Origin of the sequence: Antiquaquibacter oligotrophicus, assembly GCF_020535405.1 — a bacterium.
Classification (GTDB): Bacteria; Actinomycetota; Actinomycetes; order Actinomycetales; family Microbacteriaceae; genus Rhodoglobus; species Rhodoglobus oligotrophicus.
Genome location: NZ_CP085036.1, coordinates 230687 through 286712 on the forward strand (window position 1 = coordinate 230687; position 56026 = coordinate 286712).

General features: G+C 63.5%; 60 protein-coding genes, 1 tRNA gene and 1 pseudogene (2 of these 62 cut by a window edge). 26 read left to right on the top strand and 36 right to left on the bottom strand.

The genetic code is table 11. The features are described 5' to 3' along the window. The 5 genes in view from LH407_RS01120 to rlmN are tightly spaced (at most 38 nt apart) and all read right to left on the bottom strand, a layout consistent with a single transcriptional unit that may run on beyond the window. Positions 1–1133 carry the 5' portion of an SPFH domain-containing protein gene (locus LH407_RS01120; RefSeq protein ID WP_322133130.1) on the bottom strand. The gene continues 403 nt to the left of window position 1, outside the view, so only the first 1133 of its 1536 coding nucleotides appear in the window; it begins with the start codon at positions 1131–1133; its stop codon lies beyond the left edge, outside the window. 38 nt (positions 1134–1171) lie between these two features. Then, a complete protein-coding gene (locus LH407_RS01125; protein ID WP_322133129.1) occupies positions 1172–1846 on the bottom strand; it encodes a Pr6Pr family membrane protein in 675 nt (224 codons plus the stop codon). Between the two features lie 36 nt (positions 1847–1882). Next, complete coding sequence (locus LH407_RS01130; RefSeq protein ID WP_322133128.1) at positions 1883–2437, bottom strand: cupin domain-containing protein; 555 nt, start codon at positions 2435–2437, stop codon at positions 1883–1885. Next, positions 2434–4833, bottom strand: coding sequence for an HAD-IC family P-type ATPase (locus LH407_RS01135; RefSeq protein ID WP_322133127.1), 2400 nt, complete (start codon positions 4831–4833; stop codon positions 2434–2436). The genes LH407_RS01130 and LH407_RS01135 overlap by 4 nt, the downstream gene beginning before the upstream one ends. A gap of 29 nt (positions 4834–4862) precedes the next feature. Further along, on the bottom strand, positions 4863–6056 hold the full coding sequence (gene rlmN / locus LH407_RS01140; RefSeq protein ID WP_322133126.1) for a 23S rRNA (adenine(2503)-C(2))-methyltransferase RlmN: 1194 nt from the start codon (positions 6054–6056) through the stop codon (positions 4863–4865). Positions 6057–6177: 121 nt separating this feature from the next. On the opposite strand from rlmN, the gene LH407_RS01145 reads away from it, so the two are divergent. From LH407_RS01145 to LH407_RS01170, 6 genes are all read left to right on the top strand, one after another. Next, on the top strand, positions 6178–7191 hold the full coding sequence (locus tag LH407_RS01145; protein WP_322133125.1) for an LLM class flavin-dependent oxidoreductase: 1014 nt from the start codon (positions 6178–6180) through the stop codon (positions 7189–7191). A 167-nt stretch (positions 7192–7358) separates the two neighbouring features. Next, entirely contained in the window at positions 7359–8399 is a 1041-nt protein-coding gene (locus tag LH407_RS01150) for a cupin domain-containing protein (protein ID WP_322133124.1), read from the top strand. A gap of 46 nt (positions 8400–8445) precedes the next feature. Further along, positions 8446–11112 (top strand): phosphoenolpyruvate carboxylase, encoded by a 2667-nt coding sequence (locus LH407_RS01155; protein WP_322133123.1) that lies wholly within the window; start codon positions 8446–8448, stop codon positions 11110–11112. Positions 11113–11220: 108 nt separating this feature from the next. Then, a complete protein-coding gene (sigJ, locus tag LH407_RS01160; protein ID WP_322133122.1) occupies positions 11221–12159 on the top strand; it encodes an RNA polymerase sigma factor SigJ in 939 nt (312 codons plus the stop codon). 97 nt (positions 12160–12256) lie between these two features. Continuing rightward, positions 12257–13009 carry an SDR family oxidoreductase gene (locus tag LH407_RS01165; protein ID WP_322133121.1) on the top strand — a complete coding sequence of 251 codons (753 nt, stop codon included), beginning with the start codon at positions 12257–12259 and terminating at the stop codon, positions 13007–13009. A gap of 94 nt (positions 13010–13103) precedes the next feature. Beyond that, entirely contained in the window at positions 13104–13496 is a 393-nt protein-coding gene (locus tag LH407_RS01170) for a hypothetical protein (protein ID WP_322133120.1), read from the top strand. Positions 13497–13591: 95 nt separating this feature from the next. Here the strand turns inward: LH407_RS01170 and LH407_RS01175 are convergent, their stop codons facing one another. From LH407_RS01175 to LH407_RS01185, 3 genes are all read right to left on the bottom strand, one after another. Then, positions 13592–14329, bottom strand: a complete 738-nt coding sequence (locus LH407_RS01175; RefSeq protein WP_322133119.1) for an SDR family oxidoreductase — start codon at positions 14327–14329, stop codon at positions 13592–13594. Between the two features lie 119 nt (positions 14330–14448). Continuing rightward, on the bottom strand, positions 14449–15654 hold the full coding sequence (locus LH407_RS01180) for a serine hydrolase domain-containing protein (protein ID WP_322133118.1): 1206 nt from the start codon (positions 15652–15654) through the stop codon (positions 14449–14451). Positions 15655–15667: 13 nt separating this feature from the next. After that, a complete protein-coding gene (locus tag LH407_RS01185) occupies positions 15668–16963 on the bottom strand; it encodes an alpha/beta hydrolase (protein ID WP_322133117.1) in 1296 nt (431 codons plus the stop codon). A gap of 153 nt (positions 16964–17116) precedes the next feature. On the opposite strand from LH407_RS01185, the gene LH407_RS01190 reads away from it, so the two are divergent. The 5 genes from LH407_RS01190 (at position 17117) to LH407_RS01210 (ending at position 20982) form a co-directional block, all read left to right on the top strand. Beyond that, positions 17117–18097, top strand: a complete 981-nt coding sequence (locus LH407_RS01190) for a hypothetical protein (protein WP_322133116.1) — start codon at positions 17117–17119, stop codon at positions 18095–18097. 74 nt (positions 18098–18171) lie between these two features. Next, a complete protein-coding gene (locus LH407_RS01195; protein ID WP_322133115.1) occupies positions 18172–18693 on the top strand; it encodes a MarR family winged helix-turn-helix transcriptional regulator in 522 nt (173 codons plus the stop codon). A gap of 103 nt (positions 18694–18796) precedes the next feature. After that, positions 18797–19378: an NADPH-dependent FMN reductase gene (locus LH407_RS01200; protein ID WP_322133114.1), complete on the top strand. Its 582-nt coding sequence runs from the start codon at positions 18797–18799 to the stop codon at positions 19376–19378. A 3-nt stretch (positions 19379–19381) separates the two neighbouring features. Then, positions 19382–20200 carry an SDR family NAD(P)-dependent oxidoreductase gene (locus LH407_RS01205; protein ID WP_322133113.1) on the top strand — a complete coding sequence of 273 codons (819 nt, stop codon included), beginning with the start codon at positions 19382–19384 and terminating at the stop codon, positions 20198–20200. A gap of 131 nt (positions 20201–20331) precedes the next feature. Beyond that, positions 20332–20982 carry an NAD(P)-dependent oxidoreductase gene (locus LH407_RS01210; protein ID WP_322133112.1) on the top strand — a complete coding sequence of 217 codons (651 nt, stop codon included), beginning with the start codon at positions 20332–20334 and terminating at the stop codon, positions 20980–20982. A gap of 48 nt (positions 20983–21030) precedes the next feature. Here the strand turns inward: LH407_RS01210 and LH407_RS01215 are convergent, their stop codons facing one another. Beyond that, on the bottom strand, positions 21031–21399 hold the full coding sequence (locus tag LH407_RS01215; RefSeq protein ID WP_322133111.1) for a hypothetical protein: 369 nt from the start codon (positions 21397–21399) through the stop codon (positions 21031–21033). 192 nt (positions 21400–21591) lie between these two features. Here LH407_RS01215 and LH407_RS01220 point away from each other — a divergent pair, with 192 nt between their 5' ends. Genes LH407_RS01220 through LH407_RS01235 form a run of 4 tightly spaced genes read left to right on the top strand, consistent with a single transcriptional unit; the run spans position 21592 to position 24163 of the window. Continuing rightward, positions 21592–22332 carry a hypothetical protein gene (locus LH407_RS01220; protein WP_322133110.1) on the top strand — a complete coding sequence of 247 codons (741 nt, stop codon included), beginning with the start codon at positions 21592–21594 and terminating at the stop codon, positions 22330–22332. Between the two features lie 12 nt (positions 22333–22344). After that, a complete protein-coding gene (locus LH407_RS01225) occupies positions 22345–23049 on the top strand; it encodes a hypothetical protein (RefSeq protein ID WP_322133109.1) in 705 nt (234 codons plus the stop codon). Positions 23050–23090: 41 nt separating this feature from the next. Beyond that, positions 23091–23597: a hypothetical protein gene (locus LH407_RS01230; RefSeq protein ID WP_322133108.1), complete on the top strand. Its 507-nt coding sequence runs from the start codon at positions 23091–23093 to the stop codon at positions 23595–23597. Further along, the gene (locus LH407_RS01235; RefSeq protein ID WP_322133107.1) at positions 23594–24163 is read left to right on the top strand and encodes a hypothetical protein; all 570 of its coding nucleotides are present in this window, start codon (positions 23594–23596) and stop codon (positions 24161–24163) included. The genes LH407_RS01230 and LH407_RS01235 overlap by 4 nt, the downstream gene beginning before the upstream one ends. Here LH407_RS01235 and LH407_RS01240 read toward each other — a convergent pair. After that, positions 24132–24647 (bottom strand): hypothetical protein, encoded by a 516-nt coding sequence (locus LH407_RS01240; protein WP_322133106.1) that lies wholly within the window; start codon positions 24645–24647, stop codon positions 24132–24134. The two genes, LH407_RS01235 and LH407_RS01240, sit on opposite strands and share 32 nt — an antisense overlap. 77 nt (positions 24648–24724) lie before the next feature. Here LH407_RS01240 and LH407_RS01245 point away from each other — a divergent pair, with 77 nt between their 5' ends. Next, positions 24725–24988 carry a hypothetical protein gene (locus LH407_RS01245; RefSeq protein WP_322133105.1) on the top strand — a complete coding sequence of 88 codons (264 nt, stop codon included), beginning with the start codon at positions 24725–24727 and terminating at the stop codon, positions 24986–24988. 93 nt (positions 24989–25081) lie between these two features. Here LH407_RS01245 and LH407_RS14190 read toward each other — a convergent pair. Beyond that, positions 25082–25396: pseudogene (locus LH407_RS14190) on the bottom strand (pPIWI-associating nuclease domain-containing protein); the annotation flags it as partial. A 49-nt stretch (positions 25397–25445) separates the two neighbouring features. Next, complete coding sequence (locus LH407_RS01250) at positions 25446–25724, bottom strand: hypothetical protein (protein WP_322133104.1); 279 nt, start codon at positions 25722–25724, stop codon at positions 25446–25448. Between the two features lie 277 nt (positions 25725–26001). Between LH407_RS01250 and LH407_RS01255 the strand changes: the two genes are divergently transcribed. Next, the gene (locus LH407_RS01255; RefSeq protein ID WP_322133103.1) at positions 26002–26691 is read left to right on the top strand and encodes a hypothetical protein; all 690 of its coding nucleotides are present in this window, start codon (positions 26002–26004) and stop codon (positions 26689–26691) included. Between the two features lie 34 nt (positions 26692–26725). Here the strand turns inward: LH407_RS01255 and LH407_RS01260 are convergent, their stop codons facing one another. From LH407_RS01260 to LH407_RS01300, 9 genes are all read right to left on the bottom strand, one after another. Continuing rightward, the gene (locus tag LH407_RS01260; RefSeq protein ID WP_322133102.1) at positions 26726–27742 is read right to left on the bottom strand and encodes a DUF4238 domain-containing protein; all 1017 of its coding nucleotides are present in this window, start codon (positions 27740–27742) and stop codon (positions 26726–26728) included. A 222-nt stretch (positions 27743–27964) separates the two neighbouring features. After that, entirely contained in the window at positions 27965–28840 is an 876-nt protein-coding gene (locus LH407_RS01265) for an SMODS domain-containing nucleotidyltransferase (protein ID WP_322133101.1), read from the bottom strand. Continuing rightward, the gene (locus LH407_RS01270) at positions 28837–29745 is read right to left on the bottom strand and encodes an S-4TM family putative pore-forming effector (RefSeq protein ID WP_322133100.1); all 909 of its coding nucleotides are present in this window, start codon (positions 29743–29745) and stop codon (positions 28837–28839) included. Before LH407_RS01270 ends, LH407_RS01265 begins: the two co-directional genes overlap by 4 nt. A gap of 7 nt (positions 29746–29752) precedes the next feature. Next, entirely contained in the window at positions 29753–30580 is an 828-nt protein-coding gene (locus LH407_RS01275) for an SMODS domain-containing nucleotidyltransferase (RefSeq protein WP_322133099.1), read from the bottom strand. Then, positions 30580–31524, bottom strand: a complete 945-nt coding sequence (locus LH407_RS01280) for a BsuBI/PstI family type II restriction endonuclease (protein ID WP_322133098.1) — start codon at positions 31522–31524, stop codon at positions 30580–30582. The genes LH407_RS01275 and LH407_RS01280 overlap by 1 nt, the downstream gene beginning before the upstream one ends. Continuing rightward, positions 31521–32966: an Eco57I restriction-modification methylase domain-containing protein gene (locus LH407_RS01285; RefSeq protein ID WP_322133097.1), complete on the bottom strand. Its 1446-nt coding sequence runs from the start codon at positions 32964–32966 to the stop codon at positions 31521–31523. Before LH407_RS01285 ends, LH407_RS01280 begins: the two co-directional genes overlap by 4 nt. A gap of 392 nt (positions 32967–33358) precedes the next feature. After that, entirely contained in the window at positions 33359–34327 is a 969-nt protein-coding gene (locus LH407_RS01290; protein ID WP_322135027.1) for a nucleotidyltransferase family protein, read from the bottom strand. After that, entirely contained in the window at positions 34324–35409 is a 1086-nt protein-coding gene (locus tag LH407_RS01295) for a DUF262 domain-containing protein (RefSeq protein ID WP_322133095.1), read from the bottom strand. The genes LH407_RS01290 and LH407_RS01295 overlap by 4 nt, the downstream gene beginning before the upstream one ends. A 633-nt stretch (positions 35410–36042) precedes the next feature. Beyond that, positions 36043–36213 carry a hypothetical protein gene (locus LH407_RS01300; RefSeq protein ID WP_322135028.1) on the bottom strand — a complete coding sequence of 57 codons (171 nt, stop codon included), beginning with the start codon at positions 36211–36213 and terminating at the stop codon, positions 36043–36045. Between LH407_RS01300 and LH407_RS14195 the strand changes: the two genes are divergently transcribed. After that, on the top strand, positions 36178–36576 hold the full coding sequence (locus LH407_RS14195) for a restriction endonuclease (RefSeq protein WP_407650668.1): 399 nt from the start codon (positions 36178–36180) through the stop codon (positions 36574–36576). The genes LH407_RS01300 and LH407_RS14195 overlap by 36 nt on opposite strands. A 61-nt stretch (positions 36577–36637) precedes the next feature. Beyond that, on the top strand, positions 36638–36808 hold the full coding sequence (locus LH407_RS01305; protein WP_322133093.1) for a hypothetical protein: 171 nt from the start codon (positions 36638–36640) through the stop codon (positions 36806–36808). Positions 36809–36858: 50 nt separating this feature from the next. Here LH407_RS01305 and LH407_RS14200 read toward each other — a convergent pair whose 3' ends face one another. Further along, entirely contained in the window at positions 36859–37455 is a 597-nt protein-coding gene (locus tag LH407_RS14200; RefSeq protein WP_407650603.1) for a DUF3846 domain-containing protein, read from the bottom strand. 304 nt (positions 37456–37759) lie between these two features. On the opposite strand from LH407_RS14200, the gene LH407_RS01315 reads away from it, so the two are divergent. The 5 genes from LH407_RS01315 to LH407_RS01335 all read left to right on the top strand — a co-directional run bounded on the left by LH407_RS01315 (position 37760) and on the right by LH407_RS01335 (position 41293). After that, entirely contained in the window at positions 37760–38509 is a 750-nt protein-coding gene (locus LH407_RS01315) for a TauD/TfdA family dioxygenase (protein ID WP_322133091.1), read from the top strand. Continuing rightward, entirely contained in the window at positions 38506–39462 is a 957-nt protein-coding gene (locus LH407_RS01320) for a hypothetical protein (RefSeq protein ID WP_322133090.1), read from the top strand. The genes LH407_RS01315 and LH407_RS01320 overlap by 4 nt, the downstream gene beginning before the upstream one ends. 11 nt (positions 39463–39473) lie before the next feature. Beyond that, positions 39474–40280 carry a protein phosphatase 2C domain-containing protein gene (locus LH407_RS01325; protein WP_322133089.1) on the top strand — a complete coding sequence of 269 codons (807 nt, stop codon included), beginning with the start codon at positions 39474–39476 and terminating at the stop codon, positions 40278–40280. Positions 40281–40299: 19 nt separating this feature from the next. Then, entirely contained in the window at positions 40300–40761 is a 462-nt protein-coding gene (locus tag LH407_RS01330; protein WP_322133088.1) for an NUDIX hydrolase, read from the top strand. 154 nt (positions 40762–40915) lie between these two features. After that, complete coding sequence (locus tag LH407_RS01335; RefSeq protein ID WP_322133087.1) at positions 40916–41293, top strand: ribbon-helix-helix protein, CopG family; 378 nt, start codon at positions 40916–40918, stop codon at positions 41291–41293. Between the two features lie 61 nt (positions 41294–41354). On the opposite strand, the gene LH407_RS01340 is transcribed toward LH407_RS01335, so the two are convergent. After that, a complete protein-coding gene (locus LH407_RS01340) occupies positions 41355–41615 on the bottom strand; it encodes a hypothetical protein (protein ID WP_322133086.1) in 261 nt (86 codons plus the stop codon). A gap of 496 nt (positions 41616–42111) precedes the next feature. Beyond that, positions 42112–42185, bottom strand: a tRNA-Pro gene (locus LH407_RS01345). Between the two features lie 338 nt (positions 42186–42523). Between LH407_RS01345 and LH407_RS01350 the strand changes: the two genes are divergently transcribed. Continuing rightward, positions 42524–43936: a DHA2 family efflux MFS transporter permease subunit gene (locus tag LH407_RS01350; RefSeq protein WP_407650669.1), complete on the top strand. Its 1413-nt coding sequence runs from the start codon at positions 42524–42526 to the stop codon at positions 43934–43936. 22 nt (positions 43937–43958) lie between these two features. On the opposite strand, the gene LH407_RS01355 is transcribed toward LH407_RS01350, so the two are convergent. After that, positions 43959–44393: a hypothetical protein gene (locus LH407_RS01355; RefSeq protein WP_322133084.1), complete on the bottom strand. Its 435-nt coding sequence runs from the start codon at positions 44391–44393 to the stop codon at positions 43959–43961. 122 nt (positions 44394–44515) lie between these two features. Here LH407_RS01355 and LH407_RS01360 point away from each other — a divergent pair, with 122 nt between their 5' ends. Beyond that, on the top strand, positions 44516–45067 hold the full coding sequence (locus LH407_RS01360; protein WP_322133083.1) for a flavodoxin family protein: 552 nt from the start codon (positions 44516–44518) through the stop codon (positions 45065–45067). Here the strand turns inward: LH407_RS01360 and der are convergent. From der to recN, 11 genes are all read right to left on the bottom strand, one after another. After that, positions 45064–46578 carry a ribosome biogenesis GTPase Der gene (der, locus tag LH407_RS01365; RefSeq protein WP_322133082.1) on the bottom strand — a complete coding sequence of 505 codons (1515 nt, stop codon included), beginning with the start codon at positions 46576–46578 and terminating at the stop codon, positions 45064–45066. The genes LH407_RS01360 and der overlap by 4 nt on opposite strands. Before the next feature lie 9 nt (positions 46579–46587). Beyond that, entirely contained in the window at positions 46588–47268 is a 681-nt protein-coding gene (cmk, locus tag LH407_RS01370; protein WP_322133081.1) for a (d)CMP kinase, read from the bottom strand. Continuing rightward, complete coding sequence (locus LH407_RS01375) at positions 47265–48356, bottom strand: prephenate dehydrogenase (protein WP_322133080.1); 1092 nt, start codon at positions 48354–48356, stop codon at positions 47265–47267. Before LH407_RS01375 ends, cmk begins: the two co-directional genes overlap by 4 nt. Continuing rightward, positions 48349–49134: a pseudouridine synthase gene (locus tag LH407_RS01380; protein WP_322133079.1), complete on the bottom strand. Its 786-nt coding sequence runs from the start codon at positions 49132–49134 to the stop codon at positions 48349–48351. The genes LH407_RS01375 and LH407_RS01380 overlap by 8 nt, the downstream gene beginning before the upstream one ends. After that, positions 49121–49705, bottom strand: coding sequence for an SMC-Scp complex subunit ScpB (gene scpB, locus LH407_RS01385; RefSeq protein ID WP_322133078.1), 585 nt, complete (start codon positions 49703–49705; stop codon positions 49121–49123). The genes LH407_RS01380 and scpB overlap by 14 nt, the downstream gene beginning before the upstream one ends. Then, entirely contained in the window at positions 49695–50519 is an 825-nt protein-coding gene (locus LH407_RS01390) for a segregation and condensation protein A (protein ID WP_322133077.1), read from the bottom strand. Before LH407_RS01390 ends, scpB begins: the two co-directional genes overlap by 11 nt. Further along, positions 50503–51390, bottom strand: coding sequence for a ParA family protein (locus LH407_RS01395; RefSeq protein ID WP_322133076.1), 888 nt, complete (start codon positions 51388–51390; stop codon positions 50503–50505). Before LH407_RS01395 ends, LH407_RS01390 begins: the two co-directional genes overlap by 17 nt. Before the next feature lie 85 nt (positions 51391–51475). Further along, on the bottom strand, positions 51476–52396 hold the full coding sequence (xerD, locus tag LH407_RS01400; protein WP_322133075.1) for a site-specific tyrosine recombinase XerD: 921 nt from the start codon (positions 52394–52396) through the stop codon (positions 51476–51478). Then, complete coding sequence (locus LH407_RS01405; protein ID WP_407650604.1) at positions 52393–53043, bottom strand: NUDIX domain-containing protein; 651 nt, start codon at positions 53041–53043, stop codon at positions 52393–52395. Before LH407_RS01405 ends, xerD begins: the two co-directional genes overlap by 4 nt. Positions 53044–53046: 3 nt before the next feature. Then, the gene (locus LH407_RS01410; protein ID WP_322133074.1) at positions 53047–54744 is read right to left on the bottom strand and encodes a CTP synthase; all 1698 of its coding nucleotides are present in this window, start codon (positions 54742–54744) and stop codon (positions 53047–53049) included. Positions 54745–54802: 58 nt separating this feature from the next. Next, positions 54803–56026, bottom strand: the 3' portion of a protein-coding gene (gene recN, locus LH407_RS01415; protein ID WP_322133073.1) for a DNA repair protein RecN. 471 nt of this gene lie beyond the right edge of the window; only the last 1224 of its 1695 coding nucleotides appear in the window; the start codon falls outside the window, past its right edge — the gene reads right to left on this strand; the stop codon is at positions 54803–54805.

Sequence of the window (56026 nt, forward strand, 5' to 3'; positions counted from 1 at the left end):
TCGGCCTGTAGTGCCTCGGAGGCGGCGATACGACGGTTCTTCTCGGCCACACCCTCGGCCTCGACGGCCTCTGCAGCGCTTCGACGACGGTTGCGCTCGGCGATACCCTCCGCCTCGATGGCTTCGGCCGCGGAGCGGCGAGCATCACGGTCGGCGTTGGCGTTGGCGACGGCGGCCACGGCATCGGCCTCGGCCTTCTTCGCGATGGCGTACGCCTCGGCATCCGCCACCGCGCGGATCTCGGCATCCAGCTCCTGCTTGCGCAGGCCGACGCGCTTACCGGCCGTCACCTCCTGCTGGGCGACAACCTCTTGCTGAGCGATAGCCTCGGCAAGAGGAGCAGCAGCTTGGGCCTCAGCCTTGGCCTTGTCGGTCTCCTTCTGGATCTCCGCGTTGCGCAGGTCGAGCTTGCGCTGCGACTCGGCAACCGCCTGATCCGCCGCGATACGCGCCTCCTCAGAGGCCTGGCGCGCGACCGATTCGGCGATCTCGGCGACCTGCTTCACACGAGCTGCCTCGGCGCGACCGAGGTCCTTGATGTAGCCGTTGTCGTCGTCGATCTCCTTGATCTGAAGGGTGTCGATTGTGAGTCCCTGAACGTCGAGGGATTCGCGCACCGCTTCGAGGACCTGGCCCTGCAGAGCGCTGCGGTTCGTGATGATCTCCGTCACCGTCAGCTGACCGACGATTGAACGAACCGAACCGCTCAGCACCTCCTCGGTGGAGGTTTCGATCTGGTCCTGCTGGTTGAGGAAGCGCTGCGCGGCGGCTCGCACCATAGATTCAGAACCGCCGACCTTGACGACCGCGACAGCGTTAACGCGGATCGTGATCGCATCACGGGTCTGTGCGGTGGCCTGAACATTGAGCTGGCGGCTGCGGAGGCTCAGCTTGAAGTAGGCCTCGACGATCGGCTTCACGAAAACTCGCGAACCAAAGACGACGCGTTGTCCAGCGTTCTCCTCGACCTCACCCGCCTTCCGCGCCTTTTGCCGGGATGTCACGATGATCGCCTCGTCGGGCTTCGCAACCTTGATGCTGCGCAGCAACACGATCACGACGACAAGGACGACGAGCGCGACGGCGCCCCAGATGATGATGTTCACGAGCGGGTCGACGAGGAAGTTGAACATAACCTCAGACTATCGGTGGGCGCCCCCGCCCGGACCGCTCAGGCGAAGATCGGCTTGCGACGCGAGATCCAGATGACGCCCGCGGCAACGAGACCGATGGTGGCGGCGATGAGGACGATGTAAAACGCGACCGACAGGTACCCATTGTGCGAGGTGTACGGGTTGAGGAACGGATACGGGTACCAGTACGAGGTTCCCGCGAGCTCGTTCGGGGTGAACGGCCCGCGCACCATCGTGTAGACCACCCACACGATCGGGAAAATCAGGATCTTCCACAACTGATTCCATTCGATCGGTGTGCGCCCCGGCGTGAAAATCCAATCGAGCAACATGATGATCGGCACGGCGACGTGGAGGATCTCGTTCGACCACTCGAGGGTCGTTCCCTGCGGCAACTGGATTCCACGCAGCAGCAGGTTGTAGACGATCCCCGTGATGATCATGTAGGTCGCGACGGATGCCCGCAGCAGGGTGAACCACGAAGGATCCGGGCCCTTCCGCGTAAAGAGCACGAAGGCCCCGATCAGCATCACAACGATGGCACCCACGTTCGAGAGGATCGTGAAAAAGCTGAAGAAGTTCGTGATCGCCAGGGGAACATTCGTGACGTCGTTCTTGGCCCAGTAGTCGAGGCTCGTGATGAGCTGGCCCACGATGGCGGCGATGCCCGCCCCTGCCGCGACAAGGCGACCGATACCGAATGCAGCTCTCATGGGTTCCTCTACGTCGCGGACGGGGCTGAGCACATGCTAGCGGCGTGTTGCGGGGTCCGGCGGCACCGAGCCACGCGGCTCGCCGGTGGCTGGCAGAGGGTAGGTACGAATCAGCTCGGCGACGTCCGGATGACGCAGCGCCAGGGCATCCGGATCCCCGAGCTCCACGTCCTCGGGCACAACACCCGGCGACTCCGTCGAGCCGCCGAGAAACCAGTCACCGGCCACACGCGCGGTGTGAAACGTGCCGCCCGGAATCAGTAGCTGCACGTTGTGGCCGCCGAGGATATCGGGACCGATCGTGTGCCGACTGCTCGTGCCATCCTCCAACAGGAGCAACAACTCGAGCGGGTCTCCCGCGTAGTAGTGGTAGAGCTGGTCGTTGCGAATGCGGTGGAGTCGCACCGGCGCTTCCGGCGCGACGAGGAAGTACAGGGCGGTACCCACCGGGCGCGGTGACTGGAGCGGCGATGGCAGGGCATGGGCAGCAAGCTCAAGCGAGCTCGTGTAGGTGACGCGAACGTAACCGCACGTCTGCGCCGGGGTGAGGCCGAGTGCATCGATGACCTGCTGTGCCGTCGCCCTCGTCATCGCTGAACCGCAACCCATCGCGAATGGGCGACGTGCACAAGGGCGATACCGACAACCGCGACCGCGGTGCACCCGAGCACCGCGGTGAGGTACGGGGGCGGCAACGGCACGAGGATGAGGAACGAACTCGCGATCGGCACCGTCACCACGAGAATGAGACCCAGGATCATCGCGGCGACGATCGCCGCCTTGATGAGCGAGAACGGCAGGGATCGGGAGACGAGCACCGCGAGTCCGGCGAGAGCGATCGCGATCGTCGCTCCGGTGCGTTCTTCGGCGACGCTCACCCCCTGGGCCCCCGCAATGAGCGCGATCGCGGTGATCATCGCCGCGATGACGAGGCCAGACGGTATCGCGAACGACAGCGAGCGACGGAGGAAGCCCGGCTCGTACCGACGCGCGTTCGGCAGCAGAGCGAGGAAGAATGCCGGGATTCCGATGGTGAGGCCGTCCGTCACCGACAGCTGGCGCGGCAGGAAGGGGAACTCGATCATCAGGGCACCGAATACGAGGGCGAGAGCGACCGCGTACGACGTCTTGGAGAGAAACAGCATCGAGACGCGTTCGACGTTCGCGATCACCTGTCGTCCCTCTTTGACCACACCCGGCAGGTGCGAGAACCGACCATCGAGGAGGATCAGTCGAGCCACCGCCTTGGTGGCAGCAGAACCCGACTCCATGGCGATGCCGATGTCCGCGTCCTTGATCGCGAGAGCGTCGTTGACGCCGTCTCCCGTCATCGCGACCGTGTGGCCGGCAGCCTTGAGAGCAAGGACGATCGCACGCTTCTGCTCGGGAGTCACCCGCCCGAACACCTGGTTGCGCTCGAGCACCTCGCGCAGTTCGCGCTCGTCCTCCGGCAGGTCACGCGCGTCGAATCCACTGGCGTTCTCGAGGCCCACCTCGCGCGCGATCGCCGCAACGGTGTGCGGGTTGTCGCCGGAAATGATCCGAACGTCGACACCCTGATCGGCGAAGTACTCGAGCGTCTCGCGAGCATCGGGGCGGATGCTCTCGCGGAAGGTCAGCAGAGCCACGGGCTCGAGCTGCTCCGGGCGGCGTTCGGCGTCGGCATCCTCCGCGGTGAGCTGGGCATCGGCACGAGCCAGCACAAGCGTGCGTCGCCCGGAACCGGCGAGTTCCGCCGCGCGTTTCAGGAGCGGGCCGTACTCGCCGCCATCACCGAAAACCATCTCCGGGCCACCGAGCACCCACGTGCCCGTCGGGCCCGTCGAGAACGACACGGCGCTCCATTTGCGAGCAGACGAGAACGGAATACGCTCGGCGGCGACGAGAGGCTCGGTTATCGGGAACTCGGGCGCGAGACAGCGTGCGGTTGCATTCGCGTCGGGCTCGGCGCCGTTCCACGCGAGCACTGCGTGCCAGTCCTCATTGCTGTGGTCGCCGAGCGCGTGCGCCTCATCGAACACGATGTCGCCGGCCGTGAGCGTTCCGGTCTTGTCGAGGCAAATGATGTCGACGCGGGCAAGGCCCTCGACCGCGGCGAGTTCTTGCACGAGCACTTTGCGCCGGGAGAGTTTCACGGCACCGACCGCGAAAGCGATGCTCGTCATGAGCACGAGCCCGAGGGGAATCATCGCGACAACCGCAGCGATCGTGTCCACGGCCGCGTCTCGCCAGTCCCCGGACTCGATCGCTTCGGCCCAACCGCCTTCCGCAACCATCTGGGCGTTGAGCACAAGCAGGGTGAGCGGCCCGATCGCCCACGTCAGCCACGTGAGCACGCGGTTGATGGACGACCGCAACTCCGAGGCAACCAAGGAGAACCGCTTCGCCTGGCTGGCGAGCTGGTTGGCGAAGGAGTCAGCGCCAACACGATCGACCCGAGCCGCGCCCTCCCCCGCGACGACCACCGAACCCGACAACAGGCGGTCGCCCGGATCCTTATCGACGGGATCGGATTCGCCCGTGAGCATTGATTCGTCGACCTGGAGACGCGCAGAGGAGACGACCGCGGCATCCGCCGGCACCTGCTCCCCGGGGCGAAGCTCCAAGAGGTCGTCGAGCACAACCTCAGCGACGGCTACCTGTTGTTCCACGTCGTCTCGACGCACTCGAGCGAGCGGAGCATTGAGGAGAGCCAGCCTGTCGAGCGCGAGTTTCGCGCGATACTCCTGGACCGTGCCGATGACCGCATTGGCGAGGGCGCTCAGGCCGAAGAGCGCGTCCTGCCAGTGGCCGATCGCGAGCAGCACGATGAAACATCCCGCGATGATTGCATTGAAGAGCGTGAGTACATTGGCGCGGAGAATCGCCCCCAGGCTACGGCTCGACGGCGGGGAGAATGCGTTGGTTCTGCCGTCGGCTCGACGCGCTGCCACCTCCGCGGCGGAGAGTCCCCGCTCCGCGATGGCCCCCTCCGGCGCGGTCAGCATGGTGTGATCCTAGTGACCGGATGCCCGGATCAGGCGTCCGCGGCGGCGAGCTGGCCGCACGCGCCGTCGATTTCCTTGCCCCGGGTATCACGCAGGGTCGTGGGGATACCCGCTGCCTCGATGCGGCGCACGAACTCCCGCATAACGTCAGGCTCCGACGACGTCCAGATGGAGCCCGGCGTTGGGTTGAGGGGAATCGGGTTGACGTGCACCCACCCGCGGCCACGCTCGTTGAGTTTCGCCGCGAGAAGGTCGGCGCGCCAACCGTGGTCGTTCATGTCTTTGATGAGCGCGTACTCGATCGAGACGCGGCGCCCGGTCGCCTCGAAGTAGGCACGCGCGGCGTCGAGCGCCTCGTCGACCTTCCAGCGCGAGTTGACCGGAATGAGTTCGTCGCGAAGATCATCGTCCGGAGCGTGAAGGGACAGGGCGAACGTGACCGGAATCTTCTCCTCGGCAAGCTTGCGGATGGCAGGCACGAGGCCCACCGTCGAGACGGTGATGTGGCGCGCCGACATCCCGAGCCCGTCGGGCTGGGGTGCCGTCATGATGCGCACCGCGTCGATCACACGCTTGTAGTTGGCGAGCGGCTCACCCATACCCATGAAGACGATGTTGGTGACACGCTCGCCGTCGTGCTCCGCCTTGCCGAGCTCCCCCTCGGCGATGGCGCGATTCGCGCGCACCACCTGGTCGATGATCTCGGCGGTCGACATGTTGCGGGTGAGACCGGCCTGCCCGGTAGCGCAGAACGGGCAGTTCATGCCGCAGCCAGCCTGCGACGACACGCACAGCGTGATGCGGCCCGGGTAACGCATGAGCACGGACTCGACAAGGGCGCCGTCATGCAGCTTCCACAAGAACTTGATCGTGTCGCCCTTGTCGGTGGCGATACGCCGCACCTCCGTGAGCAGCGGCGGGAGCATCCCGGCGACCAGTTCGTCACGAGAGGATGCCGGCAGGTCGGTCATTTCGGAGGCGACATCGGTGTACCGCGAGAAGTAGTGGGTGGAAAGCTGTGTGGCCCGGTAGGCGGGCATCCCGAGCTCCTTGAGGCGCTCGCGACGCGCGGCCGGGTCCAGGTCGGCGAGGTGCACGGGAGGCTTTCCGCGCTTCGGCGACGCGAACTGCAGGGCTGGCCTACCGTCGGGCCCCATCGCCTGCACCCAACCCTCCGGGGTCGGGCGAACCTGGGGGCGGGCATCCCGCACGGTCTTGTCCATGGGTTAAGGGTAACCGCCGTGCGCGTGGCAGGCCCGAGTGAGCAGTTGCGACACGTTGGCGCAGCACAACTAGTCGCAGGTGCACTCTGGAGGCACGGGACCCTGGACTACGCTCGCGGGCATGACGCGTATCGGGTTTCTCTCGTTCGGGCATTGGCAGGCGGTGCCGGGTTCGAAGGTGCTGACTGGTCAGGACTCACTCCTTCAGACCATCGAACTCGCGGTCGCCGCCGAGGAACTCGGGGTGGACGGCGCTTTTGTTCGTGTTCACCACTTCGCCCGGCAGCTTGCCTCGCCCTTCCCCCTGCTCGCCGCGATCGGCGCGAAGACCTCGCGCATCGAGATCGGCACGGGTGTGATCGACATGCGGTACGAGAACCCGCTGTACATGGCTGAGGATGCGGCGGCCGCCGACCTCATCAGCGGCGGGCGGCTTCAGCTCGGCATCAGTCGAGGGTCACCCGAGACGGCCCTCCGCGGGTACGAGTCCTTCGGATATGTGCCCGCCGATGGCGAGGATGACGGAACCATGGCTCGCCACCACGCCGAGGTCTTCCGTGCCGCAATCGCCGGTGCCGGAGTCGCGCAGGCGAACCCGGCGATGACGGGGACAACTGCTCCACTGTCCATCCAGCCCCAATCCCCCGGGCTCTCCGACCGCATCTGGTGGGGCTCCGGCACCCGAGCGACCGCGGAGTGGACGGCCCAGCAGGGCATGAACCTCATGAGCTCGACCCTGCTGACCGAGGACACCGGAGTTCCGTTCGATGAACTGCAGGCGGAGCAGATCGCGTTGTTCCGTTCGGCGTGGGTCGCTGCGGGATGGGAGCGCGAACCCCGCGTGTCGGTGAGCCGCAGCATCCTGCCGATCATCGACGACGAGACACGGCACTACTTCGGTTTGCGAGCGCAGGCCGACGCCAAGGATCAGGTGGGCATGCTCGACGGCGCTCTGTCGCGATTCGGTCGCAGCTACATCGGCGAACCCGACGCGATCGCCGCCGAGTTGGCTCAGGATGCCGCGGTCGCCGCAGCGGACACGGTGCTCGTCACCGTGCCCAACCAGCTCGGTGTCGAGTTCAACGCGAAGATCCTCGGCAGCATCATGCGCGACATCGCGCCCGCGTTGCGCTGAGCCGGGCATCCGCCCCGCGTCATCCCCGTCATCCCAAATGCAGGAGATTCGGCCGCCCGATTCCGGATCCCGCGTGAAGTGCCCGTAAATACTTCGGAACTCCTGCATTTGGGATGGACGGTGGCGCTACTAGTGTCTGAGGTACCCACCCCGCACAGGAGAACAGCATGGCGAATCCCTCACTGCACAAGGCGTCCCTCACCGCGGGCGAGCACGTATTCGAGAACGAGTTCGGGTCGATCACCCAGCTCACGTCGGCCTCGTTGCCGATCCTCTCCGGGCTCTCCATCAAGCGCATCACGCTCGCGCCGGGCGCCATCCGCGAACCGCAGTGGAACGTCAACGCCAACCAGCTCGCCTACGTGATCACGGGCACGGTGCTCGTGTCGATGCTCGGCAACAAGGACGAGTTCTCGTCATTCATCGTGAAGCCCGGGCAGATGTACCACGTCGAGTCTGGCGCGGTCTATCACATCGAGAACATCGGAGACGATGAGGCCGAGATCATCGCGGGTCTGCGCAGCGATCGGCCTGCGCACTTCTCCCTGCGCAATAGTTTCAGCGCAATGACGGATGCCGTGCTCGGCAACACCTACGGAATGCCGGCGTCGACCTTCGAGGTCTTCGACCGGGAGCGGGCATCCCAAATCGTTCGGCGTGAGGGCAGCGCTCGGGTGCCGGACTCTGCAGGTCTCCCCAACGCGCATCTGTTCGACGTCGAGGGCGAGATCGCGCCCCTGCAGTACGACTACGGCTACGCCAAGTTCGCGCGATCCCAGTACTGGGCTGCCCTAGAGGACCTCTCCATGTATTCGCTCGGCGTGGGCGGCACCGGCATGCGGGAGCCGCACTGGCATCCGATCACCGCGGAGATGGGTTACGTACAGAAGGGCAACGCCCGGATGACCGTGCTCAGCCCCGACGGAAGTCTCGAGACCTACGAACTGAACCCGGGCGACACCTACTTCATCCCGCGCGCCTACCCGCATCACATTGAGGCTCTCGGAGATGAGGGCATCCACTTTCTCATCTTCTTCGACCAGCCCATGCCGGGTGACATTGGCTACCGCGCGACCGCGTCCGCGTTCTCGCGTGAGGTGCTCGCCGCGGCCTTCGAGGTGCCTGAGGCGAACCTGCCGCAGTTCCCCGAGACACCCATCGACCCACTCATCGTGGAGCGCATCAACCCGCGCGACCCCGTGGAGTAGCCCGCACGTGTCATTCGGGGGTCTCCAGCCTCGATACGGTAGAGGAATGCGCGAGCCCACCCCCACTGAGACCCTGAAACTTGTCGGGCGTTACGAAGCCGGGCAGGAAATACCCGAACACATGCGCGCCGAGGTGCGGATGCTCGGCGAGCTGCTCGGCCGTGTGCTGCGAGAAAGTGGCTCCCCCGGTCTGTACGAAGACGTCGAACGGCTGCGCATCGCCACGATCCAGGCCTACGTTGACGCCGGGCCCGAAGCCTTCGCGCGTGCTGCCGAGGTCGCGGAATCCTTCGACATCGAGCGTGCCGAAGAAGTTGCTCGCGCCTTTACCGCCTACTTCCACCTCGTGAACCTCGCCGAAGAGCACCAGCGTGTGCGCGTCCTGCGCGAGCGTGCGGCGAGCGACTCGGAGCCCGGCAACGACTCCGTCGACGGCGCATTCGCGCAGCTGAGCGCCGAGATCGGCGGAGACGCCGCCCTGCAGCGACTCCGAGAGTTGCGCTTCCACCCGGTGTTCACCGCACACCCCACCGAGGCCCGCCGTCGTGCCGTCTCCGACACGATTCGCCGCCTCGCTACCCTCGTTCGCGAAAACGACGCCTCCCCCGGTGGCGCTGAGGGTGACCGCATCAAGCGCGCCATGCTCGCCGAGATCGACACCCTGTGGCGCACAGCACCGCTCCGCGCCGAGAAGCCGACCCCCATCGACGAGGTCCGCTCCGTCATGGCGATCTTCGACGAGACCCTGTACACGTCCATTCCCGCCGTCTACCGCCGCATCGATGACGCGTTGCAGGGCGGTCGCGCCGGGTCCACCGCGCCCGTGGTTGAGCCCTTCGTCAGGGTCGGCACGTGGGTCGGCGGCGACCGTGACGGTAACCCATTTGTCACGGCATCCGTCACCCGCGACGCGGCAGCCATCGCAAGCGAGCACGTTCTGCTCGGCCTGGAGCGTACGACCGCTCGCGTCGGTCGTGAACTGACCCTGGACGCGACGACCACCCCGCCGTCCGCCGACCTCACCGCCCTGTGGCAGTCGCTGCGCTCGGCCGACGAGGCCGTGGCGGATGAAGTGGCCAAGCGCTCCCCCAACGAGACCCACCGACGTGTGCTGCTCATGATCGCTCGGCGTATCGCTGCGACGCGCACACGCGACGCCGACCTCGCCTACCGCGACCCCGAGGAACTCCTCGCGCAGTTGCGCATCGTGCAGGAGTCGCTCGTTGCGGCATCCGCGCCTCGCCAGGCGTACGGCGCCCTGCAGGAGCTCATCTGGCAGGTGCAGACCTTTGGGTTCCACCTCGCCGAACTCGAGGTTCGTCAGCACTCCGCCGTCCACGCCAAGGTGATCGCCGAGGTCGAGGCCGGCGGTGAGCTGAGCGAGCAGGCGCAGGAAGTGCTCGAGGTCATCCGCGTGATCGCGCAGATCCAGAAGCGCTACGGACCGCGCGCGGCAGGCCGCTACATCGTCTCGTTCACGCAGTCCGCCGAAGATCTCGCCACCGTGCACCGCCTCGCACGTGCAGCGGTTGGTCCCCAGGGCACTCCCCCGGTGCTCGACGTGATCCCGCTGTTCGAGACGTTCGCCGACCTCCAGGCGGCACCCGGCATCCTCGCCGAAATCGTTGAGCACCCCGAATTCTCCGCGCGACTGGATGCCACGGGCCGCAAGCTCGAGGTCATGCTCGGCTACTCCGACTCCTCCAAGGATGTCGGCCCCGTCGCCGCGACCCTCGCACTGTACGAAGCCCAGGAGAAGATCTCCACGTGGGCGCGCGAGAACAACATCGAGCTCACCCTCTTCCACGGTCGCGGCGGCGCGCTCGGCCGCGGCGGTGGCCCCGCGAACTCCGCGATCCTCGGCCAGCCGCCGCACTCCGTCGACGGACGCTTCAAGGTCACCGAACAGGGCGAGGTCATCTTCGCCCGCTACGGCGACCCCGACATCGCGATGCGTCACGTCGATCAGGTTGCAGCCGCGACGCTGCTTGCGTCCGCCCCCTCCATCGAGCAGCGCAACGACGGGGCTGCCACGCGGTTCGCGGACGTCGCAGCGACGATGGATGCGGCATCCCGCAAGCGTTTCTTCGAACTCGTGAAGTCGCCCGGCTTCGCCCCGTGGTTCGCCACCGTAACTCCCATGGAGGAAATCGGACTCCTGGCACTCGGATCGCGCCCCGCGCGACGCGGCCTCTCCGTTGAGTCTCTCGAGGACCTGCGCGCGATTCCGTGGGTGTTCTCGTGGACGCAGGCGCGTATCAACCTTACGGGATGGTTCGGACTCGGGTCCGCGCTGGAGGCGGTGGGAGATGCCGAGAAGCTCGCCCTCGCCTACGCGGAGTGGCCGATCTTCCGCACCATGATCGACAACGTCGCCATGAGCCTCGCGAAAGCCGACGAGCGTATCGCTCAGCGTTACCTCGAGCTCGGTGACCGAGACGATCTTGCCGATCTCGTCAACGAGGAGATGGACCTCACCCGCGAATGGGTTGTGCGTCTCACCGGGGGCGATGAACTGCTCGCTAACAAGCCCGTACTGCAGCGTGCCGTCAAGATGCGCAGCCCCTACGTGGACGCACTCTCACTGCTCCAACTACGAGCCCTTCGAGAACTGCGTGCGACACCGCAGAACGCGGACCCGGATCCCGAGCTGCAGCGGCTCCTGCTGCTCTCCGTGAGCGGGGTCGCGGCAGGGCTGCAGAACACGGGGTAGGTTCGCCACGCGCGCGACCTCACATGTGCAGCCGCCGTTTCGTCATATTTGCGACACGACACGGTCGGATACTCAGCCGATCCGGCGGCCGACGAAAGAGAGATCCGCGTGGCGCTAGACGAAAATGGTCCAACCGAAGACCAGGACGTAATCGGAGAACGGCGTCGTTTGGTGTCCTTGGCCTATCGGATGACTGGGACCGTAGCGGACGCCGAAGACATCGTGCAGGAAACCTACACGCGGTGGTATCGGTTGAGCGAGCAGGAGCGAGAGGCCATCGCCGTACCAGCCGCGTGGCTGACCCGCGTCGCAAGCCGTGTCGCGCTCGACGTGCTCAAGTCGGCTCGAGTCCGACGAGAACAACAGGTCGGGCAGTGGATACCGGAACCGGTTCCCGCTGACCTCTTCCTCGACACCGTGCCCTCCGGGAGCATCGCGGAGGGCATCCAGGACCCGCTCGATCGAGTGACGTTAGACGACGCGGTCAGCACTGCACTGCTGATGGTCCTGGAATCCATGACCCCGGCAGAGCGGGTTGCCTTCGTGCTTCACGACGTGTTCGGCACGCCCTTCGTTGAAATCGCGGAACTCGTCGGACGCTCGCCCGAAGCCACCCGGCAGTTGGCGGCCTCCGCTCGTCGTCACGTGCGCGAGAAGCGCACCACGGTGGTCGCCCCGGAGCGACATGATGAAGTAGTTCGGGCGTTTCACTCCGCAACTCGGGGTGGAGACATCCGTCTGCTGATGGAGACATTGGCCCCGGGCGTGGAGCTGCGGGCAGACGGCGGCGGTGTCGTCCGGGTTGCTCCGAATGTTGTCGCGGGTGCCGACCGCGTCGCCCGCTTCCTGCTCGGAGTTCTGCAGAAGGAGCCCGAGTTAGTCTTCGAGGAACGGCGCACCGCCGATGGGCTTGGGTACGCCCTCACCCTGGCTGGGAAGCTCTTCGGTGTCGTCAGTTTCCACATCGAGTCGGAAGGCATCACCGATATCTGGCTGGTCCTCGACCCGCGCAAACTCGGCACCTGGCTGTCTCCGAGCGGAGCGTAAACCTCACACTTTGTCTAGCGATCTCGTCATGTAGATGGGGGCATTGTGCGCCCCGCCGCGGGATGACCCCGCGACCACAGAAACGAGGAATCACAGGATGAAGATCGCGGTTGCCGGTGGGACCGGCACGGTGGGGCGATACGTGGTCGAGGCGGCGCAGCAGCGCGGTCACGATGTCGTTGCCCTGACACGAGGAAACGGAGTGGACGTACTCGAAGGTGTAGGCATTCTCAAGGCAATCGCGGATGCCGATGTCGTCATCGACACACTCAACGCCACAACGCTGTCGACACAGAGGGCAATCGAGTTCTTCGACACAGCAACCCGGAACCTTCTGCAGGCGGAGGCTCAGGCTGGCACCCAACATCACATAACCCTCTCGATCGTCGGCATTGACACAATCGATACCTCCTATTACGCCGGGAAACTTGCCCAGGAGCGACTAGTGGAGGGCTCCCGCGTACCGCACACCATCGCCCGCGCAGGTCAGTTTCACGAGTTCGCGGAGCAAATCGCTGCTCAAGCCACCCTGGGCCCCGTGACGCTTGTGCCGAGAACATTGACTCGACCCGTTGCCGCAAGGGAGGTGGGCCAGCACCTCGTGAGCGTCGCGGAAAGCGGACCGGTTGGCCGCGCACCGGATTTGCTGGGACCGCGCGACGAATCGCTGTCCGACATGGTGCGCCGGATGTTCGCACACGACGGAACACGACGTCCCGTGATCGAACTACGGCTTCCCGGTGCCTACGGGCGCGGACTCGCGTCCGGGAAACTCCGCGGCAGTCCTCATGGGACGTCAGGGCTCGTCACGTTCGACGAGTGGCTGCGGTCTGACCATGAGGGGGCGTAAGCAGATGCGGTCGAGCGACCAACCTCCGATCGGCGCAAACGACGGATCCTCGAGCGCCCGCGACATCGATGCCCGGGGAGTCGGACGGATTCAAATGACTGCCCTCATCGGCACCATTGCCATCGCGGGAGTAGTCGGCGTCTGGGCGTATTTCTTGCCGCGAGAGTTCTACGATCATTTCCCCGTGGTGCTCGGCGAGTGGATTTCGCAGGACGGCCCGTACAACGAACACCTCATCCGTGATCATGGCGCCCAGTACCTCGCACTCGGGCTCGCCAGCGTTCTCGGGCTGTTCTGGCGCTCACAGATTGGCTATCGCCTGCTCGGAGTCGCATGGACGACGTTCGGAGTACTTCACTTCACCTACCACGTCACTCACCTCGAGCACATGTCGGTCTCCGATCAGATCAGCCAAGTGACTGTGCTGGCCGTCGCGGTTTTGCTCGGCGTCGGTCTGTTCATTCGACCTCGACCCGCGACGAGCTGACCGTTCCGCAGGCGAACAACGAGGCCCGCCCATCCGATTGTTGCGATGAGCGGGCCTCGTCGTGACGAATCGTGGCGCGCCGTGGCTGCGCTTCGTCAGGTCGCCAGCGGGATGCCACGAATCGGGTACAGCACTTCCCCCATCCGATAGCTGCCGCGGGGAACCAGCGCGTCGATTGCGCCGTTCCCAGCTACCGTCACCACTTCGCGGGAATCGCCGCGAGCCGCGAGCGTGCCCCGGAGAAGATCGTCTAGGTGGAAACGCTCCGGCCCGGCAATCTCGACTTCCGGCACGGGCGAGTCTCCAAGTGCCACTTCCACAAGAAGATCGACGAGTTCATCGAGTTCGACGGGCTGGATGAGGTCGCGCGGCGCGAGCACCTTACCCTCAACCGTGTACTGGTCGGCGAGAACCGGAATGTACCCCTGGAATTGAGTGGAGCGCACGATGGAGTATGGCAGCGACCCCTCACGGATGGCTCGTTCCTGAGCAACCTTTCCCAGGTAGTAACCGATATCTGAGGCATCCCCCTCTCCCACTCCGACGATGGACAACAGAATGTGGTGGGTCACGCCCGCCCGCTGCCCTTCAGCGGTAAGCGTCCGAGTGGTTTCCTCGAAAAAGCGCACTGCTCCCTCTTCGTCGAAGCGCCCCGTGTTCAGCACATTGACGATGACATCGACACCTGTGAGCACCTCTGCTACGCGCGTGCCCTCGATGTAGTCAACGCCGTCGGCGAGCCCGCCCGAAATGACTTCCACATTCTTGGCCTCGAGGAGGTCAGCGACTTTGGAACCGACACGCCCGCGGCCACCCGCGATGAGTACTTTCACGATCTACCAGTCCTTCCGTGAGGCGGCGGTTCCGCCCCTAGGAAGTGACGAGTGAGGGCGTGCGAGTGTGAGGTCCCCTGTCTGCAGAACACGGGGTAGCGCCTCTCGATCGCGAAAGGTTATCCGCCGAGCGCCCACAGCACCCCCGCCGTGAGCGGAGTGAGCCCCGGGTATCCGGGGGTGAGACCCGCGGGCTCGATGGCATTGAGGATCACGATCGCGAGGTCTGCTTCTGGGCAGTAGGCGGCAATGCCGTTCGAGCCGGGAATCGCACCGGCATGGCCATGGCAGATGCCGACGTCGGGGATCTCCCACGTCGCCAAGCCGGCCCCCTCGCCAAGCTGCACATGCGGCACCCCTGAAGCGTCGTAGGTGGCGGCGTAGAACTCCGTCGAGTTCGTCGACAGTTCGAGCATCTCCTCCAGGTGCTCAGCGTCCACCACGTCACCGCCGACGAGAGCCCGGATCCAGACCGTCTGGTCTGGCGCAGAGCTCACCATGCTCCCAGCCGACCATGCACCAGGCCATTGCGGCGAGGGCGATTGCGGCTTGACGGCTCCGTGTTGCTTGAGGCAATCGGCACCCTCGCCGGTATCGCACACCAGCACGAAGCCGTTCACTGCCTGCGGCCCGGTCGCCTCGCCATCGAGGTACGTGCTCGTTAGGCCGAGTGGCTCAATGAACCGGGTGCGCACAAGCTCTTCATATGGCGTCTCTGCGGCGAGCTCTGCCACGCGACCGAGCATGATGTAGCCAGCGTTGAGGTACTCGTACTCGGTGCCCGGTGAGAAAACCGGCTCCTCGATGAAGACCTGGTCGATGAGTTCCTGCGGCGTCACGTGGCCCACCAGGTCGAAATCGAGCTCGGCGAGCCCGCTCTCGTGTTGCAACAGCATCCGTACTGTGATCTCGGTTCCGCCCGGCGCGGCCGGGAACCAGCGGTCGATCGTATCGTCGAGCGCGAGTGCGCCTTCCTCATCGAGTTGCATCACGAGCGCTGCGGTGAAGAGCTTCGTCATGCTTCCGATGTGGAAGGCCGCGTCGGGCGCGAGGGGCTCACCGGGGTCTCCCTCGCCGCTTGAGGTCGCCACGACATCGCCATCGCCGACGGACGCGGCGACCGCTGTTCCCGGGATTGTGTAGGCGAACTGCCCCGTCGAGGGCGAGGCGCGCCACTGAAGTAGCGCCGCCGTCATGCGCTCGGCGAAGAGCGCATCCCCACTCGCTGTGGCGCTCGGCTCAGGAGGAGGCGTGGCGGTACAGGCGACGATACTCGCGACGAGCAGCAGCGTGCTAGCGAGAGCGATCCATGGGTTGCGGCGCATGACTACTCCTCGGTCATCTGCTGAAGGGGGCGACGAATGCAGTGACTTCGTGTTCGAGCTGTGTCGAGAACGGGTACGCCACCTGATCGGCGAGGCTGGGAACATCCGCCGCGCCGACATCGCGCAGGATGTGCACGACATTCGTCAGCTCCACAAAGCGCGCTACTCCGGGAGCAAACTGGGTGGCGAGATACGCCACGCCGGAGCCCGGGGAGCCGTCACCGCACGGCGTGTTGAAGTCCTTCGTGCCACACGTGACAAGCACGGGAACGGTGATTGATGGAGCAACTGTCGCCGCATCAATCTCGTCGAACCGCTGCCCATAGAGTGTGCGATAGGCGTGCGAGACCACCATCTGTGTCGGATCGGAGCCGTAGATATTGTTCGCGATCGTCGACTGCATGACGGCCGTGTAGTCGGTGGCTCCCGGTAGCGGCACGGGGCCAGGTGCGGGGAACGGTGGTGTGCCAGTGCGGATCTCGTTGACACCGTCGGCCATCCAAGACTTCAGAACACCGGCATCCGCTTCGGTCATCGCTGAACCGGCAACCGCAGCATCTATCTGCTCGGCGAGTTGCCGCGGCACAACGTTGAGAATTCGGTCGTACGACGGCTCGATGAGCAGCAGACCCGCCGGTGTGGGCCCAGAGCCTGGGCTGCCGGCGACCGTGATGGTGACGGCGCCGCCCTCGCTGTGGCCAATGAGCAGAAGCCTCGCGGGGTCGATCCCTGGTTTCGCGGCGAGGAACGAGAGGGCGTCACGCACGGGTTGGACCCGCAGTTCGTTGTAGTCCCGCGAGAGCAGGAGGCTCGGGTCATCGGCGTAGGGGCCGAGGCCCGTCTCGCCCGTGCCGAGCTTGTCGTAGCGCAGCGATGCGATGCCTTGTGAGGCAAGCAGATCAGCGAGCCACGCATACTGTTCCATACGGATGCCCGCGCCGTTGCCGTCACGGTCCACCGCACCTGTGCCGCCGACAATGACAGCCGCTGCAACGGGACGGGTCGGGTCGACCGGGGCTCGATAGCTGGCATGGAAGGTCACGTCTCCACTGACAAACGTGACGTTTGCGTCTTTCTGGATGGTCGCACACTCCTCCGCGGCGGTCGCCGTTGTCGGAGCCTGACCCGTTGTCGCTGCCCCGACGACGACGAGGGCGAGGACCAACAACGCGGCGCCGTACTCCCTGCCGGGCCGACTGCCGTACCGACGCAACACAAGAACCGCACCGATCGCGAGCACAGCGAGGGACACGATAAAAACGACGGGCGACAGCACATCTGCCCCGGTTGCGGCAAGACAGTCCGTCATGGTTTCTTCCCTCGGCGTTAGGCGGCGACTGAGAGCTCGGCGGGCACGACAGTCGGGGCCGCGCGACCCCGATCTTCCTCAAGTGTCCTAAACCGTCCACCTCGCGAACAAGAACCGCTTGCGGACGTGTCCTCAAGCGGACATTGTGGACTTATGCGCGACGAGTCTCTTTTGGCCCTGGCCTACCGCGGTCGCCCTGGGACGATCACCGAGTTGGCGCACCTCTCCCACCGACCCGTCGAGGAGGTGCGAGATGCGGTGGCGCGGCTTCGCAACCGTGGCCAGATCGGCGGCCGCGACGGCGACCTCGACTACACAAATCCCGCGGATTGGGCGGCGGAGTCGGTCGCCGCGCGGGCGACCGAGCTGCGAAACAACGCGCAAGATCTCCTCGGCGAGATGGAGCGGATCGTGGCGACGCTCCCGGAGATGATCGGGCACTGGTCGGTTGGCCAGACTTCGCAGGATCCAATCCCGGTGGTCACACGCCATGGCCTCCGGGCATCCGAGGACGTGTGGTTCGAGTTTGGACAGCGCGACGCTGGCACCCTCGAAGCCGTGCTCCCCGATATCACTCGATTCCTGACGAGTCCCGAAGAGCGCGTCGCGCGGTTCTCGGAGGCGTTCCGCAGCAAGGATGCCGTGCGCGTCATCCTCTCGAAGGCATCAGTGGGGGATGCCGCCGTGCAACCCCTGCTTCTCGCCTTCACTGCGGCCGGCATGGAGTACCGATTTATGGACGACCCACCGAGCTGGTTCTGGGTTGACGGCGCCCAGCTTGCCGTGCCCTACGAATGGGGCGAAGGGCGACCCACGAGTGTGATCAGCGTGCGCAACGCGGCGCTCTCCGGCATCGTTTCCGCCTACTTCGCATCCCTCTGGCAGCGTGCCGAGCCATCGATCCCGGTCGCGCATCCTTGGACGCCGTTGCTCAGCCTCATGCGAAAAGGCATGACCCTCGACACAGCATCCCGCACCATCGGCGTGAACCCTCGGACGGGACGACGACGCATAGCGCAGGCGATGAATCACTACGGTGTCTCTACCCTGTTCGCTCTGGGGACGGCGTGGGCGGCGGACGCCGACTCGAGCTCATCCGCGCGAGATTCAGCCACACCCGGTCCGCTCACCTGAATCTCGCCAGAGCAAAGGGCGGTACATCGCTCCACATACTGTAGGTACGACAAACGATCGTCTAACGTGGACTCATGGCTGATCGCGAATCGAACACTCCTCTTGGACCAACCTCGCCCGATTTGGGATGGTCCCTGAGCGTGATCCTGCGCAAGTGGCACGAGCGCGTCGAACAAGCCCTGGCGGATGTGCCGCACGGCACGCGGGGCTACGAGATTCTGACGGTCATCTCGCAGAACGAGCCTCCCACCCAGTCGGGACTCGCGAAGCATCTCAACATCGACAAGACCGTCATGCCCTACGTGCTCGACTCCCTAGAGTCGGCAGGTCTCCTTGAGCGACGCATCGATCCCCAGGATCGTCGCGCCAGACGGATCACCATCACCCCGCGCGGAGAATCCGTCCTTTCGGAGCTCCACACGGCGGTTCGAGAGGCTGAACAGTCGGCCCTCGACAGCGTTCCCGCCAAGGTGCGTGTCGCTTTCATCGACCAAGCGGAGCACCTCGCCCTCGCCATCAATGCGGCACCCCCGACGGATGCCTGTTCCGACTCCATCGACGGACTTGCGGTGGCTCAGGGTGCCGAGTCCGCCTGACCGAATTTAGTTTGCGCTACCAATTGTTTGCGTAGCGGAATATATGTTTGGGGATGTTGATTGACCTGAGTGGCGCCGAACGAGCGACCACGAAAGGAACCCAATGTCCGACCTCAAAATTGCCGTTGTTGTAGCAAGCACCCGCCCGGGGAGAGTGGGAGATCAGCTCGCCCACTGGGTGCTCGGGCAAGCGACAACACACGGCGGCGCCGACTACCACCTCGTCGACCTTGCCGAACTGGGTCTCTCGAGGCTCGATGAGAGCATCCCGGCCGCCATGGGCGCCTACGAGAACGACCACACCAAGCAGTGGGCCGCACTCGTCGCCGACTTCGACGGCTTCATCTTCGTCACACCGGAGTACAACAGGTCGATCCCCGGCTCCCTCAAGAATGCGATCGATTTTGTGTACTCCGAGTGGAACAACAAGGCCGCCGGAATCGTCAGCTACGGAGGCGTCGTCTCCGGGGCGCGCGCGGCAGAGCACCTGCGAGGCATCCTTGCCGAACTGCAGGTAGCGAGCGTGCGACAGCAAGTCATGTTCTCCACCGGCGCCGACTTCGAGAACTACACCACACTCAAGTCGCCGGGCGAATCACATGTTGCCGCCCTCCAGACCTTGCTGAGTCAACTCGTCTCATGGTCCGCTGCGCTCAAAGCAACACGCGCCGCACAGGTCGGCTGAGCGATGGACCGCCTCACAGGGAAGGTCGTTGTCATCACCGGCGCGAGCGGTGGACTCGGGTTTGCGGGCGCAGAACTCATGGCGCGGGAGGGGGCGAGGCTCGTGATGGCCGGACGTTCCGGATCCGTCGACGAGCGGGCATCCGTGCTGCGTGATCGAGGATTTGACGTGACGACCCACATCGGTGATGTCTCGAACCCGGATGACGTTCGAGCGATGATCGAGACCGCGATGAAGACGTATGGGCGCATTGACGCCCTGTGGAACAACGCCGGCCTGGTAGACGCCGAGTGGATACTCGCCGACACCGACGTGGTCGACATGAGCTTCGAGCACTTCACGAAAACCATCGAGGTGAACACGGGAAGCGTGTTCCTGGGTGCCAAGTATGCGATTCCCGCGATGATCGCCTCCGGTGGGGGCTCCATCATCAACACCTCGTCGCTTCAAGGTCACGCTGGAGACACGATTCTCACGGCCTACGGAACGAGCAAAGCCGCGATGAACTATCTGACGCAATCGATAGCGACCGGCTTCGGGCGCAAAGGCATTCGCGCCAACGTGATCGCGCCCGGACTGATTCCGCCGCCGTCAGCGGGCACTCCGCAGCCAGGTCATCGCCTTGAGGCGGTTGCTGCCGTGCAGATGGTGCTCGACTCGCAGCTTCTCGCAACCGTGGGCGAACCATCCGACGTCGCAAACGCGGCGGTGTTCCTCGCATCGGATGAATCGCGGTTCATCACCGGGCAGACCCTCTACGTGGATGGCGGGTTCACCGCGCACCAGCCGACCTACGCCGACCGTCTGCGCTCCGCCCACTAGGACGGTCCTGCCGGATCCCGAGGAGGTGGGCTGAGACGCCACGGACGCTCAGCTCACCTCCTCGGAATGAACGCGCACATGTCTGGTGTTGGCTCCTTCGACACCGGTAGACAAACCAAGGAGCACCCGTCATGACTCTCATCACCGTTCTCGGGGGCACCGGCTACGCCGGCGCCGCAATCGTCGCCGAAGCGGCTGGGCGTGGGCACCAGGTGAAGGCCGTGAGCCGCACCGCGCCCGAGGCGCCCGTCGAGGGGGTCGACTATGTCGCGGGATCCGCGCTCGACACCGCGATCCTCGACCAGGTGCTGCCCGGCAGCGACGTCGTCATCATTGCGCTCTCCCCGCGCGGCGACATGGCGGGCAAGCTCGAAGGCGTGATCGAGAGTGTGGCCCAGCGACTCCAGGGCACCCCGACTCGTCTCGGTTACGTTGGCGGCGCGAGCTCCCTCCAGACCCAGGAGGGCGGGCCGACGCTGTGGGATGTCTCGAAGGAGCACATTCCCGCCGACGTGAAGCCCGAAATCGAGACCGGCATCTGGGCCCTCAACTTCCTCCGCGCCACGCCCGACACGCTCGACTGGTTCTACGTGAGCCCTCCCGAGAACTTCGGCTCCTGGCTGGGCACCCCGTCGAAGGGTGACTACGCCCTCGGAGGCGACGTGCTCCTGCGCGACGAGGACGGAAACTCCGTGATCTCCGCCGCCGACCTGGCCCTCGCCGTCCTGGATGAGGTCGAGACGCCTCAGCACCGTCGCGCTCGGTTCACGGCCATCCACTAGTCGGGCAAGAGCGCAACACTCCTGTGTCGCCGCCCGCCCCTTGGCGGGTCAGCGGCGGCGTTGTGCGACGCAGCTCGAGCTGTGACGCATGATGGAGAGGGCTACCTCCCCCTGTGAAGAGGAGCAGCATCGCCACGGGAGCGATCGGCGCGATGTCCTGCCCGGTCGCGGCGAGCGCTGGCGAACTGTTGTCGCACCCGACGGTCGGCGGCGTGCCCTGAATCTCGCCCCAAGCTCTGCCGGCAACGGCCCGCCCGTCGATCGTTCCGGTGTACGGATCTCTTCGGTGACGCTGCGGTCGTTGAGCTGGGCGATGACGTCCAGCTGCGCTCGCAGGTCGTCCGTGATGCGCACCGCGAGGGTACGGATCGGACTGGATGCCGCCGGGTAGCCGGCGACCGGGGTCGTGTCCGTCATGAGCACCACACCTCCTCTTCTTCGAGCGGTCGACGAACCGGATGGTTCCTCTTGAAGCCGCTCTCGGAGGGGAGAGAGTGCCCATTTTGTACGGAGCGTGACGAGCGTCAATCTTCCGATCGGGGCTGTTGTGCATTCCGCAACAATCCACGGAACGAGAAGGATGTCCGAGGCCGCTGCCACCATTTCCCTATGACAGAACTCGCCTACATGGTCCGCGAAGACTGGGCCCAGCACGGAACGACGATGGTTCCGCAGAGTGCCGTGATCCGAGACTGGCTCGGCCAAGCCCCATACCTCTTCGCGGTGACCGATGTGAAGAAGTTCAATCACAATGACCGTAGTGCGGACCTCGAAACCGGGGACTTCATTGCGCCGAGCGCCGCCGACCGCAGGGTGTTTAACGTCTCGGAGCTCGGTGGCCTTTCGCGCCAGGACAAGGTGCTGGATCACGCCGTCGTGATTCTGCACCCCTACGGCGAGCGGGATCTCGACGCCCTCGGTGACGCAGTGAAGCACGACGCTCTTGGCAAGGTCTTCGTTATGATCTGGTCGCCGCGCGACATGGTGCGCGCCTGGCTCGACGGCCTCGGTGCCCTGAACCTCCACACCGGCGAAGCGCTCGGTGCGCCGGATCCTCTGATGGTCGAGGCAGGCAAGTCGATGGTGAACGAGGAATACAACGGCCTCAGCTCCGGCAAGGGCAAGGACGCCGTCGTGCAGCTCGTCCGCGCCTTCACCGCCGCGGGATACCCGCTCGACGTCGACGCCTGGCTCCGGGCCTACTTCGCGGCAGGCGGCACGTTCCGTCACGGCGAGGAAGTAGCGAAGTTGCTCGGCGAGATGAAGAAGGGCATCAAGCACCGGGTCAAGGATCGCTACCGCGACAACATCGTCGAGATCCTTCGCGACCGCTTGGCCGCGAAGGCGTAGGCGGTCGTGCCGATGCTCACCGACGAGCAGAAGCGCACTCGGGCCGAGACCCGGCATCGCACCGCTGCGCTGCGAGCTGAAGAGGACGCGCTCCGCCGTGAGGCCAAGCGCTGCGAGTGGCACGAGGAGGATATGTTCCTGACCCGCGAGCAAGCTGCGGCCGGCGAACTTTGTCGGGGCTGTGGTCTAGAGGTCATTGACGGCCTCGGCTCCTGGCCGCCGCTGATGCACCTCTCCCCTGAGCAGCGCATCGAGCACGATGCCGCTGAGACTCGCTACAAGCAGCTGCATCCAGACTGCCGAGCGCACCGGTGGAGCATAGACGGGTCTCGCACTACCCACTGCGGTCTGTGCTGCCCGCCAGTCCCGTTCTCGAGAAGTCAGCTCGACGCGGTAGCGAAGATCCTCGACGGTCATGTACGCCGCGATGAAGAACTCGATATCTGGGCGCTCGACCTAACCTGCGGTCATCGAGTGGAGCACAACGTGCACCACACCCAGCGCTATTGGGTCGGATCGACGACGCACTGCCCCGAGTGCAGCATGACACGCGGGATCGTGACATCTGAGCGAAACGTTGAGGCCGCGGACCGGAAGAAGGAACTCGAGCAGCGCCGCGCGGCCGATGTCACAAAAGCTGAGCGAGAGGTCGCGAAGGCTGAAAAGGCTGCAGCTGCGGCCCGAGAAAAACTCGCCGCGCTCAAGGCCGGGCAATAGCGTTGAGCCAAGCCCATGATCCAAGAACGAACGGAGCATCCATGACGCTCGACAGCGAAGACGCCGTCAAGAAGGCGCTCGGCATTAACTCTTTCCGGGAGATGTCGAAGGAGAAGATGCTGGCCTTTGCTGCATCAATGCCCGACATGGCGAATGAGGTGCGGCTGAAGCTCATCGAGCAGATCCCGGGGTTCCAGAAGTTCGCCCTGGACGCGATCAATGCCGCCGAACGAACCTTCAAGGAGACTACTTCTAACGAAGACAAGCGCGGCGAACGCCTCCACGAGTCGATGGGCGACATCCGGGAGTCCATCAAGGCCCAGCTCGCCAATCCGAACATCAGTGAGGAGCACGCCCGCTTCCTCAATGACAAGCTCACCGAGACCGGAACGACCGAAGCCGAGAGCCAAAAGGACAGTCGCGCCCACGATGCGAAGCAGGCGGACGAGACGCGGAAAGCCATCGTGACGCTCGTCGGAATCGGGCTCGTGTCCGCTGTCATCCTTGCCGGAGGCAAGGTCATGCTCGGTCGCGGTCCCCAGGCGTGAGCGAGGGCCCTTGGTACGCCGAGCGCCGCGCTCGATGGAAGCCTGAGCGCGTTCGCCTGCTGCTCGTCGCCGAGAGCGCACCAGACGATGGCGGCGACCTCGCGAACCGTCGCTTCTTCTACGACGACGCCCTCACGGGCAAGGACGGCCTGTTTCGCGAAGTCATCCGAGCGCTATATGACAACCCGTCGCTAGTCAGCGGCCCGAACGCGAAGACACCATGGCTTGAGAAGCTCAGGGCGGACGGTGTCTTTCTTATTGACCTCGCCACCGTTCCGGTGAATGAGTTCAGTACCGCAGATCGCCAAGCGGCCCTCGCTCGGAGCATCTCCCAGACGGTCTCGCTCGCGGGCGACCTCGCTCCCGATGGCATCGTCCTCATCAAGCAGAACGTCTTCGATCTGTTGCATCGCCCGATCCGCGCGGCTGGCCTTCCGCTGCTTCACGACGCCATGATCCCATTCCCCGGGAGCGGCCAACAGAAGCGATTCCGCGAGCGGTTCGTGATTGCGTTGAATCGCCTCGAAGCTGCGCCTATCCGCGCAGCTTTTCCAGACGTTCGTTGATCCGACTGCCAGGGCGCCGGTCGGCAGGACAGGCCTCCACCCAACGTTCGAGCACTGCGACTTCGCGGTCGTGCTGTCCGAGCATTCGATGAATGATCGCAGCCTGCTCGGTGTGCCACGGCGCTGGCTCCAGCCTTTCTCGAGAGGCCGAAGCTTCGGCACCCTCGATGACCGCGTAGCAAAGCGTCAGCGCCTCCTCAAGGCGGTTGTCGCGCTTTAGTTCCTTGATAGGCTCGACCAGCTGCAAGTAATGGACGCCGTTCACCATGCCGGATGTGAACTGTTCAGCACGATCGCCGCCGGCAAGTGCCGAGACAACCATTTCGCTCACGCCGTCGTGAAGCGCCTGCGCCTTCGCGCGGGCGGACATCGGCGGACGGTTGCTGCGCGAGAACTCCCATTCGGGCGTCCCTCGTCCGAGGGAAGCCCACGCTTCCGCGCGGAGCCCCTTCGGGAGCAACTCAGTGAAGATCTGCACCGACACCGACCGCGTACCCCCGTCGGACAGGTCGAGGTCTCGAGCAACGAACCCGGGCAGGTAGCCAATGGGCTCACCTCCGCATGAACCGCCACGGCGTGGGGATCCGCCTGGTTATCTGGCTCGCGCTGCAACGACGCCTCAAGTTCCAGGTAGCCGCCATCTCCGACCGCATGCCGCCCGGCAAGTGCCGCGATGGCCTCCTTCGCGAACGTTGTGGTGCCGGACGGCTTAACCAGCGATGTCTTGCCCGGACCGGAGAACGTCATCTCGATGCGGACCTTCGGTTGCTCGGTGGGTTCGTCGGGCCGACTGTGTTCTGCCCAGCCAAGGATGCGATCGAGTAGTCCCAACGGTTCCGTCCTAGCCTCGAGCGAGCCGGTGAATGAACTTGACGGCCTTCTCGACGCGCTCCTGGGCACGATCAGCTCCGTCATCGGGAAGCGTCCGGCCGTGCCGTGCGTCCCGTGGTCGAAGTCATTGAACAGAGTGATCACGTCGTCAATATCGGCGTCTACGAATTCGACCATCTCAGCGACGGCATTGCCGCTACGTGCCAGAACGTGGTGGATCTTTGCTCGCCTCGAAACACCGCCATTCGGCGTCGGGATGAAGTCTGCATTGGCGGCGATGACCGCGCCGTCAGGTGCCTCAACGCCCAAGATTGCTGCCATCATCTCGCGGGCACTGGTGCAGAAGTGACGGGCCGCATCTGGATTGTTCGGATTCAGGGCGAAGAGGGCACCATTCCACATCGTGAACCAGTTCGAGAGTGGGAAGTCTCCACCACCGCAAAGTTCCCCTCTACAGGACGTTTTCGGCAGCCTCAAATGAGGATCCGTCTTCGGACGATGTCACGAGCGGCGCGGGCTCTCCCTCAGCGAAGTCGTGCTGGAACTGAAGGGTTGCGATACCGACGAGCGCCGCACCGTCTGAAAGCTCGATGCTCCACCCCTCGATATCCCCCTCGGCGGTGACGGCCGTTGCCGTGAGGGTGCCGGAACCTTCAATTGATGATCCGGAGAGCTCGACAACAAGTTGATCGCCGTCGGTAGCAAGGCGCGCGGACTGTCCCCCTTGCACCGAAACGCTAAAGCTGTGCGGATGGGACGCATCCGGGGCGCAGGCAGTCAGGACCGCAGCGAAGAGGCTAGCGATGGTCGCGCCAACAACTATTCGAGAGAGTTTCGGGATACTCGTGAGACCATCATGGTGCATAAAGCTTCGCGGGCATGGCGAGAGGCTAGCCTTTGACCGGCTTCTAGTTGGATGACCTCGGCAAGCACTCAGCGGCTGCGTCGAGCGAGAGGGAGGAGTTGAAGTGGCTACCTCTGATGCTCTAGGCGTCGCTGGTTTGGTCGTGAGCGTGCTGTCGCTGCTCGTCGGAACCGCGGTCACTCTCATCGTCTACCGGCTCAGTCGAAAACTGGATTTCCGCACGCGCATCCATACGTGGGGCGAACTACGCGACGTCACGCGACGTTTCGCTGCTGAGATGCACGACCAGGGTCTCAACAAAGAGGTGATCCTTCTCAACGCTGACCGCTATGAGAAGGACTATGACGGCGGCAATCGCTTTACCCGGCACGGATACATCCAGGTCCGCACTGAGTTCATAGATGTTCGACATGACGGATTGGCGCTGATGACGTTCCCGGTGTCGACGTGGCGCGATGCTAGCGGTCGGCGAGTATTGGACGAGGCTGACACTCAGGATGAGAACGTCCTTGAGGTCGGTTTTGTGCCATTTGACTGGATCGAACACATCGACCCAGACGGGAACGACTACAAAAACGCGCCCCTGGTCTACGTCCACTTCCGGGGTCCAGGACGTACGCCCTTCAAGAGCTATAGCTACCACGAACCCAATTCAGTTCCGATGGGCCCACGAGATCGGCCCTTTTACCCGAGCATCCCGGGCCTCGGCATCCGCAGACCAACACGAACACAAGCCTGGTCTGAGTTCTGGCGGACATGGAAGAGCGACATCAAGATGCGCAAGAGCGAACGCAAGGCACGTCGACAACTCGGCGACGCCTCCGCGCGATGAGCACTCGTCCCTTTCAGGGATGTCGTCGGGCACCTCACTTTGTATACCGACGGCGATGGATACGGAGTTCGCGCCGGACGTCGTCTTCATCGCGAACGGCCAGCACTTCATCGCCCCAAACTTCACGTGGGGGCAAGTCCAGATCTGCGAGCGGCACATCCTCTGGGTGGTGAATGATCCACCGTTCTGCTTGGGAAGCAACTAGACGATTCACCATCCTCACAGTTTTGTCTGGATCTTCAATCGGCGCCCCGTGCGCCGAAATGTCAAAAGCGGGGTCGCGAAATTGGACAATCAACCGTGGCGAGAGAGGCACCCAAACTACCTGTGCCGTCGCGTAGCCGATCGGTCTGTTACCTGGTGACCACCAGCACACTGGCTCGTCGCTCGTCAGCACTGCAGCGCGGTTCGCGACAATCAGTTCGATTTCCTTGCCGGCCAAGAATTGCCCGAGCCCCATTTCCTCACCTTCGGGGTCGCCCAGAGCCATCCTCAGGCTCTCCTGTACGAGGACGGCCTGAGGAGGGACCACAGCGGGAAACTTCGAGGACGCAAGCCTCTCCACGAACGCAACAACATCCCCTGGGCCGTTTGGCAGACCTCGTCCGACAAGGAACGACCGCACTCTTTCCTCGTCCAGATCCCCCAGAAGGCTCGCGCGAACGGACTGAGTGGCCAGCGCTGCAAAGTCGTTGCGCCACCGATTCCCGCGGACGGTCTGGAGAGCCGCGAACTGGACTAACCGATACCAGACTTCGTGGTCGGAGGGGTCAAACCCACTCTCAACCAGTGACCGAATGGCCGGCGCTATGGCTGCTTCCAGGCCGCTCAACGCTGCCTCGACACCCTCTGGATCGAACCTGGCTCGGTCTTCCTCGCGGGCGAGATCCTCAGGCTCGATTCGATAGAACCCCGTCTCGACAGCGACATTCCCTACCGAAACCCGGAGAGGTCGGCTCGGGACATCGCGGCTCACCAGAGCGAGATGTCCAGAGATATCAGCAAAGTTGCGCAGATAGAACCGCGGAACTGTGTGGTGCCGAGCGGCCATGTCGATATTCTTCCCGGAGAGTGGGCCTACTCCCACCATCGTCCTTCTTCCGAGTCGCCGCGTGGCACCCCTCTCAACCAGATTGGTATGTGCCTCGGAACCGTCTCGCCCGATTGAGAGAGGAAGAGCGCACCGCAACCCTTGCCCAACCAGAGCGCCTCGACCCGATTTGAGCGTGACGGGAGAACGCGACGAACGATCCCCTCGAGTAAACGAACCTGATTAGCTGGGGAAACTGGAGCCGAGGATAATCTGCCACAAGCGCTTCGCTTCGGCGTGATCGCCTCGCGCTTCCGCCTCATTGGCTCGGGCTGCTCTATCAGCCGCAGAGTTGAGCGCCTCAACCAAGGCCTGTCGTGCAGTAGGCGTCAAGTAGGAGCTCAGGTCTCCGCTTAGTCCGCCGGGATCGTTGACGTAGAGCCACTTGGGCGCAAACTCGAAGAACATCTGGAGTGCGTTGCGATAGTTGCTGCCCAGGCGACTAAAGACCGTCGCGGCCACGGTTTCGAGGTGAAATGAGCGAAATCGACTGGAGTGTGCCCGATTCCATGCTTTAAGCAGCCTAACCACCGCGCTCAGGTTGTACCCAAGCTCCTTGTTGCGGTTGGAATACCAAGCGTTCGCAGTGGTCGGCGCGGTCAGAATCCAGCCGCCAGATCCGTCCGGCAGGTGGTAAACGTTGTCGCCACGGTCAAAGACCGGAGCGACATCAACATGGCCGCCACTCTGATAGAACACGCGCACTGCCTGCCCTCGAGTACCTACCTGCTGGATCTTGGTCCCTGCGTATGCTTCGCGAATCCGGTAGATGAAAGCGTGCGAGTCCTGCGAGTACTTGTCCTGCCAGACCTGCTTCTCGTTTGAGAACACGGCGAGCACATCAATGTCGTCAAGCGGTCGAATGATCGTGCCCTTCGACGCAGAACCCATGAGAATTCCCCGCGAAAAGGGCATGTCTGAGGTAGCGGGGAAGGCTGCGCTCATGTCTTTGTCGACCGTTCCCTTGCGATTCGGGATGAAGTTCGTTTTCTGGTACTCCGTAGCGGTGATGTCTTCCAAGAACTGCGAGAATGCTTGGCCTGTCGTGAGTGTCATCATTTCTTCTTTCTAAGCCGACTAGAGGCGGCGTGCATGGCAAGTTCATTCCGCCCGCGCGTGAGCTTGTATAGCCAGTCGGGAACCTGAGGTGTGGTGCGACGTAGGTCGTATAGCTGGGTCTGCCAAGAGATGAGTTCTTGCCCAATGATCGGCTCCTGGTCCTGGAGACGACTCTCGATGGTGTTCGCAAGGTCGGCGCGATCCTGCGCCGCTCGCCAAGTACTCCGAAGATAGTCAGCCACGTCGAGCACGGCCGGCAGCACAGGAAAAAGGACTCCGAGGAGCACCAACCCGAAAGCGAGCCCGCCGAGAGCGCTCCAAGTGATGAGAACACCGAGCCAGACCACCGTGACGACTGCCCAAACTGTTACAGCAGTGCGAATCAGGCGGTCGGTGTAAGAGGCATTGGCGCGCTGGGCGATTGCGATTGTTTCTGCTCCCGGATGCGCGCTATCAACGTCGTACCAGTCGAGGAGCAATTCGCGCTCGGCTGCGGACCTCAAGCCCTTCCTGTCGTAGACGAGCAATTCGACTTCCTCGATCGACGGACGCGACGCTCGCTCGATCGTCTCTGGCATGTCGAAGATGAACAGGTCGAGTTCCTCCTGAAGGGCCGCCGCCTTCGTCATCGTTCGCGCCTCAGCGGTCGAAAAAACGGTGCGTCCAACGAAGAGCCAGACACCGGTGACAGCGCCAACCGCGACTGCCGAGCCCGGAACCAACAGAGAGACGAACGGAGCGGCGACTCCAAGAACGAGAAGCCCGATCCAGCGCGCACCCTGCCATCGTTTCGCACGGGTATACAGGCGCCGCTGTGCGAGGAGGAGGCGAAGCGCCTCATCGCTGTTTTGACGGACTGCGATGGACTCACTTGACGGCGGTATATAGCGATCTCGATCCGTCACCGATGCCTCACTTGTTGAACAGCAGCTTCAACTGCTCGATAGCTTTGCTTTGCTCGTCGGAAAGCGAGTAGTCCATTGCCCTTCGCGCCCGCGTCACCGCAGTGTCGAGCTTGGACAACGCGTCCTTCTTCATCGTGTCAGAAGAGCAAGAACCGAACCTCGATCCGAGGCCGGTTGGATCATTCAGTGCGGCGAGTTCAACGTTTTTCAAATGGCTAAGGGAGTAATGAAGATCGATGATCGGTGAGTAAGCCACCTGGGTACTCAGGAACTTCGCGGCACGCATCTCCAAATAGCACGAAGAAATCGGAACTTTTCGCTTGTACTTCCAGATCTTGAGGTGACGCGCAAGCTTCTTAGCACCTCCATTGTGCTTAGCGTTGATCTCGTTGACGTACTTGTTGTGTTCTTCGGGGAAGCTCTTCATCCAACCGCCGGAAGGGTTCGCGATCATGTATCCCCCACCAGCGCTGATGTAGCCGGGGACGACCTCGACGACACCGTCGGAGAAATGGCAAACCACCGCTGGTTGCCGGATAGTGATCTTGGTCGCGGTGAAGCGGTCTTCTAGTGCCTGCTTGACTCTCGCGAGCATCGTCAGCGGCGACGTCGGCTGAATTCCTTTGAGGGAGACGAGGAAGTCTGCATCGCTGTACAGCCAGATCCCCGTGCCGTGGCGAAGCGACCCGATCTCGAACATGCGGTGCACACCGAGCACGGTATCGAGTCGACGTTCTATTGCATCCTTGTGACTCTTGGCCCCGTCGAACTGCGTCGGCGTCGGGGTAAAAAGTGACGTGAGATCGGCGAGCCAGGACCTAGCCGTCTCGGACATCAGCCAGCCGCCCCATGCGGGCCGAGGAACTTGTCGCCGTTTAGGTGAATCATGTGAGTCGGATCAGAAGCGCACCAGGCCTCGGTTTCCCATGCGAGGTCGGCGAGGAACTTGCGCATCACGGCGCGGTCCGGAAAGCAAGATACGAACACGAGGCCCGCGGTCGAGCCCGCGAACAGTATGTTCAGCTCCCTGTGTCTCTTGGCATCTACTGGACCGTGACTTGAGGCCGCTTCCATCAAGAACAGCCAATTTGTCTCCGGCTGGTACACAACTAGGTCGGGCAACTTGCCGTGCGTGTCTACGACGATGCCTAGCGCGGCTAGCTTCTCTTGGTCGAAGTGCATCAGCTTGCTATCGGCGTCGCCAATGTAAAGCACTTCTCCGCCGGGAACGAAGTACGCGCAAAAGTCGTCGATCATCTGCTTGATCAGTACGTTTTGACCACCAGCACCAAGCGTCAGCTCGACACCGCCCGGCAACGTGATCGGTATGCGGATGAGATCCCGTTCCGCGCGATAGATCGACAGGAGACCAGGAGCAGCAGTGAGATAGTCAGCGACAAGCCGGTCGAACGCCTGCGTTCCGAAGCTTCGGATCACGACGACTGCCGCGTCCGTCAACTTGTAGTTATTCAGCGAAGAGTTCGTCGCTCGCGATGGGTCGTCCTCGTTGAGAATGACCAGGCCAGCATCCCGGAATTGGTGAAGGGTCTGTCGGCGGTAGGTCTCGCGGGTGTTCTCGGCAATAGGAAATCCAAGCTCTTCGCGTATCCAGTCGAGGATCGCACGGACGCCGAGTCGAGGGTTTGCCGCGTCGGCCCATGAGCTAGCTTCCGTCAGTCGAGCGAGCGCAAGAAGTGTGCGTGCGCTGCGCTCGTTCGAACGAGCGGCGTCGAAGCCAAATGCCTTCAGAATCTGGCGTGCCTCGCTCAGCCGAGTCATGCGGCAAGCCCCACTGCTGTCATGACAGTCTCGACCGCTGAATCGATCGCTTCCTGTGCGTGGGGTTCAGCTGATGCCAGAGCTTTCAGCTGCTCGAGTGACGGAAAGCGCATCTGGCGCAGGTCCGTGGCATTGACCTGAGTGTGGCCCGAGAAGACTCGGAAGTACGCATCGAGCCGCGACGAGTTGAGGAAGACGGCCAGACCCCGCGCGACCGTTGGATCGAGACTCTCGCCCTTCTGGTGGACGAAGTTGAGTTTGTTGTCGAAGGCGGCGGGGCTGTCGGACTGCCAAAGGCCAGCGACTACCCGGCGACGCTCTTCCTTTGCCGAGAAGCGCTTGATGAGTACATACGCTCCCGGTGGCACAAGCAGCTTGGAGGCTGCTTCAGAAGCAGCGTGAAACCACTCGGGCTTCTTCGTGCCCACAGGGTGATTCGCTTGCCCGAATCGAATGTGACTTGCGTTGACCATCGGCCATGAGCCTTCGACTCGATCCAAGTACAGCATTTCGCGAGACCGGAAGTCGACCACTCGGCCGGTCGACACCGTCATACCCAGGTCGGCAAGCGAGTGCTGAGCGTGGCGAGTCATCCAAGCAACAGCTTCCGCATCCCCTTCGGTAGCGGGCACGTGGATGAAGTCAGCGGTCACGACGTCTCCGTACGCCACTGTGCGAACTGTTGCATCGTCGCGATGATCGTGCGAGGTGTATACCTTCACCGTTGCCGTTTGCTGTCCTCGCGTCGTCGATACGACGATTGCCTCTTGCAGCACGCCCGTATCGCCGAACACCTTCGAACGACTCTCAAAGGTGTGAATGCTGTCGATACTCACGGTCTCCACAAGCTCACGTCGAAAGCGAGAGTAGTAAGTGCCGTTCATCCACGAGCGGGGAGTGATCGCCACTTGCTGACCACCATCCGACAGGAGACGAATGCCGAGCGCAAGGAACGCGGCATAGAGGTTGGGCACGTCGATACCGATCGATCGAAGAAAATTCTGTGAGGGGCTCCCTGTCGACAACTTCGCGTACGGAGGGTTTTGAATGATGAGATCGAAAGGATCCTTCACCGTGGGCGCCCACAGCAGGAAGTCATCCCCAACAAGTTTCGTAGATACGTTGCCGAGCTCTTCCATGTCACTGAGCGTCTCCCGGAGGCCCGGGTGGAGGGAGGCGTCAACTTCAACGACAGTCACCTCGATCGAAGCTTCAGGGCGCTCAGTGCGAATCCGATCAATCAACGCAGCAGTTAGTATTCCGCTCCCGGCGCCGGGGTCGAGAACCCTAATCGCTGTCTTCTGCGGCATGCGTGGCAGTCCCGCGATAATCCGGGCGGCCTGATGCGGTGTGAAGTACTGGCCGAGGGCGGCCTGTTCCACAGGGTCCATCGCCGCCAACGCGGACTTGCGACGCTCTTCGGCTCGGTCAATCAGGCTCATGTGTGAAGAGTACCGACCACCCGTGACAGTAGGTCCGACCACGCCGCGCGATGCTTGTCGGACACTTGCGCGAACCCGGGAAAGCGGGTCGGCAGACAACGTCGGAGATGCGCGCAGTGATTGCTCCATTTACTCAATTGTCTCACGATCGACACCTTTAGTGAAGACCACTCATTGATGAATCGACTAGTCTCACTCCGCAGTCGGGATAGTTGAAGGCTGCCCGTCCTACGGCCCGCTGAGCACCAGCTACACGAACTTGCCTGGCCTATAGAGCGCAAGCCACAGCCCCTTGCGCGTGAGGGCGATGGCTTACGAGGACGCAAACCCCCAGCGCGGGCAGTCACCACTGCTCGATGCTGTCTGGCGTCGGAGCCGCACGAGACACACCTTCAGATATGGCGAGCGCTTGGTAGGTCGTAACTGAGGAACGAAGCTGGCAAAGCCACCTCCCTGGAAATCAGAATCTTCGGCCCCTTTGCGCGGCGCAGTGCAGCCTTCAGTTTCGCTGGTTGAAGGTCGACGAGATAGAGGAGCACGACACCGAAGGGCGAGAGATCGGCCGGGTGGCTGCCCATGCGTTTCGCCTTACCGAGGTTCAGGAGCTTCTCCAGGTAGCCCGGCTCCAAACTGCACGCCTCGAGAGTGGTCTTGATAGTGAGAGCAAGCCGCTTCGTGTCTTCGGGAAGCTGAGCGGCAGTGAAGTGTCGTTGAAGGGAGCCAACCACCCCAACCAGCGAAGCAGTCGCCGAATCCTGTCGTGCGAGAAGCTTATTGCCCGACGTTGCAAGCCGTTCAGCCTCCACGATAGAGACCTCTGCTGCCTCGAGGGATGCCTTTACCTGCGCAGCTACTCGCTCCTTGCCCCAGCTGACATCGTTTGTCTTGTAGGTGAGATCATGCGTTGCTATGGACCAGGCGTGCTGCAGAAATGTCTTTACCTGTACCTCAAACCTGAGTCTGTGAACGGGTGCTGGATCGAGACCGCTGGGCACCCGCAGGCGCGCATACAGTCGAATGTGGTCAAACTGAAAGTCGAACGGCTGGGAAAGTGCGACGAGAGCGGTCTCAGGCTTTCGCCCCACAACATCGAACAGTCTCGCGATCAGAGCTTCGGCGGTGTCGCACGAGTCCAACGTCGGGACTACAACTGTGCAGGCAAAAAAGTCGTCCAGATCTCTGGGGTCAACGCGTCCGGTCTCGACCTTGAGTGCGTAGCTCTCAGGCTTCTTCACCCGTCCCTCGTAGTGCCAGGTCTTCGGTATCGACGGGCGCAAGGAGTTCTGCACGCGCTCCTCCAGCAGACGGTGCAGGTCAACTTGATCCTCATATGCTTCGCGGATCGAAGTGGGAATTTTCACGATGAAAGAGCTGCCCGCATCGCACGCGTGAGGGCCTCATGTCGAGAGAGGCGCGGTCTAATGTCCGTTGTTGCACCTCTCGCGTTATCTGCATACTGGTGAACCAGCGGGGAGAGTTGCTGTTGGCTGCTCGGTTCGGGATTGCCTGCCGCGATTTCGACTTCGAGCATGAACGTCGAATATGCGCTGACGAAGTGCTCGACGTCGGGGAGGGAATCTTGCTGAACCAACCAAACCCACAACGAATAGAGATGTGCAAAGTTGACCGCGTGGCGGGACACGATCTGATGCTCCTCCTCCGCGACCTGCAAATAGGACGCAAGCGCATCGAAGCGAGCACTGAACTCATCAGGGTCGAAGGCTGGCTCGAGCTGCTCCGGTTCGTCGTACGTCGCGTAAAGCTCATCTAGCCAGTCCTGGTCGAATCCAATTGGCCGTCCTTCGATTAGCACAGCCATCAACTCTGAGATGAATTGCACGTCTTGCATTCGTCTCGCTCGAGCCGTCGTCGATACCTTCAGCGATCGCCAAAGTGGTCTATCGGCCTCGTTCTCGGCAAAGGTGATGAACCACCCATCGAATCGCGAGTGCCTGATCTCTTGTGAAGAGAGCTTTCGAGAGTTCCGATTGAGGCGACCAAAAACTTCATTAACCACCGCGGGCTCGATTGAGTCGAGCATTTCGACCGTAAACTGGTAGTCCCAGAGTCGTCTCTTCAGCTCTGGCTCGTCGCTGAGATCGCGCCAGCGTTTATTCGCCAGGCGTGTGTCGCCGATGTCGTCCCGAATTGGCAACTTGTTGCTGACGAACATCAGGATCGTCTCAAGCCGCTGCTTCCCATCCACGACGTGATATGTCGTATTGCCGCCTTCGTCAATGTCTTTGTGAAGGAAGATGGCGGGACTCGGGTAGTTGTTGAAGATTGTGTCGAGAAAGTACTGGCGATCTCGTCGCGTCCAGACGCTCTTGCGCTGGTATGAAGGCTCGAGGTCCAGCCTCCCCAGCCCATTCACATCCAAGAACCACGTGACATCCTGTGTCGTGAGGCGGCGTTGCATCGGGATCTCTCCGTCCTCGGACACAATCGATCCGGGCAGACTATTTGTTCAGTAGTCTGAGCATATTGCGAGCATGCTTCAAGACAGAACTCTGACCATGCCTGCCCCCTGCGAGCAGCACTCATCATTAACGGGCGACAGTGTGGGGTAGCCACTTCGCGGGCGAAGGTTCCTAAGAAAAAGAGAAGGCCTGGAGGACCTGTGTACGACTATGGGTCAGCTGTGGCGCTGTGGCAGAGAGAAGAAAACGCGGTATATAGAGCGAGCCCAACTGAATTGATGGGCAACCCTCACGACTATTTCGAGTCGAATCCATTTCTTCCGGCTGATTATTTCGGCTTGGCAGGCGAAGAGACGGTTTCCACCGTTCACTTCTCGGACTGGCGCGAGACTGGTGCCTACAGCAATGAACGTTACAAGCTTTTCGACGATGGAAACGTTCCCGTGACACCGCTTCAAAGGTGTCGCTACTGCGCTAGTGAGATGCGGGTCGTCTACGACGAGGAGATTGGAGAAGCATTCCAAAATGATTACCGACGAGTGATCGTACGCGGGTGCCAGTGCGGTTGGTGGAATGCACAGGATATTTTTCACACCGTGGAGGGCCGGCCCGAGAATGCGGCGTTCGCGAATGACTATGACTGGCAATCGGTGATGTCACAAGGTCGCCTGAAGAGGTTCGAGGTAGGTGACGTCGACGTCCCCCTGGTCGTCCTGCGTCAAGAACTCGCCCGTGACCGAGCGGATCTGAGGAACATCGATCCGCACGTCCTCGAGCGACTTGTTCGGGATGTGCTGCGAGACCATCTCGATTGCGATGTAGTCCATGTCGGTAGATCCGGGGACGGTGGGATCGACCTTCTCATCGTCGACGCCGATCGACCTCGTGCAGTTCAAGTGAAACGGCGCAGCAGAAACCGAGCCGAATCCGTCTCCCAGATCCGCGAGTTTCTCGGTGCGCTCCTATTGGGGGGCCACATGAAGGGGATTTTCGTCACAACTGCGCCAGCCTTTAGTCGAGATTCGATACGTGCGGCCGACGCCGCCCGCCGGCTAGCACTTGTGAGCGAAATCGAACTAGTCGACGGTGGAGCCTTACAAGAAATCATCAGGGCGAGTACGACGCTTTCTGAACCATGGGAGCGCGTAGCACCCACCCTCGCCTCACCGCGTCCCCCGTCCTACGGTTGAGGGCACCCGACCTGTGGATGATTGGTCGCATGCAACGATCCCACGGTGCACGATGCAGCTCATGACTGAATTGAAACACTTCGATCGCGAGCTGTCAGATGACGATCCCTACCTCCTCGCCGCTGTGCTTCGCCTCCAGATGCTCCGCACCACCGAAGCGGACATCCCAGATCTCGATGAATACCGCCTGCGTCGTCAGCAGGCGCGACCACTTCCGCCCGACGCTTCCTGAGTTGAAGAAGAACGGCAGCTGCGCCCCAGAGAGATCGCGAGGACCTCATCTCAAGCGCCAGCTACCGCCCGCGGTCGCGTTGCGACCGCTACGCGCCTCCACCGTTTGCACCTGGGGAATCGGAAGCTCGAATCAATTCGACCTCCTCGACACCAGGAGCGAGCCGCGCGAGCTCTGCCCACGCACAGGCATCGAACACGAACCACCTCGGATCCCCCTCGGTGACGGGGAACACGACATCGAGCCCACGGAGCAACGCCCCCGGTCGTGAGGTCCATCTCGAGCCGCGCCCGGATGCGCCACTCCCCCGGGCCCACCAGCGTCGCGACGGTGTCCGGGCCCAGGTCCCGGCCGAGCTCGTCGTCGACGCGGGCGCCAACGACAACGACGTCCCCGACGAGGATCGCCTTGCCGCGAGCGACCGGGTCATGGTGCCACCACAGAAACGTCGCCCGAGTGTTGACGGGCAGTCTGCGGACCAGTCCCTCCTCGTTGACGTACATCGTGACGCCGAAGGCAGGCACATCGACTGCCTCGATCCACCCGAGCACCGCTGTCTGAAAGTCCGCCAACCCTTCTAGCTGAACCATTCCCACTGCAGCCGTGCTGTCCCAGGAAATAAGCACCCCTCTGATCCCTTGTTCCATCTCTTCTCTCCTTGACACCAGCGGCCGGCGAACCGGGCTGGTTCCCCATGAAGACCGCAGGGCATCAAGGAGTGGAGAAGACGGAGGCGAGGAGGTAGCGGCGACGAGTCGAGGCTGACCGAGGCGCGAGCGAAGCGTGCTGGGTTTTCCTCGTGGAAACCCAGCACCGATTGTGAAGGGTCGGGAAGGGTTGTCAATCCACCGGTCGCGGCCGCGGCGGCGATTCCACGGCCACTTGGTGCGGTTGCCGCGTTTCCCCAAACATGAAAGTCTGTCTTCATCGAAGACTGCTCAATACCGCCGAATGGACACCGTGATCGAACTAGCCACACTTGAGGAACGATTCTCTGGCGAGTACGCGAGCTTCACGGAAGCGTCTTGGCAGATTCAGCTGAGGTCCGTTCTCTTGAGAGAGGGACTGGTCTTCGCGCGAGGTGCAACGGCGAGCGACTTGATCGAAGGCCTGGAAGGGCTCGGCACAGTCTTCTTGCATCCTGACGCATCTGCCAGCGGGATAACCGAGATAAAACCGAACGGCGACGAGCGCGGTGGGTTCTCGAGAGCGGGACTGAAACTCCACACAGACCGGGCACTTATACAGATTCCGCCTGCCTTCCTCGGACTGATTCTTGACGAGGCCGCGGACTCGGGGGGCGAAGCGCTCTTCCTCGACTCGGCCGAGTTGGTGGCCCGTCTAATTGAGGTCGGGGTCTCATCAGAAGACCTTTTGTCTGTCCGGCTCGTCAGTGGCGTACACGGTGCCGAGGCGTTGCCGTTTCTTCGTCGGATAGATAACGTCGGATGGCAGTGTCGCTATCGGGACGATCACGTCGGGCACCCATCCGGACCGCCTAGCGTGCTGGCTCAAATAGATCAGGCGTTCGGGGAGCTCGTGAAGGCTGTGGAACTCGTGCCCGGAGAGTCCTACGTCTTGAACAATCATCGCTGGCTTCACGGTCGTCGCGATTTTCAGGGCGCGCGACGAGCTAGCCGACTCCTCTTCAACGCCGTTAGCGAGAGCTTCAGCGCGTTCCAGCTGAGGGATCTGAGTTGACTGCACTGCCGGATCCAAGCGCACCGCAGTTTCTTGAGAAGATGCGTGAATTTGACGCATCGCTCACGAAACCCGAGAAGCACTATCGGAAGCTGCTGAAGACAAAGCCTCGCCTCCCACATGCGGAGCGCTTTGCAGCGCTATATGGCCTTCTTCACAGATTGCGACGAGAAGCACGATTTCCGGAGTTCGCAGAGCTTGTTCGGAAGTACGAAACGGAGTTCTCGAGCGAGCCCCTCTTCGATACGTTTCGAGTCACGAAGGCTAAGTGGACTGCCGACGACGCTCGGTCGCTGAAGGAAGCATTAGAGCCTGCAATGCGCGCACTAAAAGCATTCCCGGACGAACCTGGCGTACTCCATTCGTACGCCGAACTCGTCGCAACGTTGGCCGAGATGGACTCCGGCACCTCCGCCGCCGAACTTGAGCGTGCGCTCAAGAGCGTCAACAGAGCGATCTCACTCTCAAGCAGAAAGAATGCGAACCATTTCAGTACAAGAGCCCGGATCATGCTATTGAAGGGGGACTATCGATCCGCCAGAGCCGATGTCGCGACGGCCATTTCGCTCGAAGACTCCTCTGGCGCGGACTTTCTCAGACGGATCACTCGATACGAGGGCATTCGTTCGATGATCGCGATCAGGAGGTCCTACGACGAATTCGCCTCCAAACAGAATCGTCTGTTGGCCGAGCTGAACAGCTTCAGGCGCGAACAGCTTCAATTATTGGGCCTGCTCGCCGCGATCATTGCCTTGCTTGTAGGCGGCATCACACTTTCTACTCGCCTCGACCCTGACGACGCGTCGCGACTAGTCCTCTTGAGCGCCGGCGCAGTTGCGATAGTGTTTGCCGGGCTGTCTAGCCTGCTAGCTCATGCTTCTTGGGCACGCGTCACATTGTCTATGGGCGTCGGAGCGGGCCTCATTGCGACCGCATTATGGGTTTTGCCATGAAAGGGTCAACATTGCTCAACGTCTCAGACTCCATCTCGGACGCGGGCGGCGCCGGAAGCAACGAGGACATCGTGGGTTGGTCCGACAACCGGTGCTGGGTCATCGACGGGGCAACCCCGGTTACACCGAACGTAATCGACCGACGAAGCGATGCTCGATGGCTAGTGGAGTTTGTGGATGCGAGCCTTCGCAACCGAAAAGATGAGGTGGATCCCGCCCTCGAGATCGGAGCCATAGCACGCGCTGTCGATCATCGGCTTACCGAGCTAGGGTTCCCGACCTCGTCGCTCCCTCCGGCGTGCTCCCTCGCGTTAGTGACCGTATCGCGCGCTCGGTTGTCGGTCGCCCTCGTGGGCGACGTGCTCGTCTATCTGCCAGAGAGGGATGTATTACTTAAGGACTCCCGTTTCGGCGCACGGGAACGCGCGGCGAAGAACGTTAGTCTCCAGGACGGTCTTGAGTCGAAGGATGTCAGGGAGAGCATTGCTAGCCGACGGCGAACGTACATCGACGGGCCGGGCGACATGTTCGTATTGTCCAGGAACCCTCGCGTAGCCGACGGGGTAAAAGTCTCAACCTTCGCGCTCAACTCCCGAGAGAAGATTCTCGTCATGTCAGATGGCTTCGCTCGCCTCGTCGACACTTACAGCGTTTTCTCGACGTTCCTGCAACTCTTTTCTTATGTCGAGGAGCGCGGTACGCAGGATGCGCTTGCTCTTCTTCGTGAACATGAAGCCCGAAACCCGAGGGGCACGTCTAGCAACTTCAAGAAGGCTGACGACGCATCCGCGCTTGTAGCGATTGCCGCGTCTCAGTAATGAGTTATAATCAGGAAAGATGGATATGACTGGATCATCGCAGACTCCCTACCTGGTCGAACTGAACCCCGGCTACTTCGAGTATCAGTTGCCCATTTCCGTGAAGGCCGTCATTCTTTGGCGTGATCGCATCCCGCTACTGAAGAACGAGCGGGATGAGTGGGAACTCCCTGGCGGCAAACTAGAAGTCGACGAGTCTCCAGAAACTACCCTGGCCCGCGAGGTACGCGAGGAGTTGGGCTGGGATGCCGAAGTCGGAGAGCCACTGCATTCCTGGGTTTACAAGATTCGTCCGAACCGCCACGTGTTTGTCCTTGCGTTCCGGGCAACGTATTCCGGCACGAAAGAACCCGCCTACAGTCACGAACACAAGGAACTATCGCTGGTCCGCCTCGATGAGGTCGACGCTCTTAACATGCCGCAGGACTACAAGACCGCAATCGCTCTCGCTACAGCACCTCGCTCGCGACCGGCGCATTGACCCCTCCCCCAGATCGCGCTTAACTCATCTCGCAGTGCCTTGAGATCTTCTCCGGTCTCGACACCCTGCACCTCCTCGCTGCCCTGCGACTCCAAGAGGGGAACCCATCCAGGGTTCGCCGGTCGCAATCCACCGAGGAGAGGAGCTCATCCCGATGAGCGACGCCACCCCGAGCTTCAGATCGTTAGATCCCGGAGCTCAAGTCCGCCCGCTGTCGGTTCGCATGACCGACGACGTCCGCGCCCAGCTGGACATCATGGCCCGGCTGAACAACCGATCCGTCACGGAGGAAGTCCGTGAGGCCATCGAGGCCTGGATCGTACGCAGCAAGACCGACCCCAAGGTCCTGCAGCGTGCCGCCACCGTCAAGGCCGAGATCGAACGCGACGCCGCCACCAAGCGTGGAGCCATCGCCGCCATCTTCGACCAGACGGACACCAAGCCGGCCGCGTCGGCGCCGAAGGGAGCAGCTGCGAAAGCGGCCGCACCCGCATCGGCCCGCGCGCCGATAGACGACAAGGCGGGTGAATAACAACCCGGCTTCCCTCCCGCCTCGTGGCGGTCGAGGGAGGCCGGGTCTTTCAATTGGCGAGCTAGCAAAACGGGTTCGGCCAGCCGTCTGCAGCGATCAAGATATTGAAGTCCGTGCCCGCAGGCCCAGCGCAGCCACTAGTAGCGCTCGTCCAGCGATCGTGTCCGTTGACGAGCGTGACGATCGCAGCCGGGCTGTCGAGTACGCCCGAGACGTCGAAGGACTCCGGAACGCTTTGCAGCTGAATGTCCGCGACGCCGTCGAACGGTGTGACCGAGGAGCCTGGGACGAGATTCCAGTCACTCCTGCTCGCACTGAGCATGAGGAGCGGCAGCCAGCAGTACCGAGTGCCCAGCTCGCTGTACTACGCCTTGCTGAACTGGAAACTTGCTGATATTCGAAGACAAGACGTTGCCCCCATATTGAATGCCGCCCCAGCGCAATCCGGGCAGTCGCAAGATCGGCGGCACGAGCGCTCGGTGCCGGTGTGCAACAGGCGGTCGCGTCGGGGGTCTGGCCGACGCGGCATTTTCGCGCTCTGTGCAACGTTCTGTGCAACGGCTCGTGCGATAGCAAGAAAGGCCCCATCTCCGGTCTAGTAGAGATGGGGCCTTTCGCTTTGATTTTCCGCGGAAGTTCGTCCCGCGAAGTTCTGTCGGGCTGCGCCCCACCGGCACGGCCGTCACATCGCGGTATCTCGAATGGCGCTGGTCGCGAAAAGTGCGATGCGCCGGAACCGGCGCGGCGGGGACCCCGCTGACAACAGCCAGCAATGTGAAAAGAGCCGCCCCGGTCGGGGCGGCTCTTTTCACATTGAGTCGGGCTGACAGGATTTGAACCTGCGACCCCTTGACCCCCAGTCAAGTGCGCTACCAAGCTGCGCCACAGCCCGTGACAAACAACTGGAATAGCTTAGCGGGTTCGCGGGTTACCTTTTGCACGGCGACTGAGCCCGGACGCGTGTCGGTGGCATGGTGCATAATGTTTACACCGTGAACTTTGGCGAGTCCGCCGTCATCCTTTCGCACAAAACTGCAGCTCTCATTCTTGAACCGACGGGACAACTCTGTGACCGAACGCCCCACCCCCACCGACGACGAGATCGTCACCGCTGGACTCGAGGCCAGCGTGCCGCAAGCCGCTACCGGGGATGTCGTCGACGACGACTACCAGGAGAAGATCATCACCGGCACGATCCCGACAGTGGATGCTGCCGAATCGCGCCGCAACATGGTGGTCATCGCGCTCATGCTCGTGGCAACCTTCGTCGTCTTCCTCAATGAGACGATCGTGGGTGTCGCACTCCCCCGCCTCATGGAGGATCTGCGCATCGAGGCCAGCACTGCACAGTGGCTGACCACGGCGTTCCTGCTGACGATGGCGGTCGTGATCCCGATCACCGGGTTCCTCATGCAGCGACTGACGACCCGCACCGTGTTCGCCCTCGCCATGAGCCTGTTCAGCGCCGGAACGGCCATCGCCGCCGTCGCGCCCGGCTTCGAGCTTCTCCTCGCCGGTCGCATCACGCAGGCCGCGGGCACGGCCATCATGATGCCGTTGCTCATGACCACGGTCATGACGCTCGTTCCCCCTCACTCACGCGGACGGGTCATGGGCAACATCTCCATCGTCATGTCCGTCGCGCCGGCCCTCGGCCCTGCAGTGGGAGGCGTGATCGTCGACACCCTCGACTGGCGGTGGATCTTCATCCTCGTGCTGCCGATCGCTATCGGCGCGCTGCTTCTCGGCGTCATGCGCATCCAGAACGTCGGCGAAACCCGCAAAGTGCCGCTCGATGCCCTCTCCGTCGTGCTCTCAGCGCTCGCGTTCGGCGGGCTCGTCTACGGTCTCAGCGCCCTCGGCGAGGCGGCACGCGGACACACGCTCATCGCACCGTGGATCCCGATCGCGGTCGGCGCAGTCTCGCTCACCCTGTTCGTGCTGCGCCAGCTTCACCTCCAGAAGAGCGACCGCGCCCTGCTCGACCTGCGGGTGTTCAACCACTTCGGCTACACGATCGCCGTTGTGCTCATGGCGATCCTCATGGCGACACTCTTCGGCGTGATCATCCTGCTCCCCATCTACGTGCAGCAGGTGCTCGGCCTCTCGGCGATCATCAGTGGACTCATCACGGTGCCCGGAAGCCTCCTCATGGGCTTCCTCGGCCCCGTCGTCGGGCGCCTGTACGACCGCGTCGGACCGCGACCGCTGCTCATTCCGGCGGCCATCGTCGTGAGCCTCTCGATGTGGAGCCTCACGATGCTCACAGAGAACACACCCTGGTTCTTCGTGCTCGGCGCTCACGTTCTGCTCTCGGCGGGCCTCGCGTTTATGTTCACCCCGCTGTTCACGTCGGGCCTCGGCTCGATCCCGCCCAAGTTCTACTCGTTCGGCAGCGCCATCATTGGCACCAACCAGCAGCTCGCGGGAGCAGCCGGAACGGCCATGTTCATCGCCCTGTACACGACCGGACTCATAAGCCAGCAGAACGCGGGCGCGAGCGAAGCGCACGCGATGGCAACGGGCATCCACTGGGCGTTCCTCGCGGGAGCAATCCTGTCGCTCTTCGCCATCGTCGCCGCATTCTTCGTGCCCAAGCCCGACCCCGAGCTTGCCGGCGCAGGGATGCCCGCAGGCCACTAACGGTACGGTGCATCCGCGACTGTCACAACGGCAGCGCGGGTGCGCCCCACCGGCTGCGGGGCACCCACGACACCACGCCGAGCAGCGCAATAACCAGCGCCAGCTGGGCGAGCCCCGTCACCAGGTAGATGCCCTGCAACACGCTGAACCCGCGGATGACGACCGTCTCCACGATGATCCAAATCACCATCGCAAACCCTGCAACGGCCGACCACAGCAATGCCGTCGCACGCCTCAGCACCAGCAGCACCATGGCCAGCGCCTGAGTTCCGCCCACCACGAGAACCAGCACGAGGGACGGCGCAACAAACGAGTCGAACACGCTCCCGTCGAGGGCTGACACGGGCATCCCCAGCCCGTTCGTCACCAGCATTGCAACCCCACCACCGAGCGCCGACAGCACCGAAAACCCGGTCACCCCGACGAGCGACCACCATGCGACAGATGTCCACCTCATGCCGCCACGCTAGAACGCGAACCGTGCCAAGACGAGGGTCGAACGTCCTGTAGGACCTTCTGCCCTGCCCGAATCGACCCATCAGCGGGAGTGTGGACTCAGTCGAAGCACCGGGAGGACCCATGAGGACCGTCATCGTCTACGAATCGCAGTTCGGCAACACACGACAGGTCGCCGACGCCATCGCCGAAGGGGCGAGGCAGGTGAGCGAGGTGCGTATGGTGAACGTCAATGACGCGACCCCCGAACGACTCGACAGCGCCGACCTCGTCTTGGTTGGGGGCCCCACGCACGTTCACGGGATGTCGCGACCGGAAACCCGCGCTCAGGCTCAGAGAATCGCCGACGCCGACGACAACCTCATCCTCGAGCCGCAAGCCCCAGGCACCGGCATACGCGAGTGGCTCGAATCCGGGCCCGTGCTCCCCGCGCTTGTCGCCGCGTTCGACACGAGAGCCGACGCCGCGAAATGGCTCACCGGCTCGGCGGCCCGGCACATTGCCAAACGCCTGCGCGGCCACGGTCGCACCATGGTGATCGAGCCCGGGAGCTTTCTTGCTCCTGACAACGACATCGACCTGAGCGAAGTGGAGCGCGCACGAGACTGGGGGGCAAGAGCCGCCCGCAGCGCGATCGAAACCACCGGCCTCGACTACGCGCGCCGCACCATCTAGCGCTTGCGCTTCTCGCGCACGCGCATGTTCACCGTGATCGGGGTGCCCTCGAAACCGAAGATCTCGCGCAGACGCCGTGTGATGAACCGGCGGTACTGCGGGTCGAGGAACCCGGTCGTGAACAACACAAATGTCGGCGGCCGCGACGAAGCCTGTGTCCCGAACAGGATGCGCGGCTGCTTTCCTCCGCGCACGGGGTGCGGATGCTCGGCCGTCAGTTCCGCGAGCAGCGCGTTGAACTTACCGGTCGGAATACGCGTATCCCACGACTCCAGCGCGGTCTCCAGCGCGGGCACCAGCTTCTCGAGGTGGCGACCGGTCTTCGCCGAGATGTTGACGCGCGGCGCCCAGTCCACGTGCGATAGGTCGCGTTCGATCTCGCGCTCGAGGTAGATGCGGCGCTCGTCATCCAGCAGGTCCCACTTGTTGTAGGCGAGCACGAGCGCACGGCCCGACTCGAGCACCAGGTCGATGATCTTCAGATCCTGGATGCTCACCGGCACGGTCACGTCGATGACAACAACCGCGACCTCGGCGCGCTCCAGTGCGGCCGACGTGCGAAGCGTCGCGTAGAAGTCGGCACCCTGCGCGAGGTTCACCCGGCGTCGGATACCCGCCGTATCGATGAAGCGCCAGAACTTGCCACCCAGCTCGATCTGCTCGTCGACGGGGTCCCGCGTGGTGCCGGCGAGTTCGTTGACGACAACACGCTCCTCTCCCGCCGTCTTGTTGAGCAGGCTCGACTTGCCGACGTTCGGGCGACCGAGGATGGCGACACGGCGGGGCCCGCCGACCTCCTCCTTCGCAACGGCCGAAACCTCGGGCAACACGGTGAGGATCTTGTCGAGAAGGTCGGCAACTCCGCGACCGTGTAGCGCCGAGACGGCCCACGGTTCACCGAGACCGAGCGACCACAGCGCCGCGGCCTCCGGCTCCTGGTAGGCGTCATCGACCTTGTTGGCTACGAGGATGACCGGCTTTTTCGTCGAACGGAGCATACGCACCACATGCTCGTCCGTCGCAGTGGCACCGACGGTGGCGTCCACGACGAAGAGAACGGCGTCGGCGAGGTCGATGGCGACCTCGGCCTGAGCCGCCACGGACGCGTTGATGCCGCGGGCATCCGGCTCCCACCCGCCCGTGTCGACGATTGTGAAACGACGGGTGCCCCACTCGGCCTTGTAGTTGACACGGTCGCGTGTCACACCGGGTGTGTCCTCGACGACGGCCTCGCGGCGGCCGAGGATGCGGTTGACGAGCGCCGACTTTCCGACGTTCGGGCGCCCGACGATGGCGAGCACCGGGAGGGCGGGAAGGTAGGTTATCGCGTCCGGGTCATCGGAGGCGGCATCGAGAAGGTCGAGGTCCTCCTCGTCGAGGTCGTACTCGCCGAGACCGGCGCGCAGTGCCTCGGCACGACGGGTCGCCTCCTCGTCGTCGATCGTGGTGATCCGCTCAACGAGCGCCGCGTCGAGCTCGGGGAAGTCGTCGTTCTCGTCGACGTCGGCCATGTGAAGTCCTTAGGTGTGCTGGGCGCTCGTCGCCGTGGTTGAACGGACGAGGGCAACAACCGAGGCGACGGTCGCCTCGAAGTCGAGATCGGTGGAATCGATGGTCGTTACGCCATCGGCGGCATTCATGAAGTCGACGACCTGCGAGTCTTTCGCATCCCGCGAGCTGAGCTCCCGGGCTGTCGTCTCGGCCGAAACCCCGGAGAGTTCGGCAGAACGCCTGGCCATTCTAACTTCTTCCGCCGCAGTCAACAGAATTCGCACATCGGCATCGGGAGCGACCACCGTGGTGATGTCGCGCCCTTCCACGACGATCCCCGGCCGCTCGGTGCCCGAAATGATCGAGCGGAACAGGTCGACGAGATACTGCCGCACCTCCGGGATGCGCGCGATCGCGCTTACCGTTGCCGAGATTCGAGGCTCACGGATGTCCGCGGTCACGTCCTCCGACCCCACCCGAACGACGTACCCGTCCGGGTCCGTGCCGATCTCGAACTCGAACGACGGCAGCGACTCGATCACGTCGGCGGGACCGTGCGTGTCGATGCCTTCCTCGAGGCAGCGCCACGCAAGTGCGCGGTAGGCAGCTCCGGTGTCGAGGTAGGCGAAACCGAGTACACGCGCGGCGGCCTTGGACACACTCGACTTTCCGCTGCCCGCAGGACCATCCAGGGCGACGACAACGGTCATGCTGACAACTCCGAAATCCGCCAGCCGCGAGCGGTGAGCTCCGCGGCGAGCCTGTCCTCTGCCTCGGGCACAACGGAGATTTCCGCAAGCCCGATCTGCGCGCCGGGCGAATGCTCCAGTCGCAGATCCTCCATGTTGATACCCGCCTCGCCGATCTCGGTGAGAAGACGGGCGAGCTCTCCGGGCTTGTCGTCGACGATGACAACGAGCTGGCTGAAACGCGCTGACTGTCCATGTTTGCCCGGGATGCGGGCAACCCCCGTGTTGCCGGCAGCGAGAGCTTCGGCGATGGTACGACGGGAGCCGCGGGCATCCGGGGCTTCGAGCGCCGCGATCACCCCGTCCAGGTCGGCGCGGTAGCGGTGGAGCACTTCGACTACCGCGTCAGAGTTTGCGCTGAGAATCTGCACCCACAGTTCGGGGTCGCTCGACGCGATCCTGGTGGTGTCTCGCAGGCCCTGGCCGGCGAGCGATACGGCGCCGTCGGTGGCCGACCCCAGCCTCGTGGCCAGCAAACTGGCGACCACCTGGGGAACGTGGGAGACGAGGGCGACGTTGCGGTCGTGTTCCTCAACGGTCATCTCGATGGGGATCGCTCCGAGATCCAGCGCGAGCTGCTCGACAGCCGCCGCACGTCGGTAGCTGATCCCGTCGTGACCCGCGATAACCCACGGGCGACCGAGAAAAATGTCGGCACGTGCCGAAATGGCGCCGCTACGCTCGCGGCCCGCCATCGGATGCGAACCGATGTACCGACTGACGTCGGCACCCGCAGCGACAAGTTCCGCGAGCGGCCCCGCTTTGACGCTCGCAACGTCGGTCACGAGCGCCTCAGGGAACGCGGCGAGCTCTGACGCGACGACGGATGCCGTGACATCCGGTGGCACACACACGATGACGAGCTCGGGGTTGTCCCCCTCCGCAGCTCGCCGCCCGGCGCCGTAGTCCACCGCGAGTGCGACACTCGAGGGTGACGTGTCGGCGAGGGAGACGTCGACACCACGTTCGGTGAGCGCCAAGCCGATGCTCGTGCCGAGGAGCCCGGTGCCGACGATACGCACGGGCCCGGCAAGGCGGCGATCAGCCACGGTCGTCCTCCGGTGTCTCGGGCCCGCTCTCCCCCGTTCGCGAGAGGGTGAGCAGCTGGCCGAGTTCCACTTTAGTGAGGTCACGCGTCGCGCCGACGGCCAGGGTGCCGAGGTGCAGCGGGCCGAACTGTCGGCGAACGAGGTCGATGACGGGATGCCCGACGGCATCCATCATGCGACGCACGATGCGATTGCGCCCGGAGTGGAGCGTGATTTCGACGAGCGACTCACGACCGGACCCGCCGGGAAGCACCCGCGCCTTGTCGGCAGCGATGGGGCCGTCGTCGAGGTCGATGCCGGTCGTGAGCTTGGCGACCGTCTGGGCGCTCACCCCGCCCGCGACCTTCGCGATGTAGGTTTTCATCACTCCGAACGACGGGTGGGCGAGCACGTGGGCCAGCTCGCCGTCGTTGGTGAGGATGAGCAAGCCCGAGGTCGCCGCATCCAAGCGCCCGACATTGAAAAGTCGCTCGGGATACTCGCGCGTGAAACGCCGCAGGTCCGGTCGGCCCTGCTCATCGGCGAGAGAACTCACAACCCCGACGGGTTTGTTGAGCATGACGTAGCGTTTGCTCGTGTCGAGCTGGATCGCAACACCATCGACGGTCACCCGGTCGGTCGACAGCACTCGGCGACCAGGCTCGATGACGATCTCACCATTGACGGTCACCCGCCCCTGAGCGATGAGGTCTTCGGATGCCCGGCGCGAGGCGACCCCCGCTGCGGCCATCACTTTCTGCAGTCGTTCGCCCTCCGGCGTGGGCTCAGCGCTGCTCATCGAAGCCCGAAGTTCCGTCGTCGAGTAGCGGGGAAATGAGGGGAAGCTCGTCGATTGAGTTGATGCCGAGCTGGGTGAGCAGTAGAGGGGTCGTCTCGTAGTGGATGGCACCTGTCTCGCCGTCAGTGAAAGCCTCCGTGATGAGCCCACGGCTGAGGAGGGTGCGCACGACGGAATCGACGTTGACGGCGCGAATGGAGGCGATGGCGCCACGGCTGATCGGTTGTTTGTAGGCGATCACGGCGAGCGTCTCGAGTGCAGCCTGACTGAGCTTTGTGGGGTTCTGCGTGAGCACGAAGTCGCGAACGACGATGTCGTGCTCCGGCCGCACATAAACACGCCAGCCGCCACCGACCTCACGCAGCTCGAATCCGCGACGGACTCCCCCGTTCTCTCCGTTGTAGTCGGCGACGAGCCGCTCGATCGACTGACGCACGGCCGGGACCGGCTGTCCGACCGCTGTCGCGAGGTGCACGAGACTCTGCGGCTCGTCAGCCACCATGAGGATCGCTTCGATGGCACGCTCCACGTCGACGACGGAGGTCTGCTCCTCGGTTGTTTCAGTGTCCATAGTCGGCTCCCAGATTGGCGAGGCTGTCATCGGACCAGTGCTCAGAGGTCCATTGAATGGTGAGTTCGCCGAGCGGCTCGAGCTGCTCGAAAGCGATGAACGCACCACGATAGAGCTCGAGAACGGCCAGGAATCGGGCGATCACAACGCCCTTCTGCTCCGACCCGGCGATGAGTTGCCGGAAGCTCATGGGCTCACCGCGGCGGAGCATCGTGACCACATGCGCGGCCTGCTCCCGGATGCTCACAAGAGGGGCATGCAGATGGTCGAGGCCGACCGCGGGAATCTCACGAGGTGCGAAAGCGAGGGCGGCGAGCGCCGCGAAGTCGTCGGCCGAGAGTGTCCACACGAGCTCGGGCACCTGTCGGCGGTACTTCTCTTCGAGTCGCACCGAGCGGAAGTGCCGGGATGATTCGGTCTCGAGCCGGTCGGCAAACCATCGCGATACCTCCTTGAAGGCGCGATACTGCAACAGTCGGGCAAACAGGAGGTCACGCGCCTCGAGGAGCGCGACATCCTCCGCATCCACGAGCTCACCCTGCGGCAGGAGGCCGGCAACCTTGAGATCGAGGAGGGTCGCGGCGATCACGAGGAACTCACTCGCCTCGTCGAGCTCCTCCTCCGTGTCGAGACCCTTGAGGTAGGAGATGAACTCGTCGGTCACCGCCGAGAGCGAGACCTCCGTGATGTCCAGCTCGTGTTTGCTGATGAGCGAGAGCAGCAGATCGAAGGGGCCGCTGAAGTTGGCGAGGGAGACCCGAAACCCCGAGGTATCCGTCTCGAGCTCGCCGACAGCGTCAGGCGACCGCGCCACGCGAAATCAACTCTCGGGCCAGCTGCCGGTACGCCTCTGCTGCCGCATGCTCGGGAGCGAAACTCGTGATCGGGGTGCCGGCAACACTCGCATCCGGGAACTTCACGGTGCGCCCGATCACCGTCTCGAGCACCTGATCGCCGAACGTTTCCACCACACGCTCGAGCACCTCGCGAGAGTGCAGGGTGCGAGCGTCGTACATGGTGGCGAGGATGCCGTCGAGCTCGATCGCGGGGTTGAGGCGATCGCGCACCTTGTCTATCGTCTCCACGAGCAGGGCGACACCGCGGAGCGCGAAGAACTCGCACTCGAGCGGGATGAGAACGCCGTGTGCAGCGGTGAGGGCATTCACGGTGAGGAGCCCCAACGACGGCTGGCAGTCGATGAGGATGACGTCGTAGTCGTCGCTGACCTTGCGCAGCACACGCGCGAGGATCGTCTCACGCGCGACCTCGTTGACGAGGTGCACCTCGGCCGCGGAGAGGTCGATGTTGGCGGGAATGACGTCGAGCCCGGGGACGGTGCTCGGAACGATGGCTTCGGCGGGGTTCGCAATCGAGCCCAATAGCAGGTCGTAGATCGTGGGCACGTCGTGGGTCGCGACACCGAGTCCCGCGGACAGAGCGCCCTGCGGGTCGAAGTCGACCGCGAGCACTTTGCGCCCGTACTCGGCGAGCGCGGCGCCCAGATTGATCGTGGTCGTCGTTTTGCCGACGCCGCCCTTCTGATTGCAGAGCGTGATCACACGAGCGGGACCGTGTCCGCGCAAAGGAGCAGGCACCGGGAAGTGCGTGAGCGGCCGACCGGTCGGCCCGATCTCCGGTGCGTCGAAACCGGGCAGGAGTGCCGAGTCGTCGTGCTGCGCCGTCATCCTCACAGTGTACGGCGGGGCCCACTGGGCCCCCTGCGGGCACGCTCGCGCGCCGACAGGCTCGCCTCGACCAGTGGTTGAAGGTTCAGCGGGCCCGAGGGTGAGCCGTCGTGTACATATCGCGCAGGGTGTCTGCGGTCACGAGTGTGTAGATCTGGGTGGTCGCGACCGAGGAGTGCCCCAACAACTCCTGGACGACACGCACGTCAGCTCCGCCCGCGAGCAGATGAGTCGCGAAGGAATGCCGGAAGGTGTGCGGCGAAATCGTCACACCGAGGTCCGCGCGCTCTGCGGCACTGCGGATGATGAGCCACGCGTTCTGTCGGGACAGTCGATCTCCGCGCATCCCGAGGAACAGGGCTGGAGTCGATCGCCCGGTCGCCGACAAGGTGGGGCGCGCGCGAACCAGGTACGCCCCCAAGGCTTCCCTTGCGAAACTTCCTACGGGGACGATGCGCTGCTTGTTGCCCTTTCCCGTCAGACGCACGACGTCGTCGTCGACAAGGTCGTCGACGTTGAGCGACACGATCTCGGAGATGCGGGCGCCCGTGGCGTACAACAGCTCGAGAAGGGCGTGGTCGCGGAGCGAACGGATGTCGTCTCCCTCGGTGGCGCGAAGTACCGACTCCATCTGCTCGATCGAGATGGCCTTCGGCAGACGCATGCCGAGCTTCGGAGGGCGTGCGTCGGTCGCGGCATCCGTGGCGGTCATCCCCTCGTCAAGGAGGAACCGGTGGAGGTTGCGCACAGACGAGAGCATGCGCGCGGTGGATGAGGCGCTGAGCGGGCGCTCCGGCCGCGTGCGCAACCACGTCGCGAACTCCGCGACGTGCGCCGAGGTGACGTCGGTCGCGTCGGTCACGGTGCGCTCGGCAAGGAAGGTCGCATACACGTCGAGGTCGCGGCGATAGGCCTGCACCGTGTTGGCGGAGAGTCCGCGCTCGATCGTGACGTGCCGGAGGTACCGACCGATGCCGTCGGCTAGTGAGTGACGGGTGGTCGTCACGCCTTCACGACGTCGCGCTGAGACCACGGCGCATCCGGTTCGCCAAGCGAACGCCAGTCACGCGAACGCGCCGCATGTGCGGCGAGCACCGCGATGCAGAGGATCGAGTTCTGGACACGGCGCTCGAGCACGGCATCCACGGCGTCCTCGAGTGGAATCCACCGCGAGACGATCTCCGCCTCCTCCTCCGTGCGCTCGAAGGTCTCGTCGGCCGCTGACAGATCCCGCGCGAGGTAGACCCGGATCACCTCGTTGCTCCCACCGGGTGTCAGCATCAGGTCGGAGAGCACATTCCAGGTCCCGGCGACGAGATCGACTTCTTCCGCCAGCTCGCGTTGCGCGGCAAGAAGCGGATCCTCCCCCGGCAGGTCGAGCAGCCCGGCCGGCAACTCCCAATCGCGGGTGCGGATCGGATGCCGGTACTGCTGAATCACGAGAACCCGACCGTCGTCGTCCATCGCGAGCACGGCAACCGCTCCCGTGTGGTCGACGAAGTCGCGTGTCACCGAGGAGCCCGCGATATCGAATGTCTCACGGCGGATGTCCCATACCCGGCCCGCGAACTCCCGGGTGGACGAGGTGACCGTCAGCGCGACAGGCTCATCGGCGATCGGCTCGTCGGTGCCGGTGATCCCCTCAGCGCTCACCGATCAGGCCTCTTCTGGCTCAGGAACCTCGAACAAACGCGACGCCTGCTGACGTTCGAGCGCGGCCCCCACGAGTCCGCGGAACAGCGGGTGGGCGCGGTTGGGGCGCGAGCGCAGCTCCGGGTGGGCCTGCGTTCCGACGTAGAAAGGATGCACGTCCCGCGGTAGCTCGACGAACTCGACGAGGGTGCGGTCCGGGGAGATTCCGGAGAACTTTAGTCCGGCATCCGCGATCTGCTGACGGTAGGCGTTGTTGACCTCGTAGCGATGGCGGTGACGCTCGGCGATCGACGACGCTCCGTAGAGCTCCTCGACGATCGAACCGGGTTCGAGCGCCGCCTCGTAGAGGCCGAGACGCATCGTGCCGCCGAGATTTCCGTCGGCGATGATGTCGACCTGCTCTGCCATCGTCGCGATAACCGGGAATTCGGTCTCCGGATCGAACTCCGAAGAGGATGCTCCGCTGAGACCGGCGACGTCCCGCGCGTACTCGATCACCATGCACTGAAGTCCGAGGCACAGGCCGAGGGCGGGGATGCCGTTCTCGCGGGCGAACTTGAGAGCCCCGAGTTTGCCCTCGATGCCGCGCACCCCGAACCCACCGGGAACGAGGATGCCGTCCAGATCGCCGAGCATGCGTGCTGCACCCTCGGGTGTCTCGCACTCGTCCGAGGGCACCCACCGGATGGCGACCTTGGACTGGTGGGCGAAACCACCGGCCTTGAGCGCCTCCGTCACCGAAAGGTAGGCGTCCGGCAGGTCGATGTACTTGCCGACGAGACCAATCGTGACCTCGTGCTTCGGCTCGTGCACCGACTTCAGGAGCTCGCTCCAGCCGTCCCAGTTCACGTCGTTCGCCTCGAGACCGAGCTGGTCGATGATGTAGGCGTCGAGGCCCTGGTCGTGGAGCATCGTTGGGATGTCGTAGATGCTCGGCACGTCGACCGCGTTCACGACGGCACGCTCGTCCACATCGCACATGAGCGCGATCTTGCGCTTGTTGCTCTCCGAAACCGGCCTATCGCTGCGCAACACGAGCGCGTCGGGCTGGATACCGATCGAGCGCAACGCCGCGACGGAGTGTTGCGTCGGCTTCGTCTTCTGCTCGCCGGAGGCTCCCATAAAAGGCACGAGCGAGACGTGTACAAAAAACACGTTGCGGCGCGTCAGCTCGTGACGCACCTGGCGAGCCGCCTCGATGAAGGGCTGGCTCTCGATGTCACCCACCGTTCCACCGATCTCCGTGATGATCACGTCGGGAGCGGGCTCACCTGCCGGCCCCGGCTGCGCCTGGAGCCGCATCCGGCGCTTGATCTCGTCGGTGATGTGCGGGATGACCTGCACGGTGTCGCCCAGGTACTCGCCGCGGCGCTCCCTCGCGATGACCTGCGAGTAGATCTGACCCGTGGTGACATTGGCCGCCTGGTCGAGATTGATGTCGAGGAACCGCTCGTAGTGTCCGATGTCGAGGTCGGTCTCGGCGCCGTCATCCGTGACGAACACCTCACCGTGCTGGAACGGGTTCATCGTTCCCGGGTCGACGTTCAGGTAAGGGTCGAGCTTCTGCATGACCACACGAAGACCTCGTGCGGTGAGAAGGTTGCCCAGACTCGCGGCGGTGAGGCCCTTACCCAGAGAGGAGACAACTCCCCCGGTGACGAAAATGTGCTTAGTTACGGCCTCGTGCGATTTATCCACCACGGGGTTTCATCGTATCCCACGTTCGGCAAGCATTCGCTCGACGCGCGGCGTTGGACCCTCAGCTGGCTGAGGACGACAGCTCGAGGAGTTCCCGAGCGTGTGCGAGACCGCTCTCCGAATCCGGGAGACCCGAGAGCAGTCGGGCCATCTCCGAGAGACGTTCCTCGCCGCTGAGCTGTTCGACGCTCGACGCAGTTACCGCGCCGTCCCGATCCTTCGTCACTCGAAGATGGTTGGTGGCGAACGCCGCCACTTGCGCGAGATGAGTGACGACGATCACCTGTGACGAGGCACTGAGCCTCGCCAGGCGCCTACCCACCTCGATCGCGGAGGCACCACCCACGCCGGCATCGATTTCGTCGAAGACGAACGTCGGCACCGGGTCGACACCGGCGAGCACAACCTCGATGGCGAGCATCACTCTCGAGAGTTCACCACCGGATGCTCCGCGCCCGAGCGGGCGCGGCTCGGCGCCGGGATGCGGCGTGAGGAGGAACTCCACCTGGTCTTTGCCCGTGAGCGCGTAGTCAGGGCGATCCTCCACCCTGATCGTGAGAGTGGAATCCGGCATCGCGAGTGCCGCGAGCTCGTCCGTTACCTGCGTTGACAGGCTCGCCGCTGCGGCGGTACGTCGTTGTGTGAGATCGTCCGCGAGCGCAATGACCCGCTCACGGTCCCGGTCGACACTCGCACGCAACTGATCAATGCGACTGGAATCGTTGTCGAGTTCGAGGAGCCGTGCGCTGCCCGTGTCGAGAAAATCGATAGCGTCGTCGAGCGTCGGCCCGTACTGTCGCACGATCGACGCGATGAGCGCTCGGCGCTCGTTCACGGCTTCCAGCTCCCGAGCCCCGTCGGCGTCGAGGGACGCGAGATAACTCGCAAGGCTCGTCGAGGCGTCAGAGACGGCCGCGGATGCAGCGGTCAGCGCCTCGATGACCGGTGCGAGACTCGCGTCGTGGTGCGCAACGCGCTCAAGCTCGCGCCGGGCGGCACCGAGCAGTCCGATGGCGTCGGTCGTGTCATCCGCCGCGTCCGATGACAGGAGACCGTGGGCCTGGGCCGCCGCGAAGCGCAGCCCCTCGAGGTTGCTGAGAACATCCGCACGCTCGGCCAGTGCGAGGTCCTCACCACGCTCGGGCGCGACCTCTTCGATCTCCACGAGAGCAGCGCGAACCTCCATCGCTTCGCGCTCTCGAGAATCGCCTTCGGCGATGAGAACGTCGAGTTCTCCCTGAGAGACCTGCCACTGACGGAAATGAGTCGAGTACTCGTCGATGAG

Excerpts from the sequence above, each read along its gene's own strand:
- LH407_RS01125 (WP_322133129.1), bottom strand. The coding sequence starts at position 1,846 with ATGAGAGCTGCATTCGGTATCGGTCGCCTTGTCGCGGCAGGGGCGGGC.
- LH407_RS01130 (WP_322133128.1), bottom strand. The coding sequence starts at position 2,437 with ATGACGAGGGCGACGGCACAGCAGGTCATCGATGCACTCGGCCTCACC.
- LH407_RS01135 (WP_322133127.1), bottom strand. The coding sequence starts at position 4,833 with ATGCTGACCGCGCCGGAGGGGGCCATCGCGGAGCGGGGACTCTCCGCC.
- rlmN (WP_322133126.1), bottom strand. The coding sequence starts at position 6,056 with ATGGACAAGACCGTGCGGGATGCCCGCCCCCAGGTTCGCCCGACCCCG.
- LH407_RS01145 (WP_322133125.1), top strand. The coding sequence starts at position 6,178 with ATGACGCGTATCGGGTTTCTCTCGTTCGGGCATTGGCAGGCGGTGCCG.
- LH407_RS01150 (WP_322133124.1), top strand. The coding sequence starts at position 7,359 with ATGGCGAATCCCTCACTGCACAAGGCGTCCCTCACCGCGGGCGAGCAC.
- LH407_RS01155 (WP_322133123.1), top strand. The coding sequence starts at position 8,446 with ATGCGCGAGCCCACCCCCACTGAGACCCTGAAACTTGTCGGGCGTTAC.
- LH407_RS01165 (WP_322133121.1), top strand. The coding sequence starts at position 12,257 with ATGAAGATCGCGGTTGCCGGTGGGACCGGCACGGTGGGGCGATACGTG.
- LH407_RS01170 (WP_322133120.1), top strand. The coding sequence starts at position 13,104 with ATGACTGCCCTCATCGGCACCATTGCCATCGCGGGAGTAGTCGGCGTC.
- LH407_RS01180 (WP_322133118.1), bottom strand. The coding sequence starts at position 15,654 with ATGCGCCGCAACCCATGGATCGCTCTCGCTAGCACGCTGCTGCTCGTC.
- LH407_RS01185 (WP_322133117.1), bottom strand. The coding sequence starts at position 16,963 with ATGACGGACTGTCTTGCCGCAACCGGGGCAGATGTGCTGTCGCCCGTC.
- LH407_RS01190 (WP_322133116.1), top strand. The coding sequence starts at position 17,117 with ATGCGCGACGAGTCTCTTTTGGCCCTGGCCTACCGCGGTCGCCCTGGG.
- LH407_RS01195 (WP_322133115.1), top strand. The coding sequence starts at position 18,172 with ATGGCTGATCGCGAATCGAACACTCCTCTTGGACCAACCTCGCCCGAT.
- LH407_RS01200 (WP_322133114.1), top strand. The coding sequence starts at position 18,797 with ATGTCCGACCTCAAAATTGCCGTTGTTGTAGCAAGCACCCGCCCGGGG.
- LH407_RS01205 (WP_322133113.1), top strand. The coding sequence starts at position 19,382 with ATGGACCGCCTCACAGGGAAGGTCGTTGTCATCACCGGCGCGAGCGGT.
- LH407_RS01210 (WP_322133112.1), top strand. The coding sequence starts at position 20,332 with ATGACTCTCATCACCGTTCTCGGGGGCACCGGCTACGCCGGCGCCGCA.
- LH407_RS01215 (WP_322133111.1), bottom strand. The coding sequence starts at position 21,399 with ATGACGGACACGACCCCGGTCGCCGGCTACCCGGCGGCATCCAGTCCG.
- LH407_RS01220 (WP_322133110.1), top strand. The coding sequence starts at position 21,592 with ATGACAGAACTCGCCTACATGGTCCGCGAAGACTGGGCCCAGCACGGA.
- LH407_RS01225 (WP_322133109.1), top strand. The coding sequence starts at position 22,345 with ATGCTCACCGACGAGCAGAAGCGCACTCGGGCCGAGACCCGGCATCGC.
- LH407_RS01230 (WP_322133108.1), top strand. The coding sequence starts at position 23,091 with ATGACGCTCGACAGCGAAGACGCCGTCAAGAAGGCGCTCGGCATTAAC.
- LH407_RS01245 (WP_322133105.1), top strand. The coding sequence starts at position 24,725 with ATGAACCGCCACGGCGTGGGGATCCGCCTGGTTATCTGGCTCGCGCTG.
- LH407_RS01260 (WP_322133102.1), bottom strand. The coding sequence starts at position 27,742 with ATGGCCGCTCGGCACCACACAGTTCCGCGGTTCTATCTGCGCAACTTT.
- LH407_RS01265 (WP_322133101.1), bottom strand. The coding sequence starts at position 28,840 with ATGATGACACTCACGACAGGCCAAGCATTCTCGCAGTTCTTGGAAGAC.
- LH407_RS01275 (WP_322133099.1), bottom strand. The coding sequence starts at position 30,580 with ATGTCCGAGACGGCTAGGTCCTGGCTCGCCGATCTCACGTCACTTTTT.
- LH407_RS01280 (WP_322133098.1), bottom strand. The coding sequence starts at position 31,524 with ATGACTCGGCTGAGCGAGGCACGCCAGATTCTGAAGGCATTTGGCTTC.
- LH407_RS01285 (WP_322133097.1), bottom strand. The coding sequence starts at position 32,966 with ATGAGCCTGATTGACCGAGCCGAAGAGCGTCGCAAGTCCGCGTTGGCG.
- LH407_RS01300 (WP_322135028.1), bottom strand. The coding sequence starts at position 36,213 with ATGGACTACATCGCAATCGAGATGGTCTCGCAGCACATCCCGAACAAG.
- LH407_RS01305 (WP_322133093.1), top strand. The coding sequence starts at position 36,638 with ATGACTGAATTGAAACACTTCGATCGCGAGCTGTCAGATGACGATCCC.
- LH407_RS14200 (WP_407650603.1), bottom strand. The coding sequence starts at position 37,455 with ATGGAACAAGGGATCAGAGGGGTGCTTATTTCCTGGGACAGCACGGCT.
- LH407_RS01315 (WP_322133091.1), top strand. The coding sequence starts at position 37,760 with ATGGACACCGTGATCGAACTAGCCACACTTGAGGAACGATTCTCTGGC.
- LH407_RS01330 (WP_322133088.1), top strand. The coding sequence starts at position 40,300 with ATGGATATGACTGGATCATCGCAGACTCCCTACCTGGTCGAACTGAAC.
- LH407_RS01335 (WP_322133087.1), top strand. The coding sequence starts at position 40,916 with ATGAGCGACGCCACCCCGAGCTTCAGATCGTTAGATCCCGGAGCTCAA.
- LH407_RS01340 (WP_322133086.1), bottom strand. The coding sequence starts at position 41,615 with ATGCTCAGTGCGAGCAGGAGTGACTGGAATCTCGTCCCAGGCTCCTCG.
- LH407_RS01350 (WP_407650669.1), top strand. The coding sequence starts at position 42,524 with ATGGTGGTCATCGCGCTCATGCTCGTGGCAACCTTCGTCGTCTTCCTC.
- LH407_RS01355 (WP_322133084.1), bottom strand. The coding sequence starts at position 44,393 with ATGAGGTGGACATCTGTCGCATGGTGGTCGCTCGTCGGGGTGACCGGG.
- LH407_RS01360 (WP_322133083.1), top strand. The coding sequence starts at position 44,516 with ATGAGGACCGTCATCGTCTACGAATCGCAGTTCGGCAACACACGACAG.
- der (WP_322133082.1), bottom strand. The coding sequence starts at position 46,578 with ATGGCCGACGTCGACGAGAACGACGACTTCCCCGAGCTCGACGCGGCG.
- cmk (WP_322133081.1), bottom strand. The coding sequence starts at position 47,268 with ATGACCGTTGTCGTCGCCCTGGATGGTCCTGCGGGCAGCGGAAAGTCG.
- LH407_RS01380 (WP_322133079.1), bottom strand. The coding sequence starts at position 49,134 with ATGAGCAGCGCTGAGCCCACGCCGGAGGGCGAACGACTGCAGAAAGTG.
- scpB (WP_322133078.1), bottom strand. The coding sequence starts at position 49,705 with ATGGACACTGAAACAACCGAGGAGCAGACCTCCGTCGTCGACGTGGAG.
- LH407_RS01395 (WP_322133076.1), bottom strand. The coding sequence starts at position 51,390 with ATGACGGCGCAGCACGACGACTCGGCACTCCTGCCCGGTTTCGACGCA.